This window comes from uncultured Dysgonomonas sp. (assembly GCF_900079725.1).
Lineage (GTDB): Bacteria > Bacteroidota > Bacteroidia > Bacteroidales > Dysgonomonadaceae > Dysgonomonas.
In genome coordinates, this window is sequence record NZ_LT599032.1 from 1 (window position 1) to 57671 (window position 57671).

Consider the following 57671-nt stretch of genomic DNA (forward strand, 5'->3'; position numbering starts at 1 on the left):
AAGATGGAATGTAAGATTCTTATTTATACCACACAAGTCGCCTATTTCTTTGAGATAAGCATTTACCTTTTGATTACTCAATACGGGCAGAAGCATCCCGTTAGGCAGCTTGCCTTTATACTTCTCCAAAATCATCTGTGGAATCTTCATCAAGGGAACATTCACGGCTATATCCGTCTTTTGCCGTTTTGTCATTATCGATAAGTTCCCATCAAATGAAGTACGGATATTGTCTTGAGTAAGGTTCTTTACATCTATGTACGCAAGACCACTGAAACATGAAAACACAAAAATATCCCTTACGTGTTCAAGCCGTTCTGTGCTGAATTTCTTTTTCAGGAGTTTGTCGATTTCCTCTTCGGTCAGATAACCCCGGTCTACTTTCTTGATTTGGATTTTATAGCTTGCAAACGGGTCGCCCTGTATCAATCCGTTATTTCGGGCAATAAGAATTATGCGTTTGAAAAACTGCATGAACTTCGCCATCGTGTTATGGCTGCATTTTGCAGTACTCAACAAATACACCTCGAAGTCGTTAATAAACATATTATTAATGGACTTCAAAGCAATATCCGAAAGCCTATACTTGGATTGGATGAAATTAGCAAGATGCTTCCGGGTGACTTCGTATTTCTGATAAGTGGCAGCCGATTTGGAGATACCGACCAAAGCCTTTACATCATTATTATGCCTGTCGAATAAATCGAGCAGCATATCGTGACTTTCATTAAAGCCTAAAAATTCATTCTTAATTTTCTCGGAAGTAACGACATCGAACCGTTGCATATCATGGTATATTCGATGTAGAGAAGCCTTAACATCGTCCAGTAAACTGTTCTGCCGTCTGCTCTCAACGGTGCTTCCTACTACCTTATTTGCCTTTACATCCCAATGGTCGGGATGTAGATAGATTTTCGTATTAAACCGGGATTCATCACCATTGACAGTAATTCTACACATGACGGGGCAATTCCCATCCGCTTTTTTCTTGTCCCTTTTTAGGAAAAGAGTACTCGGAATGTACTTTTCATAAACTCAATTTTTAAATTACAAACGTATTTTAATTATCTCAAATTGAGTTCAATACAGACCGGACAAATCAGGACAGCCATCAGCCATTTTCCGACAAATCGTACCCCCTATGGGGAAATTCGCTTTGGGGGTACGAAAAGTGTCTTTTCGGGGCTATTTTTTACTTTTACACCCAGACAAAAAGAAATAAAAAACCGCTCAAATCTTTGAATTTGAACGGTTTGTCTGTTTTTTGTCGCCTTTTGTCTTAGGCTTTCAGCGGAGAGAGAGGTTGGTGAACCTTTCTTTCTATGTCTTACTATACAGTGTTTTATAATTTCAAAGAAGCTGTCGGTTACGAATTAGCAACGCTTTTTTTACAGCATTTTAAGCAGCTATTGTCTATGAATTGTCTGCTTCATCTCTAGATTCAAAGATAGCAAAAAAAGTAATATTTATCCACTTCTATTTCAATCTTTATTTAGCACCTTTTCACCTCAAAAATATTAATTAGAGCATATACTATCTATTACTATCAAGAATTTTAAGACAATATTTTAAACCTTTCAGCTCTCCTCTTAATTCATTTCGGTTTTCTAATGTATCATCAAAATTAATCATCCTATTTTCAATAGATTCTATTCTATCAATAATCTGTATTCGTACTTCATTAAACGCAATATCAGCATTTAGAATAAGACCTTTAATAGGTTCTCTATTTTCTATTAACAAACTTAATTGCTTGTAATATTCGTCTTTCAAATTCTTGAGATTTTGCGGATCATGCAATAATTCTATTGTTAAATTGAAGAGTTGCCTCATCACCTCTTCCGGCAAAGTATCTAATTCTTTCCTTGCTGTATTTCGTCCTCGAATTCCACTATATCGGGAAAAATTACAATAAAAATTATCTATATCATTGTTAATATCTATAGTTACGTGCTTAGAATCTGTAAAAAGATATAATTTACAGGCTTTTATGCTGTATTTAAAGTAATACTCTCCATTTTCTGAAAAAGATTCACTCAATTTACGAATTGTACTTGTATAGTATGAATCGAATATTTCGGGAATGATACGTTTCACCTTCACATATTCACTAGCTAAAGTTACTTCTGATTTATATTCCTCACTATAACTAAGTTCAATATTGGGAGCGTATTCCCAATCCTCATTTATAGATACATAGAGGTACTTATTGACAAGTTCTAATGTATCCCCTCTTCTGATATAGGGAGAGATGCTTTTTATAAGGTAACATTTATCTTTCATAGCACACTGCAATATTTTAATCTTTAAGAGTACAAAGAATTGAAAAAAAGATGATTGAATATTTATTCAGTATAACTTATTTTAGTGGCTTTGACCGTGTTTACATAATTGACAAATAATTTTATTATTATCAGCCGTAGCCAATTATTCATTCGTGATTATAGAAAATTCGTTTCCCGTTCTCTTTAAAAGTAAATCGGTTGCACCAAGTAATGATAGTAACTCCGAACTATTAGCCAATTTATTCTTCTCTATCCCTGGCTGAACAACATATATATGAAACTCAATATCGCAATAATTAGAAAGCAACATATTTTGGATTATAAGTAATTCATCGTCTCCACCTTTCTCGTATCTTGATGGATTTCCTTGTGCTATCCGGTTGCTATTCCTGCGGTTCATGTGGTTCAACAAATCCATTCATCGAACGAAACTCATAGCCTAGAAAGTCTTCGCCTATATACTTTTTAAGGATGCCTTTTTCTTTACCGATATAGTAGCTCTTTTTGTTTTTTCCGACTGGAATAGAAATCTTGACGGAAAAATCAATATATACGTGTTCGTCTGGGAATAAACTATACATAATTAGATTTTAGATTGTTACACCATAAAAATAATCAAAACTATTATAAATATAGAGATTTACAAACGGAATTATCAACATGTTAATAGAGTTTCTGTAGACTTTTCTAATTAAAAAACGAATGAGATTTGACCATCTTAGAAGAAAATTATATCTAAAATAAGACGAATAGAAATTGTACACGTTCGTTCAGCAATTTCCAATTGGTAAGAAACATCCATTTTTAATTATATTTGAGGTCTATATATTGAGAGTGAATAGAACTGTATGATAATTTAAAAAATTATCTGTTATTATTACTAAAAATATTCTCCCAATGTAAAATATGGACCACAATAATCACGGCTTACGGCGTAGTCTAAAGAAATATTAGTTCCGGACTCTCTATCAACCTTAATTCGAAGCCCCCCTCCTGCTCCAAGGTTCCAATTGGAAAATAGTTTACTTTTTGGGCCATTCAAACTATTGATGTTAACAAATAAAACAAATCCGAGAAGTCCATCTCTAGTAATATCCCTCCTATACTCCGCTTCTGAATAAAATAAAGACTTTGATCGGAATCTCCCTTGCTGAAACCCTCGACCTGAACTATTGAAACTATCCCATCCGATGGATGGCAGATCAAAATAAGGAGGGCTGGAATTAAATGTCGTCCAAAAATAACTCCATAATGCAATTAGATTTTGATTTCTCGAAGAATTACGTAATCTGTAATATTTCCGCACATCAAAATATAAAGAATGCCACCAACGGTCACTACCCAAGAATTTTAAATTATTTCTATACTCTAAATTTATATAATCACCTTTCGACGGATTAATAGAATTTCCTCGCGTATCATATAGAAGGTTAAAGTTTATGCCGGAAGAAATACTTCGTACATAGTTTTCAGTCCCATAATGATAGTTTGTGTATTCTGCGAGCGTCTTATCTGAAGAATCCGTATGAACATTTGAGTGTACATCTAAATTATAACCTAAGCCAACGAGTAAGCCGGGAGAAACCCGCCGTAAAAAATGTTGATAAATACGCAGATAAGACCTATCTACGAGTAATTTATTCTCATAAGAATTTGATTTTCCTAGTCCCCAGGTATACTCCGGGTAGTTATAGATCCTCATATCGCCACGTAGAGCCCACGTATTTTGTTTTAACCAGATATAAGAACGAACTGAAATGCCATATCTATTTTCAAAATCGATATATGGTTCAAGCCAAACTTCAGATTGGTTGGTATTCTTTCGATTTCCTAAATAAAAACTTGCGGATAGTGATGTTACTAGGATATTTCCACCACCAGGGACTTCAGTTGTAAATGGCAAAACAGAAAAATTAAATTTCCTGTCCGTTGTATCCTTAGCCTCCTGCTTTTTTATATCAAATAAGCCCTCGATGACATCAAAAACATCTTTCTTTCTGAGTGTATCTAACTTATTGTCAACAGCTGTTGAATCCACAGGAATCTGTGCCTGTAAATCGAAAGAGAAAATCCCGGAATATACCAAGATGGTACTTATTATTTTAATATATTGAGATCTCATTTGAAATAGGTTACATTATACGTAATATGATTTTAAACAAAAAGTTAATCATTTAATTATAGTTTACTAAATATATAAACTCTGCGGGCTGTGCCATATTATCATTCGTCGTCGTCACTAAATACTCTTAAGAAAACTAACAGAATAATTAGCCAGGCAATTAATAGCAATATTATTGCTATTAATGGTATTAAAAAAAAGTACATCATCTTTTTATTTTTTCCATCGTTTATGTGTCCATAACCAGCCGTATGGCTCTTGATTGATATTTTCAGCTAGTAAGTTTATGTATCTTAGAGATATTTCCCCTTCATTCATAGACTCCGTTTCAGAACATATAGGCATACATCTTACTTTATAATTTCCTTTCGATAGTTGTTGGATATGTAAATAAATTACAGATGATCGACTAATTCGTGACAGCTTTTCCATACCTGAAAAAACATATGTCTCCTGGTTCAGGAAATCGAATTTGTATTTGTCATCTTTTATTCGGGGACATTGGTCTGCCAGAAAAAAGTAAACGGCAGGTGATGACTTTTGAGTCAGGATGTGGCGCACAATTGATTTATGAGATATCAGTTTTACGCCAAAACGGGATCGAATTTTGATCATCAGCCTGTTTATTATTATTGACCGTAGAGGCTTATATACTGCATACATATTGTAGGGAAGTTTGCAGGCTATAAAATTAGGCATCTCCCAATTAGCACAATGCCCCAGACAGACAATAACGTTTCGTCCTGTATTTATATACCTGTCTATAAGTTCCAGGTTTTCAAAAATTATTTTCTTATCAAGTTCTTTTGCAGGGATGGATATGCTTTTTATGATTTCAGCAAAATAGGCAGTAAAACACGTATAAAATTTTTTCATTATACAGTGAATCTCCCCATACGATTTATCGGGAAAGGAGCGTGCCATGTTTTGGATTACCACAGCCTTCCTGTAACCAATAATATTGTAAATAACAAAAAAAGCGACGGAAGCCATTGCATACAGGAATACCATAGGTATTAGGCTCACGGTATAAGCAATAACATAAATACCTTTATAGATAATCATTTGCAATATTTGTTTCATTTTTTAATCAGTAATGGGATTTAGTAATCCAAAATCGCTAAGCTATATAGCGGATGGATTGATAATAATTGATTTTAAATAATACAACCTCTTATTTTCTCAGCTAATATTTTCTGAAAGAATGAGTTTAAATTGACAGGAGCTCATCGTAAATTTATTTTAAGCTTCATAATAAAGCGGATTGTTTGCTTTAAGCAGAGTTTCTACTTGTTAATCGTATATCCTAATGACCATTCTATAAAATCAGCTTTGCCCATATGGGCTTTGATTGAAAGGCCGGTATTCAGATTCTTATACACATAATACCTGATCCCCGCGCGCAGGAAGAATCTGTTTATCTCTCCATTGAAGTTCTGTTTGTGAATATAACAGCCGATGTTACCATTCAGAATCAGGCGTTCATTCAATATATGGACAAGATAAAAAGAGGGGCCACCGGAAAATATGGAACTTATTCTTCCTGCTTTATCGTCAGCAATCTCTTTTTTATTGCCGGATGCAGCATAAAAAATATCCAAGCCTCCACCGATTCTCCATTTATGAGATATGTGCCTGCTTGCATAAAAACCAAGAGAAATTTTAAGATATCGCTTGCTTAGGTCTTCGTGAAGTTGCTTAAATCCCATTCCATAATTAAAATGATACATCCACTTTCTGCTATAGGATTTTATAGGAAGATTTTTGTGAACCGGTATATCTTTCTGAGGCTGGTAACTCAGCGATAAGGATAAGGGCATGAGGTTTATTCCTTTATTCGGTAATGCCAGCGCACCATTTGAAAAATGATGGAATGACAACCCCATTCCCATTTTCCAGTTGGGATGCAGTTTATATTGTACCCTGAACCCGAAGCCAATGTAAACATTATCTTCAGAGCCGATAACCTTATTGGTGGGATTCTTTACTTTATCAAACGGATTAAAATCTCCGGATAAACCCAAGGCTATACGGTAATCGTATGACCATTTACTATTCAGCTCATGCTTTAGGGGTACTTGTACAAACCCGTATAGAGTATATGGATTGCCGATTGATGATTTATTCAATGTCGCCAAATACAAACCTATTCCATAGACTGGATTGTTATAAAGCTGGTTGTATTTATCATTCGTACCTAATTGTTTCCAACCGATTCTTAGATGAATACCCTGGTAATAAGCATTTTTATAAGCAATGCTTCCCACACCCTTTTGTTTCACGATTCCTCCATTGTCTAACTCCATCTCATAAATAACAGGATTTTTAACCTGTTTGCTTTTGATAGAGTCAGCCTGCGCAAAACAATCAGCGGATAGTACCGCTGTAAAAAGGCACAAAAGATTAATATACATTCGATTTTTCGAATGAAAACAAAATGGATTCATAAATGATATTTAGATTATCTAAACAGAGATAAAGGGTATATAAATAGCATTTTAGCTATCTAACCATATTTTTATTTCCGACACCCGCTCCCTGCTTACAATCACCTCCTCTTCCGGAGCCGGGAACAAATAAAGCTTCAGACGATTTCCAAAGTACACGTGTATATTTTTTATACATTTTCGGGAAATAATAAGTTGGCGGTTAATCCGAATAAAGAGGTGAGGATTGATTTCTTTTTCCAGATAATCCAGAGTAGATGAGATAACGAACTTTTTATCTGCCGTAACAAGGTATGTTATTTTGTTTGACAAGTGGAAATAGGCTATATCTGTTTCAGGAACAGATAATAACTGGTCACGCCATTCTACCAGAAAATTAGCCTTATACACAGGTTGCTTTTGGGATACTTTCCGGAGGATATCCTCTATGTCAGGGACTGGAGAAACAGGGTGATATTGTCTATACCTGGCCAGACTTTTTTCAATATCATCAAGGGCAATCGGTTTGAGTAAATAATCAATGCCATTGGCTTTAAAAGCTTTTATGGCATATTCATCATAAGCTGTCGTAAATATTACGGGCTTTGTGATTTTGAATGCCGAAAATATATCAAAACTCAGACCGTCAGATAACTGAATATCCATAAAATACAGATCAGGCTCATCATTAGAGGTTAACCATTCCAGCGTTTCTTTAACTGTTTGTAAAAGAGCCACTATTTCTATATCTTCCCGCACTTTCCCTATCAGCCTTTTCAGGCGATTGGCTGTTAACGGTTCATCTTCTATAATTACTGCTTTTATCATGTTAATCAATCTAATAATGGAACTTTAACAAGGAAAGTATGCTCACTGTGTTCTATCTTTATAGATTTCTTACTTAGAAGATTATATCTATAGGATATATTGCGAAGACCGATTCCGGTACTATCCACAGGATTAATAATGGGATTGACATTATTTCTTATAACGATAAAATTATCTTCGGTGAAAATCTCTATCTTTAATGGATTTTGCCTGCTTATCGAATTGTGCTTAATGGCATTCTCTACTAATAATTGCATCGTGGCCGTAGCTATTCCTTTTTGCATGAGGTCCTCGGGGATATCAACCGTTACGATGAGGCTTTCCTGATATCTCATCTTATAAAGGAAGAGATAGGAGTTGATAAAATCCAATTCATCATGTAATGGAACAATATGCAACTCTTCATCTTTTAGTACATGGCGGTAAATAATAGACAGCCGTTGTACATATTCGACTGCCAACTGTGGATCTTCTTCAATCAGGGAAGCCAATGTACTGAAATTATTAAATAGGAAATGCGGATTTATTTGCCTTTTCAAATGTTCAAGTTCTGCCTGGGCAACCTTTTTTTCATATTTTGCAGCCCTGATTGTAGCTTCATTCCATTGTATAAAAAATGATCCGGCTGTAAATATTGTCGATAATAGCAGGGATAAAATAACTCCTGTTGCAAAAGATTGCCTGAATGCGGTCGTATCTGTAAACAGATAGGGCATTAACAATTTCAAGATAAAGAATATAAGGCTTACCAAAACGATTTGAACAGAGAGCTGGACTAAAATTCGCTTTACTATCGAAGAGCGCCATGGGAAATATTCATCCAGTTTTTTTGTAATAATAAATCCCGACTCCATGATCAGTATCACCCCTAGCCAGGTAACGAATAATTCTCCTGACATTTCGATAAATAAGCTGGGAGTCAATTCATAATCCCATGGATTGATGAAAAGCAGAATCAGATAAAATACTATTCCAATGATAAAATATCCGATAAACTTAAATCCTATATTTTTTAATATCATAACAGTTACGAATGTAGAAATTATTATTGACCCGGACGTGATAAGGCGGTGACAATTACATCATCCATCTGTTTTTCGGGTCCACGTCTGGGTCTGGTAGAACATCCCGATATACCCCCGGACTTTCAGTTTGCCTTTTTCCAGCCAGATACTGCATTTATAGGTTTTCCCTTCCGATGGATCATAAATTTTACCACCTTCCCATTTCGCATTGTTCTGTTTAAAATCCATTAACATAAGCAGGCCGATAAGTGTTCTGGTGCGTTTGGATTTATCGGGATTCTCATGGTCTATAAGCGGTTTTCCATTCGTATCATTGGCATTCTTCAACCAGACAATCTTTCCATTGAGCTTATCTCCCGACTGGTAAATCTCTACAACGGCCTCGCCGTCCTCTGTCATCCATTTACCTGTTATGTCTTGGGCATAAGCCAAGGATGATATAAACAAAAGCACCAGGCTTAAAAATAAATTTTTCATGTTATATTGTTTTTGTAAATTATTGTAACTGTTTTATTTCATTTAACCTGATATTACCTTTTTCTGATTTGTCAATAATAACAGCAAAATTGGGTCTTATGGTATAGGTTTGTTTTTGGCCAACCTTTACTTCATAAGTCAATAGAATTTCACCCTTTTCGTCTTTCTGTAAACTTACAGGATAAATTTCTGTCTGCCTGTCTGTTTCCGGTAGCACAACAGCCAATACATTTTGCTTGGAAAAATCAATAACGGTAGGCTTTCCATCATTTCCCATGTGTGCTGCCGTTCCAAAAATTTCATCAAACTGTTCCTGTGTTTCTATTTTAGGATTCTCCAATTTTGTTACAGTGTTATTTACGAAGTAATTTTTAGCTAAAGTAAAATCCACATCTTTGGCATTTAACACAGATCCTGTTGGTTTTACAGCCTGTTTCAAGGTGTTCTCCTTTTCTGGTTTTTGGGTATTTTGACACGCTATAAAAGAAAATCCTGCAATTGTTAATAGTATTACGTTTCTTTTTGTCATTTTTTTATTATTATGGTAGTTATTGAATGAATGATTCCGGTTTATCGTATAATGCCAAGTGCCTTTTTCTTAGCAGCTAATGCGATATAAGCATCATAAACAGCTTTATTATACGCATTATTGGCTTGTATAAGGTTAAACTGTCCGTCTAGTACATCCTGATAACGACCGATTCCTTTTTTATAACGTTCATTGACCAACTCCAAGCTTTTTTCTGCTGCTTGAACGATATCCTTGTTTATACGTATTTTGGAAAAGGATGCCATAAAATCTCCGTCTGCATTTTTATATTCCAGCAAAGCCCTGCTGGCTAGTTGTTCCTCTGCAATTTTTAATTCCTGTAATGCAATAAACGACTGTTTGGCTCTACGGTCATGCTTAAATCCATTGAAAATAGGAATATTCAGTTGTATGCCGACAAAAAAGCTTTGGGGCCAATCGTATTGACGGAACTTAAAGTTATCCGATTGAGCCTGTATCTGATATTGACTGATAAAATCCAGAGAAGGCAGCCTTCTGCTTTTGTCCAGATCAATCTGTTTTTTTGCAAGGCTCTGATGGGATATATTCTGCCTGATATCCGGACGGTCTGAAAAGGAAGGAATGGATTGTCCCGCCAATATTTGTCCCGATAGGTAGTCTTCATCAATGGCATCAATTAAGATCAATTCACTAGCCAGGGAAATCCCCATTAAGTCTTTCAGGTAATTCATCGCCTGTATAATCTGGTTATCCACCATAAATAAGTTGGATTTTTGGCCTTGTACGTTGATATAAACATTCAGTGTATCGGAGACTAATACGACTCCATTTTTATATAGAACCCGGGTGTCGTTCAAGGTTTGTTCCGCTCTTGAAATGGCTCTCTCAACCAGTTCTTTATTGAGTTCAGCCAACAGTACATTATAATATGCTTTGCGTATTTCATCAGCCAGTTCCCATTTTGCAACTTCCCTATTGGCTTTTGACAGTTCCGTATTGAGTTTGGAGAGTTTTATGCCTTCATTCAATTCGGGATTGAATAGGGGAAGATGAAGGTCGATAATACCATTAAAGTGGTTTTTCGATGATGCGTTGACGCTCATCATCTCGTTGTTGTTAACGGCCAGTTCTCCCGTAGGCGAAATCCCTACTTTTGGAAAATAAAAAACAGTCGGTTTGATATTGCGGACATAAGAGGTTGTCGCATTAACCTGGGGATAACGGTCTGCCTGGATTTCCTTCGTTGCATATTGTGATTTCAATGTCGATAGCTCCGTGGCTTTGATCGTCCTGTTTTGGGATAAGCCTAAATCGACAGCCTGTTCTATAGATAAGGGGATGACTAAATCTTCCTTCGCCGCATTCATTTGGGCTTTTAGCTGTATACTGCCAAACAGGAGTATAAGAATGATAAATATTGCTTTATTCCGTCTCATTTCCTTTTCTTTTTCTTGTTTTTTGTATCAATTTTGTAATGCCATAGTGAACTACCGGAACCAGTACCAATGTAAGGAACATGGAACTCGTAAGCCCTCCGATAAGTACCCATGCCAGACTGCTGATCATCTCAGCTGAGGCTCCCTTTGACAGGGCGAGTGGCAACATCCCGATCACCATCGCGAGTGTGGTCATCAGAATCGGTCTTAACCGGGTTTTTCCCGCATCGATCAATGCTTCATGCAAAGGTTCACCTTCGGCTAACCTGTCATTGGCCCTATCGACTAAAAGGATTGCATTCTTTGCAACAAGCCCCATCATCATGATCAATCCGAATATGGAAAAAATATTCATGGATCTCCCTGCCAGTGCTAAAGCGAGAATGGAACCTCCCGCTCCCACAGGTATGGAAAACAGTACCACAAAGGGGTAAGCCCAATTGTTATACAGGGCAACCATGATCAAATAAATCAGGATCAATGACATGATCAAAGCAACAGCAAGGCTTCCAAAAGCATCATCCTGCATATCCAGGTCTCCTTCGTACGAAAGAAACACCGAAGATGGCAAAGGATTACTTTTTACCATGGCTTTGATGTCTTCCCCGACATCGCCTGTCGGCCTGCCGGCAACTTTAGCCATCAGCATAACGGAAGATTGCTTATTACGTCTTTCCAACACGGAAGGTGCTGTGGAGAGTTTCACTTCTGCAAATTGCTTTAAATATACGGATTGTCCCGAGCTGTTGACAAACGGGAAATTTTCCAGATCGGAGATGTTAGCCCTGTCCTTCTCCCGTAATGAGATTTGCATATCTATATCTGTGCCATCCTTACTGAATTTCATATCATCGGAACCATTTATCGCAATACGCAAAGCACTGCTGATTCCTTCAACCGTCAGGCCCAAGTCTCCTAGTTTCTTTCTGTCTATGTTTACCTGAAGTGACGGTTTTGATTCTTCCACGGACAGCTTTGGGGTCACAATTCCATCGATCTTCCTTACATCGTCCAATAACCGACGTGCCGTAGAAATAACGGAGTCTCTGTTCTGTCCATATAACAAAAGCTGTATCGGTGCGGCATTGGTCCCGAATAATCCGACTGTGGACACATCGACTTTTACCCCGGACTCTAATAAAGCAATCCGCTTTAATTCCCTGCTGATTTGAGAAAGGCTTTTTTTCCGGTCTTTTGCCTCTACTAAGGAAATATTTATGCTGGCAACATTACCGCCCTTGTTTTCGTTAAATCCGTCGCTCTGATAACCGACCAAAGTGAACTGCTTTGTTACCTCAGGAACTTTTTTAATCCGTTTTTCTATAGATTCAACTATTCTGTCCATCTCATTGAGCCGTGTTCCGGGAGGTGCGGTTATCAATAAGGAAAGCTCTCCTTTGTCGGCAGTCGGCACAAACTCACTACCGACATATCCGGTAAACATCAAACTGAGAGATGCTATAAGAAAAGCACCGCAAATACCAATCGTTTTCCATTTGTTTTTTAAAGCCCAATCTAAAACCCGTTCATATAACCTTGTCAAAGAATCAATTTGTTTTTCAAAGAAAAGAGCAAATCTGGAAAAGATGCTTTTTCCATCCAGGTGCGTCAGTTTTGAAAAACGGGAAGAGATCATTGGGGTAAGCGTGAAAGAAACCATTAAACTGGACAATGTGGAAATAACGATTACCAATGAGAACTCCTTCACCAGGCTACCTACCAGCCCCGGTACAAAAGCGAGTGGGAGAAAGACAACCACATCCACCAGGGTAATAGACATGGCGGCAAAACCAATCTCGGTACGTCCGTCCAGTGAGGCTTTCATCCTGTCGGAGCCCATTTCCAAATGGCGATAGATATTTTCCAATACCACGATTGAATCATCCACAAGGATTCCTATCACCAGTGACATGGCCAGTAAAGTCATCAGATTCAATGAGTAATCCAGGGTAAACATCATGATAAAGGCGACAAGTAAAGACGTGGGTATCGCAATTAGTACTGTTACGGCATTGCGCAAACTATGCAGGAAGACGAGCATGACTAAAGCCACCAGAGCAACCGCTACAAAGAAGTCGAAATATACCGAATGAGCAGCTTTGAGTGTAAACTCCGAAGAATCCTGAATAACTGAAAACTTTAAGCCGACATCGCTGTATAGTGATTCCAGCTTGGTAAGATGTTCTCTTACCAGTTCCGAGGCTTCTACGGCATTAGCTCCGGTTTGTTTATCCACAAGCAGACCTATCGAATTCTCTCCGTTTATGCGGTTCACGACTGACAAATCTTTCTTGCCTTCTTTTATGTCGGCAACATCTTTTACATAAATTACACTTCCGTCAGATAGTATCCTGACAGGCTGCATCCTTAACTGGTCAAAATCCCTTACTTTGCCGGTTGTACGTACATCAAATTCCCCGTCAGCAGATTTAACTGCTCCGATAGGTATTTCCACATTACTACGCCCAATGGCTTCGGTCAGTTCATCGATGCCGATACCATATGCTTTCAGTTTCTCCAGGTTTACCGATACTTTTACTTCCCGGGGAGATCCACCCAAAAGAGTAACCCGTCCCACATTCCTGATTTGTGAAATCCCCTGCCTGATCTGTTTATCCAGCAATTCATATAATTGCTCTTCCGGGATATTGGCCGTAGTGCCGATCCTTAGTACAGGTTCTGCATTTATACTGTAACTTTCCAATGTCGGAGATTTTACTGCCGCAGGAAGCTCTGGGAGTATTTTGTTGACAGCCCGCTGAACATCCTGCATTGCTTTTTCAGGATCTGCATCGGCTATGAATTCAATCGAAATAACTGAAGAGTTTTCCGCTGAATAGGTACTTACCTTTTTTATTTTATTGACTCCGGAAATCGCATCTTCCAGTTTTTTTGATACCGTATTTTCTATTTCCGAAGGTGATCCTCCGGGATAGACGGCAGTAATCGTAATCACAGGGGTGGCCAATTCAGGAAGTAACTCATAACGCAGCTTGCTGTATCCTAAGATACCCAAACCGGCAATGATAAGATAAAATACGATAAATAATATGGGGCGTTTAATTGCCAATTCTGTAATTTTCATTTTGATCCCGTTTGGTTTTGTGTATCCGATTTATAATCTACGATCTTTAAGTTTTCTAAAACAAGGCCTTCGTTTATATTGGATTGTCCTTTAAACACGACAGTATCTCCGGCTGCTAATCCTGATAGGATTTCAACCTGATCTTCAAATTCTCGCCCTGTTTTGATAGTGCGGCGGATAGTCCTACCTGCCTCTTGTACCAACCAGACGTAATTGTCGCGGATAGCGGTTCGGGGAATAATAAGCGTAGAAACTGCCTGAGTATCTTCTGTCTTAATATTAGCTGTCATTCCGCCCATCAGAGTAATACCATGCTGGTCATTCTTCACTTTGATTAATATAGGAAAGGACTTAGCCTGATTAGCTGTGGGAATAATTGCGGAGACAATCCCTACGAAAATATGTTGAGGATATGCGTCTATTGTAAAATTCACCTGCTGTCCTTTATGTATCCGGGGTATTTCCTTTTCCGGAACATTAAAGCGGATTTCAAGTTCATTCAGGGGAACAATTACTGCAATCGGACTACCCGGAGATAAAATATCTCCCGCATTCACAGATTTTCCGGCTATAATTCCACCGACCGGTGCATGTATTACACTCCGGTCCAATTCCGACTGTGATATTCGTAATTGCTTTTCAGCGGTTTCCAGTGCATGCCGGGCGGTTTCCAGCTCTACGCCTGTTGCATTATTTTTTTTATGTAGCTCCAGATAGCGTTGATAATCCTCCTTTGCTTTTTTATAATCAATCTGATGAATCTGATGAGAGGATTTTTTCATGTCATTATTAAGGATGGCGATCACCTGGCCTTTCTTGACTGTACTGCCATTTTGGATATTCAGTTTTACGACTCTTCCATCGGTCTCTGAAACAACATTGACCATACCCGACACTTCTACAGTTCCGGGATATGAAACTGTATTTGTAAAATCAGACTTTTTGACTACAATGGCTTCTACTGCAAAAGGAATCGATTCTTTTTCGGCCTGTATTTCTTTTTCAGCGTTTTCTTTATTACTGAAAAGCTTAAATAAGATCAAACCGACTAATAACAAGACTCCAAGTATCAAATAAAGTTTTTTTCGCATAATCGTTTTGTTTTTTTCGCCTCAAAATTAAGGCATCCTATCATGGGGTTAATAGGAAAAAAAAACGAATCGTAATTATTCAGGGTTGAACCGTTATATAGTGATCTGAACTGATTTTTGAATCGAATTTCTATGGAATACTGAAAAAACATAGCTGTCACACATCAAAAAAAACAGCTTAAATGACTCTAACACACTTTAGATGCGCTTTTTGTCAGTTCAGACAAATAAGATGGAATGCAGTTAATATATATAGTAAATTTACCAGTAAAGGAGGCGGAAGAAGGCCGTAGAATCAATAATTAGATGGTATAAATTAATAAAATGAATAATTATGAACATTGTAATCAAGCAACTCAGGAAACAGGATTTTAACAGAGCCCGGGAATTTGCCATTGAAGGCATGCATTTATCCTGGTATGCCACAAATGGAATTGAGCTTTATTTGTATAGTAAGTATTTTTGGTATTTAGAAATAACGAAGGCTACCAAAGCTATTGGAGCCTATATGGATGACCGGTTAGTCGGTGTTTTACTGGCTGACATGAAAGATGAACCTAAAATTTTCACATCCGCCTTTTATAATGCTTTTATAAAAGTAGTTATCTTCTTTATAAACCTATTCTACAAAAATGCATCCAGTGTTTACGATAAGGCTAACATACAAATGCTTAAAGAATTTAAAGAAAGTAATAACCCTGATGGAGAGATTAATTATTTCGCCGTTGATCCCGATATTAAAGGAAAAGGAATAGGCACATTATTATTAAACGAATTGGAAAAATATGCGAAAGGAAAACTAATTTATCTGTATACAGATTCAGGCTCGACTTACCAATTCTATCAACATCGTGGATTTAAAGAAGCTGTAACACGGAGTATAATATTAGAAATACATAAAAGAGAGATTCCTTTAAACTGTTTCTTATTCTGTAAATTGTTCTAATTGTTGTGAATCCTAAATAACGATATCATCTTATGTATGTGATATACCACTTTAGTCTATTTCTTGTTTAAAGATAGAGGGGCTGTAAAATAAATAGAATTAATACGTCTTAGTAAAAGATAAGATGATTTAAGAATCTAATAAAGTGGGTATATTTTTAGACCTAAAAAAAATAATTCTGCGAAAAAATATATTAGGGTATATCCTTTCTTTATGATCAAAGGTATATAAATTATTCAACATTGAATAAAATACTATGGAACAATTTATTCGTAATATCAAAGAGAATATCAACAAAGAAATTCAGCTTATAGAACGAGAAGAAAGTAATATCTTTCAAAAATCTATCAGTATTATTTCTCTTTTAGAGTCTACATTTGATAAATTAAAAGATTTCGTATCAAATTACTCTTTCGAATCTCAATCTGAAGAAATTACCTTTTTCAAAGAGACAAAACCTCAACTATTTAGTATATTAATTTATCATCGGAAGATATATAATCTCGAAATGAGAATGCCTACAGGTAGTCATATAGATAAAAAAAATTATCTGGAAGGGATGCTTGCACGAATTAAATACTTCTTCGATACAAATGCAGACTTTTACCAATATTATCGCTCAGGGAGTACACACCTTGATCGGTATTATTTTTTAAGGGGGAAACCTGATATTCAGCTAATCTTAGATTGTTTCTACTTTGAAAGAGATAGTCGATTCTCTACAAGTTTTGATTTCAAAGTGGCAAAAATGATTGCTAATGAAAGGCTGACTGTTTACATCAACAACAAATTAATTAATATCAAACAACTAGAGAACAATATCCCTGAATTATTAAACTTACCTAAATCGAAACTTACCTGGACAGCTAAAAAAGCAGAACTTGTTGAACAAATTTATGCTTGGGATAGTACAGGATGTTTTAATAACGGCAACACAAATATAAAAGAACTGGCAGAATATATAGAAACGGTATTCAATATCAACTTAGGCGATTTCTATCACACTTTTCTTGAAATTCGGGAACGAAAAGGGAGCCGCACTTTGTTTTTAGATAAATTGATTAAGTATTTAGACGAAAGAATGGATGGGTTGGACAATAAATGAATCGAAAGAATGGCTTATATTTGTATTAGTAAAAAGAAAAACAGAAGTATTCTGAATACTTCTTGACATATATAACATAACGTTCACGTAAACGTCTCGCTGTGGAAACTGGTAATTTTTGGAAGGACGAGACGAAATGTGCAATGTTCATGCTATGCGAAAGTATAGTGTGGACTTGCTTGTTTCGTCCTTCGGGTATACCAGTACCTCATAGCGGAACAATGCAAGCTCCACACTTCTTTTTTGTATATTGCACATCTTAAAATATTTTGACTATGAGAAAAATAAGATTATATATTGCAGCATCCATTGATGGATATATTGCTGGTCCAGATGGGGAATTAGATTGGCTCACTGATTATCCAATTACTCCGGAACTAAATTACGGTTACGAAGATTTTTTCGAATCTATTGATACGGTAATTATGGGTGGACGTACATATCGAGATATCCTTAATATGGATGTAGTATATCCCTATAAGGATAAAAATTCCTATATAATTACACGAAATGCCATAAATACTCCTAAAGAAGATATCATTTATATAACCAATAATATCGAAGATAATATATCTGAATTAAAGAAAAGAGAAGGAAAAGATATTTGGCTTGTTGGTGGTGGAGAAATCGTTTCTCTATTCTTAAATCAGAATTGGATTGACGAAATGATAATTACCTATATTCCTATTTTATTGGGAGAAGGAATTCGTCTTTTTCCGAATAAAACGAAAGAATCTAAGTGGTCCTTAATTCAATCTCAGGCATTCAAAAATGGTGTAGTACAAACTAGATACCAAGTTCAGAAATAATAAGGCATGTAAAAATACAGCTAAATAGATAAAATAATACCCAAGCTAAACCCTAGTTTGGGTATTATTTTTCACCTATATTGGGCATTAAAAGTTATATTTTAGCCTATAAAAAATGGTCTTTACATATTATAAATCTGACTCCCAAGATTGAATTAAGGGACTCTATTGTATTAATCAGAAAAACACATCTAACACTCAATTCATTATAACTATTTTCAGAAATAGTTGTCCCATCTTGGGATAATTACATATCCGAATATCAGACTTTTGTATCAAACAACAAGTGAAAATATGGAAGTTATAACATTTGATTCGGATGCATATAAAGAGTTGATCAATAAACTTGATGCTATTGCAAGATATATTAAAGAACGGGATGTTCCTAATCAATCAAAAGAGCTGGATGAGGTTTGGGTGGATAGCTACGAGGTCTGTACATTCCTTCGAATCAGCGAACGCACTTTACAACGTTTACGATCCAACAGCCTGATATCATATTCCGTATTATCAGGAAAAACTTACTACACCATTGGCGAGATAAAACGCATACTTCAGGAACGCTTGATCAAATCAGGAGAAGAAGCTTTAAACGATCTGATCAATAGCCACAAACAATATCTCGAACGCAGAAAAAGAAATAAACCTAAAAAGTAAGGTTATGATGATAGATGACGAAATATTCGAATCAAATATCAAAGGCTTAGCCAGACTCCTCAAGCGTATCGATGAGAAGGTTGATAAGCTATTGGTTACAGAGAACAATAATGCTCTGGAAGAGCGACTATTCGATAATCAGGATTTGTGCCTCTTTCTCAAGGTTACTCCCCGGACATTACAGCGATATCGCAATCTAGGATTACTACCTTTTAAAACAATTTGTAAGCGAAACTATTACCGGGAATCAGATGTGAAAATATTTGTCAATCAGTATTTCGGAGGAAAAGATAAGCTTACTGATAAAGATAAATGGCAAAAAAAAGACTCTTCAATGAATGATAAACAGCTAGGTTCTATAGATTAATATTAATAATATTTCAGATGCTTTTTATTATCTTTAGGGAAAAGATAAAGTACTAGTTATTTATATAAATTGATATGGAATATATAGTATACCCAATAGAATTTCATCATATTTTTGATGAGGAACCACTATCCACTGAAGAGTATTTAAAGGGATTAGATAAAGTAGATTTGATTTTAATGACACTTCACCTGATTGGAATAGATAATAAAGACTCCTATTCTTTAGAGTATACTAACTTCCTTAAAATGTTTTTCCAAGATTTTCCTGATAGTAAGCAACTTCAGGACATAGACAAAAGAATAAAAAAGCTAAAGCAAACTAGTAATTTACAAAATAATCCAGACATAATCTTTACTCTGATAGAACCGAGAGCAGCTCTATTATTCCTAAAAGATATAATTCTTCTGCCAACAGGGAAAAAAGAAGTAAAAACAGAAAATGATCATATAAACTTTTTGAAAGCATATTTATCTCAAGTAGAACAGGTCCAAAAATATAAAAACAATCTGCTTAAGAGTATTCCTGAATTTGAAAATCCATTGTGTAAAGATGCAAGAATTCGTTTTGCTGGTGATTTATTACAAATGGGATTGTCTGATTATAATTTTTATGACATCTTAATGACGCAACAGATGAAAGTTTTAATGCTAGATGATTTCATCAAAGAAAAGCCACAATTAAGTAATATAATTAAGCTTTTCTATGCATCAAAAAATATAGAATCTATTTTTGATCATCTCTTGAATCTTAGGATTGTAAGAGTGTATGAAGAGAATAAATTTAAAGAAGGACAAATAAGTCTTTACAAAAGGGATTATGTCAATCATGATAATCTATTTAATCGTATATCTACATATTTCGATAGTATATGTATTGATGTAAACAATCCATCTGAAGCAGAAAAAAAACTTGAAGATTTAAATGATTTCACATGCTACAAACAATATCCTGTACTAAAATTAAATAACGATCATTACTCAATTATATCTCGATACTTTTTTACTCTTAATATATATGATGGATTATTTATAAGCTTACTACAAATAAGCCAGAAGACTGGAGAAAAAGATATACAGAGATTAATTAAGAGTGAATTTTCTGAAGAATATATGTTCTATAAAGTTATGAATAGGCTACTATTTAATGCAAAAAATATAAACATAAGTGGTAGAACTTTTTATGATTTAAATGACAATGGACGACCTGATTATTATGTTAGGAATAAAAAAAGAGCACTCTTATTTGAATACAAAGATATATTAATGAATAAATCAACTCGAAATTCTCAAAGTTTTTCTGATATAGAAAATTTCTTTAAAACTAGGCTAAATGAAACAAAGGGTATTCCTCAAATAATTAAAAATGTAAAAGATATTCTACTCCAAGATTTTAAACTTGACAAAGGATATAATGAAAAAAACATTGAAATTTATCCTTTCTTAATTACTCAAGATAGACTTTATTCAGTACATGGAACAAATTATATTTTAAATGACTTCTTTCAACAAAGAATAGATAATGACAATTTCTTAGCACTGAAAAAATCTCATATAAGGCCTTTAACCGTTATTGATATTGACTTTCTCCTAATATTATCATTAGAACTGAAACATAATTTAAAAAGATTTCTCGATTTAATTCATTCATATCACATATATTGTTCTAATAAAGACAGATTTATCTCTTTTCGAAATTATATTTTAAATAGTAGAAAAATAACTCTTAATCGGATTGATGAAAAAGATTTGATTAGACATTATTTTAATAGATAGATAGAGAATATACTATATTTTCTATCTATCCAAACAATATCTTATCTTCTCATTTTGGGATAGATGGTATCCTCTACTTGTTGAGAACTAATCAATATCCGATCTCGATTTGCATCAATGATCTCCTTAATACTCATGGGCTGTCCCGAACGAACATCATTTATAGATTCTTTCGGTGTGGATGGTATAGATGATAATTGATTACTTTCTTTAGGCTCATCCTTTGTTGTCAAAGTCAATTGAATCTGTCGATCCAAGGCTGTCAATTGAGTCTTGAGGTCTTTTAATTCCGGCTCTTTCTTATAAGTGGAATCAATCACCTGTTTGAGGATAGGAAGATCTTTAGACAGTCTCTCATTATCAGCTTGATACTTCTCTATCAATTTAGGAACACGTTCCAAAGCATTTAGAAAATTCATAGCCGCCAGTTTCGGATCAGTAGCTATATGTCCATTGTTGTAGTTGTATTTTATACCACCCTCCCCTTCTATAAAGAATCGGTTATCTTTAAAGATAGAACCTTCTTTCTGGCTATCTTCTGTTTTCACAAGCAATTTGAAATCATAAAGTGTTCCGATCGTAAAATACTCATTATTGGTGCGGGCATTATCTGATAACTGGTTTAGCTTTTCTCCGACAATTTTAGGATCGGAAGAATTTATCCCTTCCAGCTTTACGGGATTTAATTTGTTCCCCTCCTTATCTGTCTGAACACGACTATTAAAAGAATCCCAATCCTTTGTCATGCGGTTTATCATTTGTGTGTTTCCTTCAATTGTTCTTGTACTATCCTCGAATTTGAAAGTAGCCGATGATTTACTCTTGACAAATGCTTTCTTCTCACTCTCCATTGCATTGATCTTCTTTTCTAGTTTGGCTTTTTCCAATAAATCGGTATTACCGGAAAGAATAGCTACATACTCAGAGAAATTCATTCCCGAACTTTCGTCCATACTACCTTCGTCAATGGTCCGGCTACCCAAACTATTATTCTTTAGCTGATTGATAAATGTCTGTTTATTCTGCAAAAGATTGAATTTATAAGAATCAAGACTTTTCTCAACTGCATAGATCAGTACATCCACCTTATTATCAGCATAAAGCTTGGCAATCTCATTTCCTTTACGGATTGCACGCCCATCCCGCTGTTGCAGGTCTGATGGTCTCCAAGGTGTATCCAAATGATGAATAGCAACAGCTCTTTGTTGAGCATTGACTCCTGTTCCCAACATGGAAGTAGAACCAAACAATACACGGATACGCCCTTCATTCATTCCTTCAATCATAGCTTTACGGGCATTGTCTGTTTTGGCTTCCTGAATAAAGCGTATTTCATGGGCAGGAATACCATGATCTTCTACAAGCTTGCGTTTAATTTCCGAATAAGGATTCCACTCATTGGGTTTGTATGTGCCTAAATCAGAGAAAACAAATTGCGTTCCTTTATTGGATGCGTACTTGTTGTAGTACTCGGCTATCTTAGCTGCACAATGAGATGCTTTGTTATCAACATGATCTCCATAAGCCTGATTGATCATCCGCATATCCAGAGACATCTTACGGGCATAATCTGTTGCTATCAGCATTTTTGCTTTCTCTTCTTTCTCTGTCAATGGTGCACGACCCAGTAATGTGGCATCGCCCGTCTTGGCAAACTCCATCAGCTTTTGAATAAATATCCCCTGTTGTGGTGTCGGTGGAATATTATACAGGATCTCATTCTTCTCGGGTCGGTCTATTCCGATATCCCGTGCAGTTCTGAAATCTGTTATCTCGGCATAGAAGTTTGCTAATTCAGGAACTTTGATGAAATAGCGGAAACGTTCTTTCTGTACGATCTGGTTGGTAACCGAAAATTCATAGTCTGTTGTTTTCTTGGCATAGATGGCTGCCCATGCATCAAAGGAATTGATACCCTGTGTCTCCAATTCTTTGGGTCGAAGATATTTGAACAACAGGTATAACTCTGTCAGGGAATTAGAGATCGTTGTACCCGATAGAAATGTTGCTCCTAAATCTTTACCTGTACGCTCTTGTATAGTGCGTACAGCAAATAGCATATTCAAAGCCCGTTGGCTGCCTTCAGGATTACCCAATCCGGCAACACGGTCATGCCGGGTTGTAAAAGTCAGGTTCTTAAACTGGTGGCTCTCATCTACGAATAAATGATCAATTCCCATCATTTTAAAATCTACAACATCATCTGTACGGTTCTTTATCGTATCAGCGAGTACACTGAGCTTTACTTCCAGATTTTGTTTCCTCACTTCCAATCCGCGTAACATGCGTTTGGATGCTGATTTACCTTCTATTTGTTCTATAACCCGAAGATTCTCTTCTACTGAATCGAGTTCCGTGCGGAATATCTTCTGCTGCATTTCCGAAGATTGTGGAAGTTTTCCGAATTGGTCGTGCGTAAGGATAATAGCATCCCAGTTATTGTTTTTTATATCATTGAAAATCTTCACACGCTTACTCGGTGTAAAGTCTTCCTTGCCGGGATAGAGTATCTTCGCACTCGGATATGCTGTTCTGAAGGTATGGGCTATTTCATGTACATTAGCTTTCAATCCTAGTATCATCGGCTTATTCGCTAATCCTAATCGTTTCATTTCATAAGCTGCAATACACATAATTAGGGTCTTTCCACCGCCGACTTCGTGATCGGCTATACCTCCACCTATCAATTTCTGCATCCAGATACAGTCTTTTTGGCTTGGGTACAGATCAACGATACCCAATGCTTTCAGGTCAAGGTCTGGGAATGTCTGGTGCGATCCATCGTATTCGGGACGTACATAACAATTGAATTTCTTATTATACAGATCAGCCAGCTTGTTCTGAAATTCAGGCGACTGTTCATTGAGCCAGTCGGTAAAACCGTTTCGTATCTCATCTATCTTGGAGTTGGCTAATTGTATTGCTTCGGGATCAGCAACTTTTACACTTTTACGCTCTCCGTTCTCATCCAATACTTCGATTGTTTTGGTAATATTCGGAGTTGTATTCAGTAACCCATGTTTCATCAGATGAATACCTGTAAAAAGCTGTTTCTCACTCTGCACGGCAAACTTTTCATTGATGATCAGGTTACTGCGTTCCGCACTGACAGTAAAATCATCACGGGAGGCATAATACTCTATATTTACATTGGTTTCAAAGAGTGTGCCGGCATAATCGCGGTAGATCTGCATCGGTATCCATCGTTCTCCGAAATTAAAGTCGAGTTCTACATAACGTATCGGTTCCGGCGTAGCTTCTTCTAAGGTCTTAAGGGATACCTGTGATACCTGATCAAGCGGATGGTTTATAAGATAATCTCTGACCTGTTCCGCTTTTTCAATTACATTTCCTGCAATAAACTTATCCCGGATCTCATAGTTCTGTAGCATCGGATTGAAATAGATTTGTCCTTCCAGCTCCTTTAATACATCGTCTTTAGCTTTGTTATCAAGTATAGAGAGCATATAGTCCAGATTGATCTTTCCATATTTATTCAGGGATGCAACTAAGGCTTCACGGGAAGTCTCAGCATGTTTGATCTCATCCGGGTTAAATGTTACAGGCCTGTCGAATATATCCGCTTTTTGAAGTTTCCCGTCTATTCTGCGTTCCAAAGCAAGGATAGCAGTTCCAGATGCATCCATTTTGATAATATCCAGATTCTTCTTATCATTCAGATTACCATACAATCTAAAAAAGGAATCATAAGAGGTATTCAGGCTTTTACGTAAAGCAGTCTCTTCTTCCAGATTCTTTGCTTCATAATCATATAGCTTATGATAAGTATCCCTTAATTGAACATACATTCCAACTTTGGATTGTTGTATTGTCGGAAGGTCTAACGGTTGAAACATGGCATCGTTTCGATAGCGTTCTTTCAGATAACCGATCTGCCCGTTATCTTTTACCAGTGAATTTTGTTTGTGGTATTCTTCGAGTGCACCTGAAAAGGGGCGAAGGTCCATCGATAACTTTGGTTTCTCCTCTTTGGATACTTTTTCTGTATGCTCTCGTGCTTGCGGCTTCAGTTCTTTGTTATTGGAGAACAGGCTAAGTTGTACAGGTTTTTGATTAGGTGGAGGAGTGCGTTTCTTTCGGCTGGGTTTAATTTGTGTTCGTTCTTCTTCACTTAATCCGAATAAATCATACAAGGACATTACGGGTTGAGAAGTATTAAGCTCAATTACTTTGGGCTTTTCTTCTGCTTTTTGATTGATAGCGGATGTAGGTGTATTGTTTCCTGATCTTTGACCTTGTCCTGAATGTTGGAGGTATAAGTCCAAATTAAGATGCGTAGAGAAATCAGATTTTAGCATTTTCTTTAAATCCGAAGAGATTCCCTCCATTCCTCCCTCATGCAGAAATACCTGTGCCGGTTTTCCATAAGGATCGGTATCGTTATATCCTTTGGTATGAATAATACGGTGTAAGTTCTCAAAACTGCTGTTGATGGTTATTCCCGTTGAAAGGTTATACGTTGTCAGAAATTTCTTTTCTCTGAGAGTTGGTTCCTGTTTCTGTGTATTCTTTTGCAGGATGATTAAATCACTGCCGACTTCTGTTCCTGCATTTTCAACAAATAGATTATTCGGAAGACGAATGGCGGAGATGAGATTGGTATTGTCCATTAGCCATTGCCGTACTTCCTTGTTATTGGCAGAGTTCAATACTCCCTGAGAGGTAACAAATGCCAGAATCCCACCTTCACGCAATGTTTCAACTCCTTTAATGAAGAAATAGTTATGGATAGCCCGTGTAGAATCCCTATGCAACCTGTCTGTCTTCATAAATGCAGCATCAAATACACTCATCTCCCCGAAAGGGATATTGGAGCTAACAACATCAAAGTAGTTATTATAACGGCTCTCAATTGTCTCAAAACCTTCGATGTGGATATGTTCATTATCTCTGTCATTAACATATGAGAGAACCTTTCCTGTAATCAGATCTTTTTCAAAATTGATCTTTTCACTATCTCTAGGCAGATCAAAGGCATTTGAAAACTCACCCATGCCTGCTGACGGATCTAAGAGGCGGGTTATAGGAATCTCGTTTCCTTTGAAAATATCCGATATGGTTTGTACAACTTCAGAAGGCGTATAAAATGCGGTCAGTATCGAATTCTTGATACTACAGATATAACCTTTGTATTCCTGTTCTGTTGCTGTATTTTCCCGAATAGTTCGATGTAATTCGGCAACCAGAGGGAATAGGTCTAATTCTGATTTAGGCCAGGATACGGTATCCATCAGGCTATTGGCAGGATTAAGCACGCACTTGAGTCCTCCGAATCCTGAATATTGCCGAAGAATTTCTTTTTGATCTTCACTGGCCGATAGATTCTCTTTTTCGAGTTTAAAGACCAGCTTAATAGCTTCGATATTGGCTCTTAGATGAGCTTTCTTATTATAGCTCATGTTCGTCCTCCCACATATCGATTAGTCCAACCAGGTCCGTATAAAGCCTGTTGTATTCCGCTGAATAGGCAAACTCATCATGTAATGCATATTCTGTAAAGACTTCTTCACAGTATGGGAGCAATGACATGGTCTTTTGGAAAACCTCGCTTTCGGGGATATAGGAGAATTCTTCAAAGAGGATATTGCGGATTGTATCGAATTTAGAGAACAGCAATTCTGAATACAGAGCTTTACAAGCCATTTCTTCGGCTCTGTCATGTGAAGAACCTTCTTTTATGGCATTGGAATAGGTTTCGGCTGCCATATCAGCTCTGTTTTTAATTAACTGTGGGTCATTTGTTTTATCAGGATGGCTTTCCTGAAGGTATGAAAGGAGCAGCAGCCCGTAATAGGACAGCTCCTGCCTGTTATGTTTTGATTTCATAATTGGAAAAATTAGTGGAGGTAGATCGACCTTTTAAAATGGTAGGTAAATGGAATCCGGCTTATAAAAGCAGAACGGCTCCCGGGTTTTCCGTCCCGAGAGCCTCCACTAATTTCTCAATGTTACAAGCCAACCGGAGTATCTCCCGATACAAAGGCTGCTTATGAATGTAAAATTGTAGAAATGAGTGGTAAATATACTCAATTATATGAATGGGACTATTCTGCTTTATTAAAAGAGATGGTATGTTCTAATTTAGATTACATCCGTCTTCCTCTTGTCTGTTGTTGGGATTCTTCCTGTTCCTGTTTATTCTCTTCTTTCTCTTTCTGCTTCTCGCTTGGAGCCGTCTGACCTTGTTCCAGTGTTTTTTTTACCTTTCTGGTGGCCTCATTGGTCTTCCCTTCGGAATTAACGGCAACCTGTACTTTATGTCTGTCATCTGGTTTGACCAAGCCCTGTTCCAGAGCTTTCTTATAATCTGTCGCAAACATAAAATTGGTTTTACCGTCTTCGGGCTTCCATGTAATATAACCGTTATAGTTTTTACCGTTGCGATCAGTCAGACCGCTTACATAAACGGTTTTTCCTTCATTCAGGCTCGCCTGCTGATCTTCGGTCAGTTCTTTCTTGCGGAAAGTCTTTGGAGCTTCATTCTGGCTTTCTGATTGGTGTTGGGACTGGCTTTGCCTGGGATTATTACCAAAATGTATTTCAAGGCTTCTTCTGTCGGCATTAACCTGAACTGTACCACTGAACAGGGTATCTTTCTTAGATTTCATATTTTCTAAGTATATACCTTTTCCTTCTGCTAAATCTTTCTGCTGTTCTTCACTGAGTTTTACTCCTTTGAATTCATCCGGTATCTTTACCCTGTCGGCACGAAGGGCAACCAGCTCATTGGTCAGCTTATCAATAGAGACAAAAGCTTGCATTTTCATGCCTTCCTTGGGTTCGATCTCAATCAGTCGTCCGGCATTACCTGTCTGGCGAAGGTTGTCTTTATCTTCTTTGGTGAATGTTGCTCCCATAAAGGGAAAGTTTAGTTCAGGAGCATTACGCATATTATGAATTCGTAGTTTGAGGTTACCGTCAGCATCTTCTCTAAATGACAGACGGGCATCACTATACACGGATTCGCCTAGTGCTTCTGTTTTGATGGTTACAAGAACCGGTGACTTTTGCCAGTTAAGCATTGGCTCAAGGCTTCCAGATTTCTCCAATTTTTCCTTGGTGATACCGAGCTGAGCCAATTGATCCCAGTTGATACGGGATTCGTCTAATGCCTGATATTCTTTCGGAGCAAATGCTTCGGGTAATACTTTGTATGCGTCTAATGCTTCTTTATTGGATGGATTATTCGGATCTTTCAGCATCTCTTTGAGAACAGGTGTAATACTCTCAAACAACTCCATCGGAATTTTAAAGAAATGGAAATGTGTAGGATCTTTGCTCTGGCTCAGGAAGTTTTTGAAGAAGTTCTCTAATACATCGGCATTCTTGTCGATCTTAAGGAAGGCTGGTTCATTCTCTTTGCTTGGTTTAACGGATTTAGGTGTTCCGTCTTCATTGATACCGCTGACTACATTCAGGTTATTTGTGTCTTTTTCTGTGACCAGCAGAATTTCTTGGTCGTTTACTTGTTCATTCATACAATCAAAATTAGTGGTGCATCAATAGTAATGCTTCACTAATTTAGATTGAATAGATCTGTATATAATTGATTATAAAAGAACTGTCATCTAATGACATCTGGTGTCATCGTTTGTCAGACAAAATATTTGAAAAATGGTTTTTATGTTTTATTCAAAATTACAGACAATATTAATTTGAAAGTTATATCTTTATAACAGAATCATTTGTATTATATATTGAAGAATACATGACTTTAAAAAATCTATTAATATCAAATACACCTAGAGAAGAATCTGGAAGTGACACTGCAAGAAAATATTCCTTCCAAAATGATGTTTCTTTATTCCTTTTAATAAGCAGGTTTCATTTAGATGAAAATAATTATGTATTCTTGTTCGATTTTCACGATGACTTAGCTGTTTTGGATAATAATGAGAATCCATCTGAAATTGATTTTTTTCAAATTAAGAGTAAGGATAGGGGAAATTGGACTACAGCTAATTTAATAAAGAAAGAGAAAAAAGATAATTTATCTTTAGTAGGTAAATTATATTCTAATAAAATTAAATTCAGAGAATATGTTCGTTCTTTGAATATTATATCAAATGCAACTTTTAATGTAAAATTAGCTGAACCGAAAAAAAACTCTATTCTATTGGAGAAAATTCGATTATTTAACCTATCAAAAAGCGAAATAACTAAAATTGAAAAGGTTTTAAAAGAAGAATTTAAAATAGAGAATGTTTCTGACTTTAAGGATTTAACAATATTAGAGGTTACTAAGGTTAGTAATAAAGATAGTATGTCTCATTTAGTTGGTTATTTAGGAGAATTAATTCACTCTATAAACCCTAATAGTAATGTAAATTCAGCTTTGGCATATAGACAAATTTCGAATGAGATTAAAAGAAAGGCAGAACAAAAAACATCTAATAAGTCTATTTCTACATTTGAAGACATAATAGGGATTAAAGGTATCTCAAAATTAGATTTTTTAACCCTACTCAAAAATGCAGGTTTATATAAGAGTACAGAGACTGAGTGGGCTGAAATTGTTCAACTAATAGCTCCTTATTTTAATTTTCAAGAAATAAAGAAACTGAAGTTGGAATGGAATAATTTAGCAGCTAAAGAAATCACATTATCCAATAATTTAGCCTTTCTACAACTTAATAAAAAAATTAGTGAAAAAATAGAGAATATTGAAATGGGTGATTTAAATCTAAAACAAATAGTAGATAAAATATATGCAGAAATAATAAATACAGATCTTTTTGAGGAGTTTTTTGTGAAAGCAATCATTATAAAAAAACTATATGAATAAGAAGAGTAATTATAAGCAGCTAATTAGAAACTTAAGAGAACGAAAAGATGACAGAGTCGAAAAAATTATATATATCGGAAATAATCCTCATCTCAAGAAAAAAGGAAACAGCACGAAGAATTAAATTTGATCCAGAAAGAACAATAATTACAGGTACAAATCACACAGGGAAATCCTCTCTTCTAAAATCTATATACTGGACATTTGGGGCTGAACCAATATTTAATAAACGTTTTAAAGAAGATAATATTTTATCTCTTGTTAAATTTGAATTAAATAATGTTCCCTATGAAATTATAAGAGATGGAAGGCAGATCGCTGTTTTTGATTATAACGGAAATTTAATTCATAAAAGTCAATCAATTACTAATGATTTAGCTCCATTTCTTTCAAAGTTATTTAATTTTTATCCTCTTTTTCCTAAGCAGGACGGAACATTTATTATTCCTCCTCCTGCATATTTATTTCTTCCATTCTATATTGATCAAGATAAAAGTTGGTCTAACACATGGGTATCTTTCAATAATCTAAATTTAATTAAAGGATATAAAAAATTAGTAATTAATTATCATTCTGGATTTTTACCCAATGAATATTATAATTTAAATAAAGAAAAAGAAATCTTTTTACAAAAGCAGAGTGAACTAGAGAAAGAATATAATATGACATCTAAGATATTAACTGATATTTCAGAAAAACTATCAGATGCAACATTCAATATTGATATTAATACATTCAAAGATGAAATAAAAAAGTTATTAGTTGAGTATGAAATATTAAAAACAAAAGAGGATAAATTAAAGAATGTATTGTTAGATCTACACCATTTAAAAATGATGTATGAGGTTCAAATAGATCTAATCACTAACGCCATATTAGAATCAAATAAAGACCTATCTTTTGCTACTAATGTTTTAGAAGAACATATTGACTGTCCAATGTGCGGAACACATTTTGAGAATTCTTTTTTAGAAAGATTTGAGATTGCACAAGATGAAGAAAAGAGTAGAGATTTATTATTAGATATGAAATCTGAGTTAAAGGATATTGAGTCTCGAATATCTAAAGAAGCAGACAAGCTTAATTCAAATACAGTTGAATTATCTAAAATTAATGAATTATTAGAATCTAAACAAGGAAATATAAAACTCAAAGATGTTATAGAAAGTAATGGCAGAAATCAGGTAAAGCAAATCTTTGATGAGAGAAAAAGTGACTTAATATATGAAATTACTGTCATAAAAGAAGAACTAGTTGAATTAGAAAAAAATATAAAGAAATTTAAAGATCGAAAACGAAAACAGGAATTAGATTCGTTTTACAGTTCGAAGATGTCATCTTTCATCAGAAAGCTTGATATTTATACACTTTCTGATGATTCTTACTCTACATTTAATAAACAAATAGATAATTTAGAAACAGGAAGTTCAAAACCAAGAGTATTGATGGCATATTATTTTGCTTTTTTACACCTAATACAGGAATATTCAACAACCTGTTTCTGTCCAATCATAATAGATTCTCCTAATCAACAAGATCAAGACGAATTCCATTTAGATAAAATTTATTCATTTATTAATGCAAATCAACCTACTAATTCCCAAATGATTATAGGCGCAGCAGAAGTCTTTGAGAATGAATTAGAAGGACACAAAATTATATTAACAGAAAAATTTGCTCTTTTAAATGAACAAGAATATCCAGCAGCAATTGCAGAAGTTAGCAATAAATTATTCCTTCTTTATGATTAAAGAAATTATTATTCACTTCTTTAACAATTTGCTCAACTCAGGATCTTTTATAATCCGTTCCATTTCCACCTCGACAATATTAGCTATATCTTTTTTGATGTCGTAATAATTATTTTCGATGACCTCTTTCATAGGTTTATTATAAACCTCTTGAAAATCCCAAATAACAGGTATCTGTTCGAATTTCTTAGTTTCAGCAGATACTTTTTCGGTATCCACAACAATCTGAGCATGAAACATTTTTTGCTCGATTCGTTCTTCAAAATTATCAGAAACAGAGCCGACAAACATCCCTTGTGTGAGAGTTGAGATTTTAGATGCCGGAATTAAAGCATCTAATTGTGTATTGATCGTAGTTGATTTATCTTGCTTGTTGATGGTCATAGACTGTCGTTTCTGTAATACCTTTCCAAAACGATCCGACAGATTCTTAGCAGTGTCACCAACAACCTGTCCAGAAAAGATATTTCCAACTGTATTCATTACAACATCCGCTTCTTCACGTCCATAATCACGAGTTAATTGTGATATATCCTGAAACCCAAGACAGACAGCGACTTTGTTACTTCGAGCAGTTGCAATCAGATTATCCAATCCACGAAAATATATTGTCGGTAACTCATCAATAATAACAGATGATTTAAGTAAGCCTTTCTTATTGATTAACTTCACAATACGAGAATTATACAAGCCCAAAGCTGCACCATAAATATTTTGCCTGTCGGGATTATTCCCTACACATAGTATTTTAGGTGCATCGGGATTATTGATATCCAATGTAAAATCATTACCCGACATTACCCAATACAGCTGTGGGGAAATCATTCTTGATAATGGTATTTTAGCACTAGCAATCTGCCCCTGCAACTGTTCTTGGGCATTGCCATGCCACGCATCCATAAAGGGGGAAAGGTAATTTTCCAACTGTGAATAGGATGTGAGAATAGGAAATATTTCTTTGTACGGTTTATTCAGAAACTCAATAGCATGAGGAAAAGTACAATATTTACCATTGTCATATAACTTTAGATACCAAATAATTGCTGCAAGTAAAATAATTGGCGACTCTACAAAGAAATCACCCTGTTTCTGAATCCATGTTTTATTGAGGTTCAACATAATTGTATAGGCTGATTCATAAGCATCTGATATGTCGGTCATAAATGTGGGAGCAATAGGATTGCAACGGTGACTGCGCTCGGGGTTATCGAAATTGATAACGTAAAACTGAGGATCAACACTGTATCGGTCTGCATACTGCAGCATCTTATTGTAAGCAATAGTAGACAAATCGGGGTATTTGAAATCATAACAATATAAAGCAAAACCCTTGCTAATCTGTTGGTCTATATAATTATTGACTACAGCAAAAGATTTTCCGCTACCGGGAGTTCCCAATACAATAGTTGCCCGAAACGGATTGACCACATTAATCCAACCTTTGTGTTGTTTCTTTTGATACTGAAATAAGGTAGGCAGATTAACCGAATATTCATTTTCCATAAGCTTTGTTTCCTGCATAAAACTTTCGTTCTCCATATTGAAAACATCATCCATTAGATTCGTTTTCAATAATCGACTCATCCATAAACCTCCCATTAACAAGAGGATATAGCCGATTGTCAATGTAAATATATACAAAGCGGTATTGGCAGCTAATGGAAGGGGCAAAATTAATACCCACCAATTGAGAAAAAAGAAGATAAATCCAAAGAACAAGAATACATATATTTTATACCATGTTATTTTTTCCTCTTTCACTCCCTTTGTTCCTAAACAAGATAGAGCTAAGAACACAACAGCAAACAACTTTGTCCAAAGAATATGGGAGAACAACCCTGCTCTATTCTGAAAGTTGAGTAGTATTCTGTCTACTACTCCAATATTAATTCCACCATCCGATATCGCTTGGTAACAAAACCAGTAAATATGGATAACCACAAATAAAATACTAATGGCTCGCATAAATTCCATTACTTTGGCGAGTCCCCTCAAATCATCTTCGTTCTGCATAATCTCTATTTTTGAATTTTGATTTCAAAAATATGACCATTGACAATTGAGTGAGTAGACATTCCGCTGCCAATATCGGACAATCACTTTTGATATACTGAATATTTATCAAATATTCTATTCTACCCGAATAAAGAAGTTGTATTTTTGTATTCTCAATTATGAACTATTCTAATACATGATGGAAAAAATATTCAATAGATATCTTCGACTCCATAAGATTGCCTTTCTTCGAAAATGGTTTCTTGATAAAAATAAGAGAACAGAATACTCCAAAAATAGAAGTTTTGTTTACGAAGCGAATTTCATCCAATATATAGAGCATATCCAAACTAACTCATGATAAATTCCTATTGCAAGAATTTACATTCGATAAACAAGCTTAACTCGACCAGAAAAATAAAATCTAAATAGTATCTTAATTATGAAAAATATACTACTACTATCCGTACTATTCATGTTCTCCTTTGTTGCTTGTGATGATAAAAATGATGATGGAGATTTCTATATTAAATTTGATAAGAAGGAAGTAAAGTTAAACGCAATAGAAGGTACATCTGAAATAATCGAAATTTCTTCCAGTTCTACCTGGAGTCTGGATACAGAACTTCCTGACTGGATTGGTCTCAGTGATTTTGTGGGAGATGAATCGCCGATGAGTATTACTATTACCGCAAACAGAAACGATAATATGGAAAAGAGAGAAGCTACTCTGATTTTTCATAATAGCGATGATATTAAGCAGTCAATAAAAATCATTCAACTAGGTTTAGCTGATTCTGATCCCTTTATAGAACTAAGCGAAAAAAGTATGGATCTACCTATTGACGGAGCTGCTAAATCTATCGATCTTACCACGAATGTGTCTTGGGAAATAACCTCTGTTCCAACATGGTTGGTGATATCCTCTAAATCAGGAGATAAATCAACCCGAATCACTATCGGTGCAGAAGAAAATGACCAAATAAAAGCAAGAGAAGCGACACTCACTTTTAGCTCTAAAGATGGGAAAGTAAAAGGTCAGTTAAGTATTTATCAGACTGGACGGGAAGATATTATACAGAGTCCCTTTCTTCCTATTTTTCACTATTCCATATTTTCTAACACCAACAATGGGCATTATAATGTAACTACAGAAAATCTTTTCGTTAACGCAACTCTTCGAGATAAAATATATCTCGGAAATCTGATGGAAAACAAAACTGAAATTTATCCGAGTTTTCCTATACCTACCGGGTATACATTCAATCCTATTAGTGCTATTACAACTCAGGTAGTTAATCCTACAAGTAGAACTTTTGTTCCATCATTTCAAGAACAAGAAGCCTTTGGTCAAGAGGCTACCGCAAATCCTCCTCGTGAAAATGCAAGCCTTACACATGACTACTTTAATCCGACCAGCTATCCTACTCACCGTGTACTTTACTCCATCGGATGGGCCAATATGGGAATTGCTTTGGATAAGATTGTATCGGGGGTATCATATAAAGAACAAGAGATGACTAAGAAAAATGGAATGATCTTCTCTTTCAAACATACACTATTTACGTTTGTAATGGATTATCCTCAAAAATTAATCAAAGAAGAACTAAGGGATGCAGATAAAGGAAAAAATCTGTCATATATTAATTATATGGAATATGGCAAAGTGGGATTACTAATAGTCGAATCGGATGCCAAATATGACCGTATGAGAGATGCAGTACGAAGTGTATTGATAGGAGAAGAGAATAGCATACATCAAGCAGAATTTGATGCTTTGATAGAGGCTGCTGACATCAGCTATGTTTATTTCAATAATAAGAATGAAGTGCAGCTCAACAAAAATAAAAAGGATGCAATCAAAGCTTATAAAACTGCCCTTTCCAACAAAAAAGACAAGGAAAATATTTATCCGATTGGTTTTACATTGCAAAATTTCGGAAATCACACAGCTGATAAAATAATATATTCATTCGATGCCCTGAAATAAATAAATTTTACAATAAAAGAAATCCCTGACTAAAACTCAGGGATTTTCTATAATCCTCGTTTGCGTCTTTTTTCTTCTATCTTCATTCTACGAGTAAAAGCCTCTTCAGCATAGTCTGTCCCATGCTGTTCCAATAAAGAAAGATCTATTGTCGAATCTTCCTGTCTATTATTGTATTCGGTGTTTTCGGTAAAGCTGTCTATTAGATTATCAGCATTAGATCCTTTCGTTGTATTGTCTGTTGGATTTATGATAAGCGGAGGTGTATTTGTAGTATCACTCTTAAATAATTCATTAAAAATGTTAGCAGAAAACTCTTTCCCCATTTTAGAGCCATTGAATACACATCTGCTCTGATGATCTATAAAAGTTGCACCATAAATACGACCTTCTGTATTTTCCCGAAATACCACATTGATATTATTTTTAGCCAAGTCATTCACAAAAGTCTGCTTATCGGTATAGTTACCTATTGCCGAACCAACAATCAATTTCGGGGATTCAAATACCTTGTGTTCTTTCATATACTTAGTTGAATACTCCAATCGGCTTTGTAATGCATCATATCCTACACTTTTGCCGATAACAGACGCTTTGATAGGATTCCCAACCTTTTCATTTTTCTTATCTATAGCTGAATATACCAATCCTGAATAATTCTTACCCTTTGCCTCTCCCTTGACTTCCTCTACTGTTACTCCATAAAGGGATAATAAAGCACGGAATTCATTTACCGATTGGAAACGATAATTTTTAATGAGAGATTTTGAGATGCTAGAGATTTGTTTCTTTATATCTCCCGATTGATAATCTACCCGCTTTAGTGTTGGTAGCTCTTCGGATTGTTTTTTCTTCTTCTCTGCAGGATGCAGATTATAAAATTTTTCCAATTCACGGGTAATATCTTTAGAGCGTCTCTTTTCAAAAGAGTCATCGACCTTTTTACCATTTTCGTCTATATTGATTGTCACGATATGAATATGTTTTCGGTCTAAATCTTCGTGCTTATAAACGATATAGGGTTGATTTCCATAACCTAACTTTTGCATATAGGTTTGAGCAATTTCACGATACATCTCATCACAGACAACGTCATCGGGATGTGGATTGATTGATATATGTGAAACTGTTTTCTCTGTATTCTGGTTGGCATTCAGGTATGGGGCAAATGATTGGTTTGCCAGATACATACTCAGTGATCCATCTTTATTCAATATGATCCTATTGCTAAAAAGGACCTCCGCCTGTTGCTCTTTTACCTTCTCCTGATTATATAATAAAGCCCCTTGCAATGAACTTCCCTTACTTATTTTTGCAACCATAGATGGCTATATCTCTGTTCAAATTCATCTGTCAGGTCCATCATCTGTTTTTGTAAAGTGACCAATTCAAGTGTTACTTTTTCCAGTTTATAGAGAAAAGCCAACGCCTTTTTCTCCGCAAAATTCGATTTTAAAGCTTTCACTATTTGATTATAATTTGTCCCGATAGCACGATACTGTCCAAAAAAAGTTGTCAAACGCATATAATAATCCTGTACTCCTTTGTCAATCTTGACCACCTTAATCGGTCTATTAAAGATGCATGAGGTTATAAAATGCGCTTTTACACTTTCTCCCGATTGCTCAAACATGGATAAAAAACGGTTATTATCGACATTATTCAAATAGATAACATATCTATTTTTTGCAGGATCATTTTTAGGATTCCGTCCTCCTTTTCGCTTGTTTAATTGATTATCTGGTACCATAATTATATAAAGATTTAATAAATAAAAATCATGACTTCGGAGTGATTTTCTCCCCTGGAAGGGGCAAGGGTTTTGAGGCACGGAAATTTATTTCGAGTGCTTCAAAACACACCTTGCTGTATTCTGACGAATACCAAAATCCATCCTCCGATGGATTGCATAAAAAGCTAATTTCGGAAACGGGATTAGCCTGATTCAAAACAGGAAGATTATCATTACGCTACAAAGGTAGAGTCCATTAATCGAAAGGTTATCATTTGTTTATCGGACAAAAGATGACAGCAGATGTCATTAGATGACAGTTCCTTTCAAACCTTATCAATCTGCCTGTTTTCAGTGTTCTTTTGTGTGAATCAATTATTGAATTAGTGAGTTCGGGTATTCAGAAATTCTTTCAGAAAAGAAATACTGAGTTGATTTTATACTGAATGGTAGAAGGAGATCACTAAGTTCTGAATGATGTCAATCATCATTGACTTGATGATTGAGAGGATGGCTTCTTTAACACATGAGTTACTGAACTCATGACTTTATAGAGTCAATCCCTATAGAAGGAATTACTGAACTCCTCAATCAGAGCATTACTTACAGAACAGCATAATGAGTGAATAGCTGAATGAACTCTCTGATTCCTGATTGACAGAATAAATTATAGAATTACTTATTTTAAACAGTATCATATGAAAGGAAAAACATTATTTATTGCTATCTCCACTCAGAAGGGAGGAGCAGGAAAAACTGCATTGACTGTATTACTATCCAGTTATCTGCATTATTCACGAGGTTACAATGTTGCTGTTGTAGATTGTGATTATCCGCAATACAGCATCAATGGAATGAGATTGAGGGATAAGCAGTCTGTAACGGAAGATCCGTATTACAAATCTCTCTTTTACAAACAATGCAAAAGCCTGAATAAAAAGGCTTATCCGATTGAAGTTAGCAGAACACCTGAAGCCCTTGAAACAGCAGAGCGGATTATCAAGGATTCGGAAGTTCCGTTGGATTTTATCTTCTTCGATCTGCCCGGAACAATGAATGCCAAAGGGGTATTAAGTACCCTTGCTCAAATGGATCATATATTTACTCCGATAACAGCGGATCGTATGGTTCTGGAAAGTTCACTGGAATATGCCGGACTGATCAATGAGCAGATCATAACCACAGGTAAAGGAAATATCAAAAACCTATATCTCTTATGGAATATAGTCGATGGACGGGAAAGTAATCATCTGTATAGTGTCTATGAGCAGGTCATAGCAGAACTGGGACTACAGGTTATGAAATCTTTTGTTCCCGATGCCAAACGCTTCCGTCATGAGATAACAACAGAGCATAAACCAATCTTTCGTTCAACGTTACTCCCTGTAGACAAAAGACTGATTAAGGGAAGTAATCTGGATCAGGTAGCCGATGAGTTCCTGTCTATCGTGAAGGGAGGTGCTAATGGCTAACAAAGAGAAAGAATATGAAATTGATGAAGATTTCCTGCTGGCATCTATCGGAGATCACAAAGAAGGGAAACCACCTCTAAAAAAAGAAGAAGCTATAGCTGATGACGAACCTGTGAAACCCAAAGACAGCAGTGCGAACAGCAAACGGAATAAACGAAATAGTAATACGGAAGATTATGAAGAGCTCTTTTTATGCCGCAATGAGATACGCCAGCGACAAGGGGTATATATCAGTCAATCGGTACACCAGACTATTATGCAGATTGTAAAACAGATTGCAGGAAATGATGTGTCCGTTGGCGGATACATAGACAATGTATTGAAACATCATCTTGGAAAATACAAGGATGAGATAAACTTTCTGTATAAACAAGACCGAACCAATTTAATAGATTAAGCAATGGTCGAATTACTAATTATTCTCTGTATTGCGGGGATTATCCTGATTAAATTATCGGATTATAAAATAACCATAAAAAAGAATTCTTCCGACTCAGAATCAGTAGATAAAGAACCTCAAAAGAAAGGGAAAAGAGTCGGACGGGTTGGTAAAAGCATGCCCGATCTCAGACAAATGATGACATTGAATGACAGTTCCTTAGAATCAGATAATTCAGTAAAAAAAGAACATATATTTGATCTGTCAAAGGATGAAAGCGAGCCTGATCCGAAGGACTTAGTCATAGATGCCGACCCGACAGAAACAGTAGTTGATGATGAAGAGGAAGATGAAATTGCTGCTTATACAGGTGGAGAAGTCTATACAGCCGGAGGGATGGATTATGAGGTAATGATGAATACTGTAGGAGTTATCAACAGTAAAGCCGCCACCAAAGAAGAGGAACAAGAGGCTGGTCAGGTTTTATATGATAACCGGGATACAGAACTGGTCGATAAGATGGTTTCTGCAAAGAAAGAATTGTCTGTCAGAATAACATCGCTCATCGGACTCCGTCTTCAACAACATGCCGAAGAAAATCCGGAGTATGTTGAATCAGGTCTTGCTTCTCATCTGAATGAATCGGATGAATACAGGAATTTTAAAGCAGACGATTATTTCTAAGTTCAGATAATAACTATTTTACGAAAGGAGGTTGCTCATGAAGTAATATATTGTAGAATATCTTTAAGAAAACGGTCTGTGACCGCCACTAATTTCCAACGTTACAAGTTTAACCCGCTATGGGGACTATCCACTCCCCATAGCTTAACATCAATTTTATGTACAAAAAAGTTTCATTTTTTGTAGCCATGCTAATGGCTGCATCAGCCTCTGTATTTGCCCAAGGGAACGGTATGCAGGGTATCACCGATGCGACAAATATGGTGACATCTTACTTTGATCCGGCTACTAAACTGATCTATGCTATCGGTGCTGTTGTGGGACTCATCGGAGGAGTAAAGGTGTACTCCAAATTCAGCTCCGGTGATCCCGATACGTCTAAGACTGCCGCTTCCTGGTTCGGGGCATGTATCTTCCTGATCGTTGCTGCAACTATCCTCCGCTCATTCTTTTTGTAGGGGGCACAGACCTCTTATTAATCTATTAATAACGAGAAAGAATGGCAGAATATTCAATTAACAAAGGAATCGGTAAACCGGCTGAATTTCGAGGACTCAAAAGTCAGTACCTCTTCATTTTCGCTGGTGGACTGACTCTTAGGTGTATTTATTGTCTTTGTGATCATGTATATGATCGGTATTAGTCAGGTTATCTGTATCGGTTTTGGTGTTATCACTGCCGGAACATTGGTCTGGGCTACATTTCATCTGAATGATAAATACGGAGAACACGGGCTTATGAAATTGCAGGCCATCCGTAATCATCCCAGATATATTATCAACCGCAGACGGATAATCCAACTGATTGCCCGAGTAAAAAGAAAGGAGGCTGTATGAGAAATACACTAAAAGCGACAACACTCGAAAGCAAGTTCCCCATACTGGCAGTAGAACACGACTGTATCCTGAGTAAAGATGCGGACATTACGGTCGCCTACAAGGTTGAACTTCCTGAACTGTTTACCGTAACAAGTGCAGAATATGAATCGATCCATGCAGCCTGGGCAAAAGCCATTAAGGTATTGCCTAACTACTCAGTGATTCATAAACAGGACTGGTTTATTGAAGAGGACTATACGCCCGAACTGAATAAGGAAGACATCAGTTTTCTGTCCCGCAGTTTTGAACGTCATTTTAATGAACGTCCATTTCTGAATCATACATCCTACCTGTTTCTGACCAAGACGACCAAAGAACGTGCACGCCAGCAAAGCAATTTCAATGCTTTAACCCGTGGCTTTATCGTTCCTAAAGAAATGCAGGATCGGGAAACAGCTCAGAAGTTTCTGGAATCGGTCGAACAGTTTGAACGGATCATTAATGACAGTGGATTTATCAGGCTGGTACGATTAACTACCGATCAGATTGTAGGAACAGCAGATCAGGCAGGCATTATCGAAAAGTATTTCTCCTTATCTCAGGAAGATACCACCTGCCTGAAAGATATGGATCTGGCAGCAGGTGAAATGAAGATCGGAGATAAACGCTTATGTCTGCACACACTATCCGATGCGGAAGATCTACCCGGTAAAGTGGAAACGGATAGCCGCCATGAAAGGCTGTCTACCGACCGAAGCGACTGCCGCCTATCTTTTGCTGCTCCCATCGGAGTATTACTGACCTGTAACCACATTGTCAATCAGTATATCTTTATTGATGACCATGGGGCAAACTTAAAGCAGTTTGAAAAGCAAGCCCGTAATATGCACTCCCTATCCCGATACAGTCGTTCCAATCAAATTAATAAGCAGTGGATCGAAGAATACCTCAATGATGCTCACAGCTTTGGCTTGATTTCTGTTCGTTGTCATGTCAATGTGATGGCATGGAGTGAGGACAAAGAAGACCTTTCCCGAATCAAAAACGATGTAGGCAGTCAGTTAGCTCTTATGGAGTGTAAACCACGGCATAATACTGTTGATACACCGACTTTGTTCTGGGCAGGGATTCCGGGTAATCAGGGTGATTTTCCTTTTGAAGAAAGCTTTTACTCTTTTATCGAACAGGCTTTGTGCTTCTTTGTGGAAGAAACAAACTACAAGAGTTCACCTTCGCCTTTCGGTATTAAGATGGTAGACAGGGTAACAGGTAAGCCGCTTCATGTGGATATATCCGACCTGCCCATGAAAAAAGGTATCATCACGAATCGTAATAAGTTTGTGTTAGGTCCATCCGGTAGTGGAAAGTCTTTCTTTATGAACCACCTTGTCAGACAATACTGGGAACAGGGTGTGCGACGAGAAGTTGCATAAGTAATTGTTTAACAACAAGATTAAACCTATTGTTTCGTCAATAGTAGCCTAAGGATACGTGCATTATGAGTAATTGTTTTGTACGAAGCTATCCTGAGAAAGTAACCCTTCCGAAAGGAGGAGTCGGAACCGTGAGGGAAAGACAACGAGCGTAAGCATTATATGCTCTGGGGGCGAGGCTGAATGGTATGGCTAACAAATGTGAACTGTCAATAAACATCGTTACGAAAAGAACAAGCTAAAGAATGCTGATAAGCTTGAACCAAAAGGTACGCAGCCAGGATAATCCTCTCCCTTGTGGGATTACACGAATATGAGAGCTGCCGGTGGATAGACAGAGCCTAACCCGTTCGTGTTACTTATGCAGAACTCGGAAAACCCGTACTTCTCCTATTTACTTAGGAAAGTGAGCCGTAAGGCAAGCTGATAGAGGTGCGGATATGGGATAGTAGAAAAAGCGAATGCCACTTTGTAATGAAGTGGATAGAGGTTTAAACGTTACCTCACACGAAAGTGGGCAGACTTCTACATAAGGTAATTCTTTACAAGAAACTTTTAGAACTTTTTAAAGTAGAAAAGCAAATGAACGAAAGTAAAACATCGTGTGCATCAACTGACCGAACAAAATCAATCGCATGGGAATCCATTGAATGGAATAAGTGTGAACGTGAGGTTAAGAAGCTACAAGCACGTATTGTAAAGGCTCAAAAGGAAAGTAAACACAATAAGGTGAAAGCCTTACAGTGGGTGCTTACTCACTCTTTTTATGCTAAAGCATTGGCTGTAAAAAGAGTGTCTTCTAATAAAGGAAAAGCTACGGCTGGGGTAGATGGTAAAATTTTGAATACCCCAATAGCCAAGGCAAATGCGATTACTGAATTGAAAAGACGGGGATATTCTCCGCAACCATTAAGAAGAGTACATATTAAAAAGAGTAATGGAAAACTACGCCCGTTAGGAATTCCAACAATGAAAGACAGAGCAATGCAAGCATTATATCTCATGGCATTAGACCCTGTGGCTGAAACAACTGCTGATAACCATTCGTATGGTTTCCGCAAAGGAAGAAGCACGCAGGATGCTATGAAACAATGTTTTATTGATTTGGCAAAAGATTATTGTCCTAAGTGGATATTGGAAGGAGATATAAAAGGTTGTTTTGACCATATCAGCCATGAATGGCTTCTGGAAAATATCCCAATGGATAAGGTTATGCTAAAGAAATGGTTAAAAGCAGGATTTGTCTTTAATAAAATGTTGTTCCCGACAGACGAGGGTACGCCACAAGGTGGTATCATATCTCCAACACTTGCTAATATGACCTTAGATGGTCTACAAGAACTACTTGCACAGAAGTATAAAGCAAGAAGAATCAAAGGTGAAAGGAATAAAAAATATCACCCAAAGGTCAATCTTGTTCGATATGCTGATGACTTCATCATAACAAGCGAAGACAGAAGTGTATTGGAATCTGAAATCATGCCATTATTAAAAGAGTTTCTCGCAGTAAGGGGACTTACCCTATCTGAAGAGAAAACGAAGATTACTCATATTGATGATGGTTTTGATTTTCTTGGATTCAACTTCAGAAAGTATAACGGAACAATGCTTGTGAGACCATCAAAAGAAAAGGTAAAAGTCTTTTTGGATAAGGTTCGACATATTATTGAAACAAATAAAATGGCGAAACAAGAGACAATTATAAGACTTTTAAACCCGATGCTTATAGGTTGGGCTAACTATTATAAATATAGTATAGCATCAGAAATATTCGGTAGAGCAGATTTTGAAATTTTCAGAAAACTATGGAGGTGGTCGAAAAGACGACATAATGCTAAAGGAAAATATTGGGTTGCCAATAAATACTATCATAGGGTAAATGGTAGAAGCTGGACTTTTTCAGTAAGTGATAGTCGTAAAAAGAATGGTGAGTACTTCTCGTTAAAGCGACTAACCAATACAAAAACAGAATCCTATGTGAAGATTAGATCAGAGGCTAATCCATATGACTCAGAGTGGGCTGAATATTTTGATAAAAGAGAAACTTATCAGATGCTCAACACCCTTAAAGGCAGAAGGTCACTCCTATATATCTGGGAAAAACAAAACCGTATTTGTCCAATTTGCGAGAATTTAATAAACAGAGAGAAAGAATGGAGTATCATGGAACAAACCATAGAAAACCATATCAAAAGAACTCTAGTACATGATAGTTGTCGCAGAAGTGTATTACTTAAAAATAGAAGAAATGAGCCGGTTTCATAATAGAAATTTTGAATTGCTTGAGCCGTATGAGGGGAAACTCTCACGTACGGTTCTTAGAGGGGAAAGGGGCAGTAATGCCCCCGACCTACTCGACACGCACATCGTGCTTGTGGATACGGGGAACTCCTATCAGGGACTTTGCAATTTCATCAACCGTCGTACCAATGGAGAAGATGGAGTGTATTTTACATATACGGAAAAAAATCCCATCTCATTTAATCCATTTTATACCGACGATGGGGTCTTTGATATCGAGAAAAGAGAAAGCATCAAAACCCTGATAATGACTTTATGGAAGCGGGATAATGAACCTCCCACACGTTCGGAAGAGGTAGCTCTTTCCAATGCCGTGAGCTTGTATATAGAACGTATCAAAATAGACGAATCTGTTCTGCCGTCGTTCAATACCTTCTACGAGTTTGTCAAATTGGACTATGCTGCTATCCTCGATGCCAAACGGGTACGGGAGAAAGATTTTGACTTAGCCAACTTCCTCAATGTGCTTGAACCCTATTATAAGGGTGGTGAATATGATTTCCTGTTGAACTCTGAAAAACAACTCGATTTACTATCTAAACGATTCATTGTCTTTGAAATAGATGCGATTAAGGATCACAAAATATTGTTTCCTATCGTAACGATTATCATTATGGAAGTTTTCATCAATAAAATGCGTCGCTTACAGGGAATCAGAAAGATGATATTGATTGAAGAAGCATGGCTGTGACATGTAAGTCTTGTGAGTGATTGTTCAACAGCTATTACTAGCGAGTAATAATCTGATTGAACCTGTTGTTTCGTCAACAGTAGCCTAGGGCACGTGCGATAGTAAGTAATGAATTCGTATGAGAGCTGTCCTGACAATGAAGCCCTTCCGAAAGGAGGAGTCTGAACCGTGAGGGGATGACAACGAGTGTAAGCATTATACGCTCTGGGAGCTAGGCTGAATGGTATGAATAATGTAATGTGAACCGTTGATAAACGTCGTAACTTCGAATGAGCCGCTAATGATGCTGGGCTCTAACCCAAAAGGGATGCAGTCGGCTAACCTTCTCCACGCTAAGGTTACACGAACATAAGCACTGCCGGCGGATAGACGGATTCTAACCCATTCATTTGTCACTTATAGGGAACATGGTAAGCCCGTATTTCTCCTACCATTGGTAGGTAAGCCGACCGTAAGGAACGCCGAATGGGATGCGGGTATAGGAATGTGGAAAAAGCGAATGCCATTCTGTAATGGGATGGATAGAGGTTGAAACATCGCCTCACACGAAAGTGGGCAGACTTCCGCAAGGTGACTTTTTTACAAGAAACTTTTAGAACTTATTTAAAGAAGAAAAGCAAATGAACGACATTAAAACATCGTGTGCATCTACTGACCAACAGTGGAACACTTGGCTCGATATTGATTGGGACAAGTGCCAAATTGCGGTTGATAAGCTACAGGCGCGTATTGTAAAAGCTCAGAAAGAAGGCAGATACGGCAGAGTGAAAGCTTTGCAGTGGACGCTGACGCATTCGTTTTATGCCAAAGCATTGGCTGTAAAACGTGTTACATCTAATAAAGGCAGTCGAACTGCGGGAGTAGATCGTGCAACATGGTCAACTCCAAATGCTAAATTTCAGGCAATCAGTGATCTGAAAAGACGAGGGTACACTCCCCAACCGCTAAGACGGATACATATTAAAAAGAGTAATGGAAAATTAAGACCTCTTGGTATTCCTACAATGAAGGACAGAGCAATGCAAGCATTATATCTGCTGGCATTAGAGCCTGTTGCTGAAACCACGGCAGACAGTAATTCTTACGGATTCCGTAAAGGAAGAAGTACTGCTGATGCAAGAGAACAATGTTTCTGTGTATTGGCAAAGAGAACCTCTCCCGAATGGATTATGGAAGGAGATATTAAAGGATGCTTTGACCATATCAGCCATGACTGGCTCATCAACAATATTCCAATGGATAAGCTGATGTTAAAGAAATGGCTTAAATGTGGCTTTGTGTTCAATAAAGAACTGTTTCCGACAAACGAAGGAACACCTCAAGGGGGGATTATTTCTCCAACTCTGGCTAATATGACTTTGGATGGATTGCAAGTTATGCTTGCAAAGAAGTATCATAAAAAGTTCGTAAACAGAACAACAACCTATTATCCAAAAGTTCATTTGGTACGTTATGCAGACGATTTTATCATCACAGGCAGAACCAAAGAAGCTTTGGAAGAAATCAAACCATTGGTAGTAGAGTTTCTTCAAGAAAGAGGGCTTACCCTCTCAGAAGAAAAGACGAAGATGACTCACATAAGCGAAGGCTTTGATTTTCTTGGGTATAACATCCGTAAATACGATAATGGTAAACTTCTGATCAAACCATCTAAGGAAGGTCTAAAGAAATTCATGAAGAAAATCCGAGGAATTATTGATTCCAACAAGGGCAGTAAACAAGAATCTCTTATACGGCTAATGAATCCTGTAATCGTAGGTTGGGTAAATTACTACAAAAACTGTGTAGCATCGGACACCTTCAGAAAAGCTGATTACTTGATATACGAAAAGTTGCAGCAATGGGCAAGAAGAAGGCATCCCAAGAAAGGAAGAACTTGGGTTTCGGACAGGTATTTTACAAGAATCAAAAACAGAAACTGGTGCTTTGTAGCGAATTTCAAGAAGAAAGGAAAAGATGACAGGATCGTCCTTAAACGCTTGTATGATACAAAGATCACTCGCTATGTGAAAGTGAAAGCCGAATCGAATCCATTTGACCCTGAATGGGATACTTACTTCAAAAAGAGAAAAGAGTACAAAATGCTCAAAAATCTCAATGATACAAAGCCCTTGCTGTATCTATGGAAAAAGCAAAAAGGAATATGTCCTTTATGTGGAGAGCCAATTGACATAGATGATTCTTGGGGTACTACTGAAAAGAAAACCACCCCGGAAAAGCAGAATTATTTAGTGCATGATAGCTGTCGCAGAAAGAATGACCAATTAAAAAGATGTAACAATGAGCTGGTTTCTAGTAAATAGAAATTTTAAGTTGCTTGAGCCGTATGAAGGGAAACTTTCACGTACGGTTCTTAGAGGGGAAAGCTCCCGAAAGGGAGCTGACCTACTCGGCAAAGCTTTGTCTTCCCCGAATATGGCTGAGTACTTAAAGTATTTGTATAAAACGGTTCGTAAATTCTTCGGTGAAGCGATTGTTGTGACACAGGAAGTAGACGATATTATTTCATCCCCGATTGTAAAAGAAGCTATCATCAATAACTCCGATTGTAAAATACTGCTCGACCAGCGAAAATATATGAACAAGTTCGATTCGATACAGGCGTTACTAGGTTTGACCGAGAAAGAAAAAGCTCAGATACTCTCCATCAATATGTCTAACAATCCGAGTCGGATTTACAAGGAAGTATGGATCGGACTGGGTGGTATGCAATCGGCAGTCTATGCCACAGAAGTTAGCCCGTCCGAGTATTACACCTATACCACTGAAGAAACAGAGAAGCTACAGGTACAGAGGCTATCGGAAAAGCTAGGCGGAGATATCGAGCAGGCTATTAAGCTAATCACTTCTGATAAGTAGATCCAGCAGTCTGGCTTATCAATCATTTTTTAATTAATCTCAAACATAAAAATTAAATTATATGAAAAAGTTCTTTTTTCTGACAGCCATTACTGTCTCTCTATTCAGTTTCAACAGTTGCAGTAACGATGATGATCCGGTAGCTCCAACAGGTGGAGATGCCGTCCTAAAGATTCAGGCAGGCATCTCGGCAATAGATGTTATCAGTACAAAGGCATCCGTTGTATCCGCATTTCCTGAAGGAACCAATATCGGTTTGTTTGTTACATCGGGTAGCCTTGGGGATAACAATAATTCGTACAAAGAAAATGACAATGCGGTCTCTGTTTTCAGACAGGGAATCTGGTATCAAACACCCGAGATCAGGCTAACAGGAGATAATGCCACTGTCTATGCTTATTATCCATACAGTAGTAACAATACCGATGGCAGATCTATTTTTGTGGATCACGCTACCCAACAGGATTATATGTATGGAACACATACTCCGGGACAAGCTGCCATCAACAAGGATAATCCGGACGTAGCACTAACGATGAAGCATGCAATGGCTTTGATCCAGTTTAATATCAGTAAGTTCAATTATCCATGGTCTGGAAAACTTACCCGTATTGAAATAGCCAATGCCGATAAGAAAACGATAATATACAACGAAGGGACAATGGATATCTCAACCGGTATTATCAAGAATACGGAAGGAAAGAATAGACCTGCTACTATGCAAACTTATTCGGATGTTCATCCGCTTTTGACTATTCCTGAAAAACCATTTCAATCGGAAGCTGACTTTCTGAAAGTCTTTGTTCTACCTGTAAGTTCAACAGGTACTGAAGGAGATGTTGTTTTTAAGTTTACGATCGATGAACGGATCTATACATGGAAAGTTCCTGCAAAAACGGCTTGGAAAGGTGGAACTAAAAACACCTATACGGTAACAATAAGCGGTTCGAGCCTGAAGATCGGGAATGTAAATATTTCGGATTGGACAGGCGGTATTTCGGCAAACCTAATCATTACCGACTAATCTCATACAAAGAGTAAGGGCACAGACTCTTGTACTCTTACTCTATCTCTTCTCTCCTATTTATACAATTTACATCATTAAAACTTATTCGATATGAAATCAAAAATCTTCATGTTGTGTATAAGCCTTGTGCTTTTCACTTCAAATATATCCGCTCAATGGACTGTCTGGGATCCGAGCAATTTTACTCAGAGCATTGTCAATACCAGTAAGCAGATCGTGCAGACCTCTTCGACTGCCAGTAATATGGTCAAAAATTTTCAGGAAGTTCAAAAGGTGTACAATCAGGGTAAACAGTACTACGATGCACTCAAAGCCGTAAACGGATTAGTAAAAGATGCCAAGAAGGTACAAAGAACCATACTGATGGTCGGTGAAATATCCGACATCTATGTACACAGCTTTCAAAAGATGCTTTCTGATCCCAATTACTCTATTGAAGAGCTTAATGCGATAGCCAATGGCTATACCCGTTTGTTAGAGCAAAGCAATGACGTACTGACCGAATTAAAAGGAGTGGTTAATATCAGTACCCTCTCTCTTTCCGATAAAGACCGAATCGATGTGGTGAATTCCTGTTATGATGCAATGACTGATTACCGGAATCTGGTTCGATATTATACAAACAAGAATATCGGAGTTTCTTACTTGCGTGCCAAGAAGAAAGGAGAAACAGCTCGGGTAAATGCTTTATACGGTAATCCATCAGATCGTTATTGGTAAAATCCTAAATAAGAAGAAATATGGATTTTGATCAATTTCATCAAACCCTGCGAACGCTGTATGATCAGATGATGCCCTTATGTGGTAATATGATCGGTATCGCCAAAGGAATAGCAGGACTGGGAGCTTTGTTCTATGTGGCATACCGTGTATGGCAATCCCTGTCACGGGCTGAACCTATCGATGTTTATCCTCTTCTTCGTCCTTTTGCAATCGGTCTGTGTATCATGTTCTTTCCATCTGTGGTACTTGGAACAATCAACAGTATTATGAGTCCTGTGGTACAGGGGACAAACGGAATGCTTCAATCCGAAACACTGGATATGCAAAAATATGCGGAGATAAAAGACAAGCTGGAATACGAAGCCATGAGGCGTAATCCGGAAACTGCTTACTTGGTAGATAACGGGATCTTTGAAGAGAAGCTGGACCAGTTAGGTATTACCGATGTAGGTGAGATAGCAGGGATGTATATTGAACGGGGACTATATCAGACCAAGAAGTGGATACGTGAAGCTTTTCGGGAGATACTTGAAATTGTCTTTAAAGCAGCAGCATTGATTATTGATGTGATACGCACATTCTTTCTGATTGTCCTTTCTATTCTCGGTCCACTGGCTTTTGCTATTTCTGTCTGGGATGGTTTTCAATCGACACTCACACAATGGATCACACGGTATATTTCGGTTTACTTGTGGCTGCCTGTTTCCGATCTGTTCAGTACGATACTGGCAAGGCTTCAGTCCTTAATGCTCCAATCTGATATAGAACGTATGCAGACCGATCCGAATTTTTCTCTGGATAGTTCGGATGCCATTTACATAGTCTTCCTCATTATCGGGATTGTCGGATACTTCACGATACCGACTGTTGCCGGATGGATTATTTCGGCAGGTGGTATGGGCAATTTCGGGAAGAATGTAAACAATACAGCTACCAAAGCAGGAGCAATGGTGGGTGGTGTCGGAGGTGCTGCCGCCGGAAATATTACAGGTAGACTGAAAGGGCGGTAGTTATTATTTCCAATTATTAAATCAAAAAATCAATGGAATTTAAATCATTAAAAAATATCGAATCGAGCTTTAAGCAGCTCCGCATCTTCGGCATTATCTTTCTCTGTTTGTGTGCTGCTGTTACAGCTTATTCCGTTTGGAGTGCCTATAATTTTGCAGAAGCACAACGCCAGAAAATATATGTGTTGGATAACGGAAAATCTTTGATGCTAGCTCTTTCACAGGATTTGTCACAAAACCGTCCTGTGGAGGCACGTGAGCATGTCAGGCGTTTTCATGAACTGTTCTTTACCCTGTCTCCCGATAAGTCGGCTATTGAAAGTAATATCGCGAGAGCCTTACAGCTTTCGGATAAATCGGCTTTCAACTACTACAAAGACTTATCGGAAAAAGGATATTACAATCGAATCATCTCGGGAAATATAAACCAGACCATCCAGATAGACAGTGTCAACTGTAACCTCGATGTCTATCCGTATCAGGTAGCAACCTATGCCCGTCAGATGATAATCAGAGAAAGTAATATCACGGAACGAAGCCTTGTGACGACCTGTAAACTACTGAACTCTGTCCGATCGGAGAATAATCCTCATGGTTTTACGATTGAGGCTTTTGAGATCAGGGAGAATAAAGATTTAAGGGTTCTTGACCGATAACACACCAGGCTTTATGAAAGAGAGAATAAAAGAACTGGGTTACTGGCTGGAAGACAAGCTAAAGGACCTCTGTGGAGAGATCACTCCCGATAAGCGACTGACTGTAATTATTATCATGCTTTTACTCTTTACTATCCTGAATCTGTATTTCACATTTACTGCCATCAGCAATTGGGGAAAGCAGCAGGAACGAAAGGAACAATTGAAGATTGAGCATATCAAGCAGTTGGAGCTGGAAAAATCAAAGTTTCGGGAATGGGATTTTGATTATCAGGAAACTGAACCGGAAATACCGGATAGTACTAACAATAGAATAAACAAATCATATGGCGGATAAACCAAAACTAAGTGAAGAGCAAAAACAAAAGCTAAAGAAATATGCGATTTACGCATTGATGGCGATTGTTTGTGCAGGATGTATTTGGCTGATTATCTCTCCATCGGAGAAAGAAAAAGCCAAAGAGCAGATAGGTATGGGCTTCAATGCCGATATACCTGATCCAAAGAAGGATGGGATTATTGGAGACAAGAAAGATGCCTACGAACAGGAACAGATGCAGGAACGGCAAAAAGAAAGGATGCAATCCTTACAGGGCTATGCTGATATACTGGAGAATTCAAAAAGTGAACGGGTGACTATCAATCTGGATGATGAACCTCAACAAGCAGTAAAGAAAGAAAAAGTACCAATCAATAATTCGGTATCTGCCTACAGGGATATCAATCGTACACTGGGTAATTTCTATGAAAAGCCAAAGAACGATCCAGAGAAGGAAGAGATGAAAAAGAAACTGATGGAACTGGAAGCCAAAATGCTGGAAAAGGAAAATACCAAAAGTACAATTGAAGAACAATTGGAATTAATGGAAAAATCCTATGAAATGGCGGCCAAGTATATGCCACAGGCACAATCCGATCCTTCTTCAAACAATTCGAATTCTTTGAAAAGTAAGATTGATAATTATGGGAAAGACGGTTCATCTAAAAATGGAAAGTCAACAGTCAGTCCTATCCATCAGATACAAAAGAATACGGTTTCATCACTGGCTCAGAAGACAAGTAATGAAGAGCTGTTCCAAATGTATGACCAACCCCGAAACGCAGGGTTTAATACAATGGGTGGTGAGGCTGGTATTTCGATAAAGAATACCATCTCTGCGGTTATCCATGATGACCAGACAGTTGTTGACGGTCAAACAACCCGTTTGCGATTGACTGAACCATTGATGGCAGGAACAATCCTTATTCCTGAAAATACAATCCTGACAGGAGTAGCTAAGATACAGGGTGAACGGTTGGATATACAAATATCCTCGATAGAATATCAGGAGACAATTATCCCTGTAGAGATGGTAACCTACGATAGTGACGGACAAAAAGGTATTCATATACCGGGATCATTGGAAATGAATGCTGCTAAAGAGATTATAGCCAATATGGGAAATAGTGTGGGAACAAGCTTTACCATGACACAGAGTGCAGGGGCACAGCTGAGTTCCGATTTGAGCAAAGGTGCTATACAGGGTTTGTCAGCTTATATGCAGAAGAAAATCAGACAGGTTAAAGTAACTCTCAAATCAGGCTATCGAGTAATGCTGATGCCTAAACAATGAAAAGTTAGAACTGAATAAAAACAAGTATTTATTAATCAAAGAAATAGAACAATGAAGAAATATATTATTGCATTTGTATGGATGCTTACCGTCATCACAGTCAATGCACAAACAGTAGAAACGACCAAAGAGATGCAGGAAGATCTGCAACAGATACTAAAACCAACTTATGGGGATTATTACGAAGGACTGAGTAAGAAAATTACTTTTGATAGGATGATCCCTCCTTATGGCTTGGAAGTGACTTTCGAGAAAACCGTGCATATTATCTTTCCTGCATCGATTCGCTATGTGGACTTAGGTTCGAGTAATATCATTGCAGGAAAAGCGGGAAGTTCAGAAAATATCTTACGGGTTAAAGCCGCAATCCGTCAGTTTGAGTCAGAGACCAATATGGCTGTGATAACAGAAGAAGGTAGTTATTATACCTTCAATATTAAATATGCTGATGAGCCTGAAAAGCTAAACATTGAGATGAAAGACTTTATGCACGATGGTATAACAACCAATCGTCCAAATAACAGCATGGAGATCTATCTCAAAGAGTTGGGCAGTGAGTCTCCCCGTTTGGTATATTTAATCAACCGAGCTATTTACAACAGTGATAAACGATTGGTTAAGCATATCGGCAGTAAACGTTTCGGAGTTCAGTATTTATTGAAAGGGATTTACTCACATAACAACCAACTATACCTGCATACCTCTATCAAAAACTCCTCCAATGTAACCTTTGATATTGATTTTGTGCGGATGAAAATTGTAGATCGCAAAGTTGCCAAACAGACAGCTATTCAGGAAACGGTTATTTATCCGCTTCGGGCTTACAATTTTATTTCTTCTGTAGGAGGAAACAGCACGGAACGAACTGTTTTTACCATTGATAAGGTAACGATTCCCAATGATAAGCAACTGGTAATCGAATTATTTGAAAAGAACGGCGGACGTAACCAGTCATTTGTCATTGAAAATGAAGACTTGCTAAGAGCGGAAGAGATTAACGAGCTAAAAATTAAGTAAAATGAAACGGATACTTCTATTATTAACCCTGAGCCTTGTCCTGATCGGGCAAGCTCAGGCTCAACGTTACTTACCGGGACAGAAAGGTGTTCAGGTAACAGGAGGTTTTGTGGATGGCTTTAACTTGAAGAATCAAGATGGTCAGGCTTTCTTCGGTGGTATTGCCTTCTCTACTTATACGAAAAATGGCAATCGCTGGGTATTTGGTGCTGAGTATCTACAGAAGAGACATGAATACAAGAACATTTTAATTCCGGGATCACAGATAACTGCTGAAGGTGGGTATTATTACAAGTTCTTATCTGATCCGTCCAAGACTATATTCTTTTCTGTCGGAGCTTCTGCTATGGCAGGCTACGAAACAATTAATTGGGGAAAGGAACTGCTTTTTGATGGAGCAACTATCACTACAGAAGATAATTTCTTATACGGTGGAGCAGTTAGTTTTGAGATAGAAACTTACCTGACAGATAAGCTTGTATTACTTCTCAATGCCCGGGAACGGATATTGCTCGGTTCGGATATCAACAAGTGCCATACGCAAGTAGGTGTAGGAATTAAGTTTATTATCAATTAGAGAAATCGGTCAAAACCGTCAGCGTATTTGGTCGGAAGAAATTCGATAATATCATATGTGGCTACTTTATTGATATAAAAAGGATCGGACTTCATAATCTCTAAAGCAAGTTCTTTGGTTGCTGCTCTGCATAGGATAACACCTCCGGTACGGGGTTCTTGTCTTCCTGAAGCAATGAAATGACCTTCTTTATAATTTATATCCAGGTAAGTGCGGTGCATACCCAGGTATTTTTCAACCTCGCTGAGTGGTTTCTGATAGGTTAGAACGAAAATAAACATAACATTCAAATTTGAAACAAAAGTAAAAAATAGAAATCAATATGAGAAAAATAGCATCATATATAATATACACGATACTGATTGCATGTATCGCATGTGCCTGTAGCGACGATATTGATATTCGCCAAAACTATGAATTCAAGGTTACTCACTTGCCTGTTCCGAAAAAACTAAAGGTTGGAGAGACAGCTGAAATCCGCTGCCAGTTGGAACGATCCGGCAGATACGACAATGCGAAGTATTATCTACGGTATTTTCAACCGGATGGGAAGGGTGAGCTAAGAATGGATGATGGAACGGTATTTCTACCGAATGATAGTTATGCGCTGACTAAGGAAACGTTTCGGTTGTACTATACTTCTAAATCGGAGGATCAGGCAGTAATAGATATTTATTTCTGGGATTCTTTTGGTAATAGTCAGGTTCTTAGCTTTTCTTTTAACAATGACAATTCGGAGGAATAGTTATGATGACAATGATGGTTATTTCATATGTGTTCAGCTGGATAAGTATTATTTATTCGTTGGTGACGGCTCCGAGTGATATAGAGTTGTGGGGCAAAGAAATGGAATAGTTGCTGTATCTAAAAAATAAAGAAAGCTGGAGAATCTAAATTCTCTGGCTTTTTTTGTATTTTTATTACAAATAACAATTAGATGAGTTCAAGATGAATTGGATAAATGTCTTTGAAAATATAGGCTTCTTTACAGTTGGTGCCACAGGTATTTCTGGAATTATTATTTATCTGTTTAAAAAGATATTTGAGCAACAGATATCCTTATATAAAGAAAAAAGTATTTACCGCTTTTCTAAAGTATATACAGATAGGCTTGATATCATACGTGAAGTATATCGGAGATTAGTAAAAGCGGAATACTCCATTGAAATTCTCATGAGGCCTATTACTATTGGAGAAAGAAAATCAGAAGAAGAGTTGGAAAATGAAGCTTATCGTGACTACACTTCTTTATTTCAATATTACCAAGAAAATGAAATAATTTTTGAAGATGATACTATTACCCTTATAAATGATATTAAAAATCGGTTTGATAAGGTTTGGAAATCCTATAATTCCATGAAATTTATGGAAACAGCAAGAGGCAGTGAGCCTTGGGCCAAATCAATAGAAAACTCGATCTCTGTATATGAAGAGGAAATAATCAATGAAATTCCAAAATTAAAAAAGCTCCTGAAAAAGCAATTCCAGAAAGAGTTTGATTTATTACAGGCGTAATTGAATATTTATGAGTATGCTAAGCAAGGGAGGAAAAGGATATTGCATAATGTGTGCAGAAATCATCCCTCAGAATATAGATGATGTTTTTTGTGATAATTGTAGAAGTCAATATCATTACCCTATAAATAAAGGCTGCTATTGTCATATCTGTGGACAAAAAGGGTTGTTTAGTCACTTTTACCCCATCTGTATGGAATGTAAAGGACTCGACAGAGAAGGGTTGGATGCAAAGAGTGATATTTACAGGAAATGGCTAGCGAAATATAGTCTAGCTCCTATTGATAACTTAAAGCCATTATGGACCTGTATACCTGAGAAAAACGATACTGTATATAATGCAGATATAATAAAACTAATAGAAGTAACCAATTTAGGAAAAAGCTTTGATTTGAATAATATTTTCAAGGATGATGTCCGAAGTAATAGCCGAATTCTGAATATCTTGGAAAGATGGAATAGAAAGTTATATGTTGATCCTCCCACAATAATAAGAAATAACGACTCTTATATATTTAAGGATGGTCGCCACCGAACCATTGCAGCTTATCACTTACAAATTAAAACAATACCAGTGTTCTTAAAAAAGTAATTGCATTTTACCTTTTATATTTAAAATTTAAGCATGAATAGAATTATAATTATTGGTAATGGTTTTGACAAGGCTCATAATCTTAGAACTGGATACATTGATTTTATAGACGATTATTGGAGTAATTTTACCAATGAAATACGGGATATAATTGGGGAACAATATGGTATGGATACAATGATTAGACCTTACTCTGATAGTTGTGTCAGTCTTGAAAAAAAGACCAAGAGTGATGTAATGCAGAATAAGTCTCTTTTTTATTGTGAAAAAGAAAATCCGTACAACGAATTACTTAGTCATATTGAAGAGTATAATAAAGTATTTTCCCAAAAGCATGTTTCACTAAATTTTAAAAATAAATTCTTTGAATATATATCCAATCAATGTTCATTAACAAGCTGGTTGGATATCGAAAACGAATATTATGATGCATTAAAAAGACTTCTTCTGGAAGAAAGTTCTATAAAGCGAAACGAAAAGATTATTGAGTTAAACAAAGAATTTGAGTCCATTCAAGACCTTTTGGAAAAACACCTAGTGAATGTAACTGAGAATGTAGAAATAGAGAAACATCAATCTATACAAGAAGCCTTCTCAAGTGTTATAGAATTTGATGACATTGCTACTTGTAAACAGACTGAGTTTGTCGATTCGATATTCTCCGATATGTATCGTTTCGATAATTTAATGAATTTTGAACAAGATAAAGAAACAGATCCTCAATACAATATATGCAGTACTGTAGATGAAGAACGAATGTACTTTGTTGAAAAAAAATTAAAAAATCAGAACTTTAAAGAAGAATATTGTATGCCTTATACATTAATTCTAAACTTCAACTATACAAAAACAGCTGAAAGACTATATACAAACGAAGAAATGAATTACAAGGTCATCAATATCCATGGAGAACTTCAAAATCAAAATAATCAAATTATCTTTGGATATGGTGATGAGTTAGATGACGATTATCAGAAAATAGAAAAATTGCAGGATAATGATTTTTTAGAGAATATCAAATCTATAAAATACCATAAAACAAGAAATTACAGAGATTTATTGGAATTTATAAAATCTGGAATTTA

The 57671-nt window shown here is 36.7% G+C and carries 46 protein-coding genes and 5 pseudogenes (1 of these 51 running past the window's edge); 31 read left to right on the plus strand and 20 right to left on the minus strand.

From position 1 onward, the window contains the following. From QZL88_RS00005 to QZL88_RS00065, 13 genes and pseudogenes are all read right to left on the minus strand, one after another. A pseudogene (locus QZL88_RS00005) lies at positions 1-1031 on the minus strand (site-specific integrase); the annotation flags it as partial. A 502-nt stretch (positions 1032-1533) separates the two neighbouring features. Next, complete coding sequence (locus QZL88_RS00010; RefSeq protein WP_296937653.1) at positions 1534-2283, minus strand: hypothetical protein; 750 nt, start codon at positions 2281-2283, stop codon at positions 1534-1536. A gap of 144 nt (positions 2284-2427) precedes the next feature. Further along, positions 2428-2685, minus strand: coding sequence for a hypothetical protein (locus QZL88_RS00015; protein ID WP_296937655.1), 258 nt, complete (start codon positions 2683-2685; stop codon positions 2428-2430). Positions 2686-3165: 480 nt separating this feature from the next. Then, positions 3166-4407: a BamA/TamA family outer membrane protein gene (locus QZL88_RS00020; RefSeq protein WP_296937657.1), complete on the minus strand. Its 1242-nt coding sequence runs from the start codon at positions 4405-4407 to the stop codon at positions 3166-3168. Between the two features lie 213 nt (positions 4408-4620). Beyond that, positions 4621-5490 carry a lysophospholipid acyltransferase family protein gene (locus QZL88_RS00025; protein ID WP_296937660.1) on the minus strand — a complete coding sequence of 290 codons (870 nt, stop codon included), beginning with the start codon at positions 5488-5490 and terminating at the stop codon, positions 4621-4623. A gap of 203 nt (positions 5491-5693) precedes the next feature. Then, positions 5694-6821 carry an acyloxyacyl hydrolase gene (locus QZL88_RS00030; RefSeq protein ID WP_296937662.1) on the minus strand — a complete coding sequence of 376 codons (1128 nt, stop codon included), beginning with the start codon at positions 6819-6821 and terminating at the stop codon, positions 5694-5696. A gap of 84 nt (positions 6822-6905) precedes the next feature. Further along, positions 6906-7661 (minus strand): LytTR family DNA-binding domain-containing protein, encoded by a 756-nt coding sequence (locus QZL88_RS00035; protein ID WP_296937663.1) that lies wholly within the window; start codon positions 7659-7661, stop codon positions 6906-6908. A 5-nt stretch (positions 7662-7666) separates the two neighbouring features. Further along, positions 7667-8683, minus strand: coding sequence for a histidine kinase (locus QZL88_RS00040; protein ID WP_296937664.1), 1017 nt, complete (start codon positions 8681-8683; stop codon positions 7667-7669). A gap of 60 nt (positions 8684-8743) precedes the next feature. Continuing rightward, a complete protein-coding gene (locus QZL88_RS00045) occupies positions 8744-9163 on the minus strand; it encodes a DUF2147 domain-containing protein (protein WP_296937666.1) in 420 nt (139 codons plus the stop codon). Between the two features lie 19 nt (positions 9164-9182). After that, positions 9183-9692, minus strand: coding sequence for a hypothetical protein (locus QZL88_RS00050; protein WP_296937667.1), 510 nt, complete (start codon positions 9690-9692; stop codon positions 9183-9185). A gap of 41 nt (positions 9693-9733) precedes the next feature. Further along, positions 9734-11110 (minus strand): TolC family protein, encoded by a 1377-nt coding sequence (locus tag QZL88_RS00055; protein ID WP_296937669.1) that lies wholly within the window; start codon positions 11108-11110, stop codon positions 9734-9736. After that, entirely contained in the window at positions 11097-14195 is a 3099-nt protein-coding gene (locus QZL88_RS00060) for an efflux RND transporter permease subunit (RefSeq protein ID WP_296937672.1), read from the minus strand. The genes QZL88_RS00055 and QZL88_RS00060 overlap by 14 nt, the downstream gene beginning before the upstream one ends. Then, complete coding sequence (locus tag QZL88_RS00065) at positions 14192-15286, minus strand: efflux RND transporter periplasmic adaptor subunit (RefSeq protein ID WP_296937674.1); 1095 nt, start codon at positions 15284-15286, stop codon at positions 14192-14194. Before QZL88_RS00065 ends, QZL88_RS00060 begins: the two co-directional genes overlap by 4 nt. Positions 15287-15620: 334 nt before the next feature. Here QZL88_RS00065 and QZL88_RS00070 point away from each other — a divergent pair, with 334 nt between their 5' ends. The 6 genes from QZL88_RS00070 to QZL88_RS00095 all read left to right on the plus strand — a co-directional run bounded on the left by QZL88_RS00070 (position 15621) and on the right by QZL88_RS00095 (position 20945). Next, a complete protein-coding gene (locus QZL88_RS00070) occupies positions 15621-16232 on the plus strand; it encodes a GNAT family N-acetyltransferase (protein ID WP_296937676.1) in 612 nt (203 codons plus the stop codon). Between the two features lie 256 nt (positions 16233-16488). Continuing rightward, positions 16489-17337 (plus strand): RteC domain-containing protein, encoded by an 849-nt coding sequence (locus tag QZL88_RS00075; RefSeq protein ID WP_296937678.1) that lies wholly within the window; start codon positions 16489-16491, stop codon positions 17335-17337. Positions 17338-17612: 275 nt separating this feature from the next. Continuing rightward, on the plus strand, positions 17613-18146 hold the full coding sequence (locus tag QZL88_RS00080; RefSeq protein ID WP_296937679.1) for a dihydrofolate reductase family protein: 534 nt from the start codon (positions 17613-17615) through the stop codon (positions 18144-18146). A gap of 294 nt (positions 18147-18440) precedes the next feature. Beyond that, the gene (locus tag QZL88_RS00085) at positions 18441-18803 is read left to right on the plus strand and encodes a DNA-binding protein (RefSeq protein ID WP_296937681.1); all 363 of its coding nucleotides are present in this window, start codon (positions 18441-18443) and stop codon (positions 18801-18803) included. Between the two features lie 4 nt (positions 18804-18807). Then, on the plus strand, positions 18808-19170 hold the full coding sequence (locus tag QZL88_RS00090) for a helix-turn-helix domain-containing protein (protein ID WP_135104165.1): 363 nt from the start codon (positions 18808-18810) through the stop codon (positions 19168-19170). A 74-nt stretch (positions 19171-19244) separates the two neighbouring features. Continuing rightward, entirely contained in the window at positions 19245-20945 is a 1701-nt protein-coding gene (locus QZL88_RS00095) for a hypothetical protein (RefSeq protein WP_296937685.1), read from the plus strand. Positions 20946-20986: 41 nt separating this feature from the next. Here QZL88_RS00095 and QZL88_RS00100 read toward each other — a convergent pair whose 3' ends face one another. From QZL88_RS00100 to QZL88_RS00110, 3 genes are all read right to left on the minus strand, one after another. Next, entirely contained in the window at positions 20987-26365 is a 5379-nt protein-coding gene (locus tag QZL88_RS00100) for an N-6 DNA methylase (protein WP_296937687.1), read from the minus strand. Continuing rightward, positions 26355-26792, minus strand: a complete 438-nt coding sequence (locus tag QZL88_RS00105) for a DUF1896 family protein (protein WP_296937689.1) — start codon at positions 26790-26792, stop codon at positions 26355-26357. The genes QZL88_RS00100 and QZL88_RS00105 overlap by 11 nt, the downstream gene beginning before the upstream one ends. Before the next feature lie 260 nt (positions 26793-27052). Continuing rightward, positions 27053-28444 carry a DUF3945 domain-containing protein gene (locus QZL88_RS00110; protein ID WP_296937690.1) on the minus strand — a complete coding sequence of 464 codons (1392 nt, stop codon included), beginning with the start codon at positions 28442-28444 and terminating at the stop codon, positions 27053-27055. Positions 28445-28674: 230 nt separating this feature from the next. Here QZL88_RS00110 and QZL88_RS00115 point away from each other — a divergent pair, with 230 nt between their 5' ends. Together QZL88_RS00115 and QZL88_RS00120 are read left to right on the plus strand one after the other, a co-directional pair. Continuing rightward, positions 28675-29751 (plus strand): dsDNA nuclease domain-containing protein, encoded by a 1077-nt coding sequence (locus tag QZL88_RS00115; RefSeq protein WP_296937693.1) that lies wholly within the window; start codon positions 28675-28677, stop codon positions 29749-29751. Between the two features lie 47 nt (positions 29752-29798). Beyond that, positions 29799-31502: a hypothetical protein gene (locus QZL88_RS00120; RefSeq protein WP_296937695.1), complete on the plus strand. Its 1704-nt coding sequence runs from the start codon at positions 29799-29801 to the stop codon at positions 31500-31502. A 12-nt stretch (positions 31503-31514) separates the two neighbouring features. Here QZL88_RS00120 and mobC read toward each other — a convergent pair whose 3' ends face one another. Then, positions 31515-33515, minus strand: coding sequence for a conjugal transfer protein MobC (mobC, locus tag QZL88_RS00125; RefSeq protein ID WP_296937697.1), 2001 nt, complete (start codon positions 33513-33515; stop codon positions 31515-31517). Between the two features lie 424 nt (positions 33516-33939). On the opposite strand from mobC, the gene QZL88_RS00130 reads away from it, so the two are divergent. Continuing rightward, positions 33940-35487, plus strand: a complete 1548-nt coding sequence (locus tag QZL88_RS00130; protein ID WP_296937699.1) for a BACON domain-containing carbohydrate-binding protein — start codon at positions 33940-33942, stop codon at positions 35485-35487. A 47-nt stretch (positions 35488-35534) separates the two neighbouring features. Here the strand turns inward: QZL88_RS00130 and mobB are convergent, their stop codons facing one another. Together mobB and mobA are read right to left on the minus strand one after the other, a co-directional pair. After that, positions 35535-36809: a conjugal transfer protein MobB gene (mobB, locus tag QZL88_RS00135; RefSeq protein ID WP_296937701.1), complete on the minus strand. Its 1275-nt coding sequence runs from the start codon at positions 36807-36809 to the stop codon at positions 35535-35537. Continuing rightward, a complete protein-coding gene (gene mobA / locus QZL88_RS00140; RefSeq protein WP_296937702.1) occupies positions 36794-37237 on the minus strand; it encodes a conjugal transfer protein MobA in 444 nt (147 codons plus the stop codon). The genes mobB and mobA overlap by 16 nt, the downstream gene beginning before the upstream one ends. 680 nt (positions 37238-37917) lie before the next feature. On the opposite strand from mobA, the gene QZL88_RS00145 reads away from it, so the two are divergent. From QZL88_RS00145 to QZL88_RS00230, 18 genes and pseudogenes are all read left to right on the plus strand, one after another. Continuing rightward, positions 37918-38691, plus strand: a complete 774-nt coding sequence (locus QZL88_RS00145; RefSeq protein WP_296937703.1) for a ParA family protein — start codon at positions 37918-37920, stop codon at positions 38689-38691. Further along, positions 38684-39088, plus strand: coding sequence for a DUF3408 domain-containing protein (locus QZL88_RS00150; protein WP_296937705.1), 405 nt, complete (start codon positions 38684-38686; stop codon positions 39086-39088). Before QZL88_RS00145 ends, QZL88_RS00150 begins: the two co-directional genes overlap by 8 nt. Before the next feature lie 3 nt (positions 39089-39091). Continuing rightward, positions 39092-39754 (plus strand): hypothetical protein, encoded by a 663-nt coding sequence (locus QZL88_RS00155; protein ID WP_296937707.1) that lies wholly within the window; start codon positions 39092-39094, stop codon positions 39752-39754. Between the two features lie 158 nt (positions 39755-39912). Then, a complete protein-coding gene (locus QZL88_RS00160; protein WP_134435464.1) occupies positions 39913-40212 on the plus strand; it encodes a DUF4134 domain-containing protein in 300 nt (99 codons plus the stop codon). Between the two features lie 41 nt (positions 40213-40253). Next, positions 40254-40590, plus strand: a pseudogene (locus tag QZL88_RS00165) (DUF4133 domain-containing protein). Next, a pseudogene (locus QZL88_RS00170) lies at positions 40587-41981 on the plus strand (TraG family conjugative transposon ATPase); the annotation flags it as partial. The pseudogenes QZL88_RS00165 and QZL88_RS00170, both read left to right, overlap by 4 nt. A 606-nt stretch (positions 41982-42587) precedes the next feature. Next, on the plus strand, positions 42588-44270 hold the full coding sequence (ltrA, locus tag QZL88_RS00175; RefSeq protein ID WP_296937713.1) for a group II intron reverse transcriptase/maturase: 1683 nt from the start codon (positions 42588-42590) through the stop codon (positions 44268-44270). Positions 44271-44364: 94 nt separating this feature from the next. Then, positions 44365-44991, plus strand: a pseudogene (locus QZL88_RS00180) (TraG family conjugative transposon ATPase); the annotation flags it as partial. A 626-nt stretch (positions 44992-45617) separates the two neighbouring features. Continuing rightward, positions 45618-47300 (plus strand): group II intron reverse transcriptase/maturase, encoded by a 1683-nt coding sequence (gene ltrA / locus QZL88_RS00185; RefSeq protein ID WP_296937715.1) that lies wholly within the window; start codon positions 45618-45620, stop codon positions 47298-47300. Positions 47301-47310: 10 nt separating this feature from the next. Continuing rightward, positions 47311-47856 (plus strand): annotated as a pseudogene (locus QZL88_RS00190) (TraG family conjugative transposon ATPase); the annotation flags it as partial. A gap of 61 nt (positions 47857-47917) precedes the next feature. Beyond that, positions 47918-48880 carry a fimbrillin family protein gene (locus QZL88_RS00195; RefSeq protein WP_296937718.1) on the plus strand — a complete coding sequence of 321 codons (963 nt, stop codon included), beginning with the start codon at positions 47918-47920 and terminating at the stop codon, positions 48878-48880. A 93-nt stretch (positions 48881-48973) separates the two neighbouring features. After that, on the plus strand, positions 48974-49603 hold the full coding sequence (locus tag QZL88_RS00200; RefSeq protein ID WP_134435468.1) for a DUF4141 domain-containing protein: 630 nt from the start codon (positions 48974-48976) through the stop codon (positions 49601-49603). A 20-nt stretch (positions 49604-49623) separates the two neighbouring features. Continuing rightward, positions 49624-50616, plus strand: a complete 993-nt coding sequence (gene traJ, locus QZL88_RS00205) for a conjugative transposon protein TraJ (protein ID WP_296937721.1) — start codon at positions 49624-49626, stop codon at positions 50614-50616. A 32-nt stretch (positions 50617-50648) separates the two neighbouring features. Beyond that, a complete protein-coding gene (gene traK / locus QZL88_RS00210; RefSeq protein ID WP_296937724.1) occupies positions 50649-51272 on the plus strand; it encodes a conjugative transposon protein TraK in 624 nt (207 codons plus the stop codon). Between the two features lie 13 nt (positions 51273-51285). After that, positions 51286-51609, plus strand: a complete 324-nt coding sequence (locus QZL88_RS00215) for a TraL conjugative transposon family protein (RefSeq protein ID WP_296937726.1) — start codon at positions 51286-51288, stop codon at positions 51607-51609. Further along, positions 51599-52885, plus strand: a complete 1287-nt coding sequence (traM, locus tag QZL88_RS00220) for a conjugative transposon protein TraM (protein ID WP_296937728.1) — start codon at positions 51599-51601, stop codon at positions 52883-52885. The genes QZL88_RS00215 and traM overlap by 11 nt, the downstream gene beginning before the upstream one ends. A 51-nt stretch (positions 52886-52936) precedes the next feature. After that, on the plus strand, positions 52937-53902 hold the full coding sequence (gene traN / locus QZL88_RS00225) for a conjugative transposon protein TraN (RefSeq protein WP_296937730.1): 966 nt from the start codon (positions 52937-52939) through the stop codon (positions 53900-53902). Position 53903: 1 nt separating this feature from the next. Then, positions 53904-54479 (plus strand): conjugal transfer protein TraO, encoded by a 576-nt coding sequence (locus QZL88_RS00230; protein ID WP_296937732.1) that lies wholly within the window; start codon positions 53904-53906, stop codon positions 54477-54479. On the opposite strand, the gene QZL88_RS00235 is transcribed toward QZL88_RS00230, so the two are convergent. After that, a complete protein-coding gene (locus QZL88_RS00235; protein ID WP_296937734.1) occupies positions 54476-54760 on the minus strand; it encodes a YciI family protein in 285 nt (94 codons plus the stop codon). The two genes, QZL88_RS00230 and QZL88_RS00235, sit on opposite strands and share 4 nt — an antisense overlap. 41 nt (positions 54761-54801) lie before the next feature. On the opposite strand from QZL88_RS00235, the gene QZL88_RS00240 reads away from it, so the two are divergent. The 4 genes from QZL88_RS00240 to QZL88_RS00255 all read left to right on the plus strand — a co-directional run. Continuing rightward, positions 54802-55224 (plus strand): DUF3872 domain-containing protein, encoded by a 423-nt coding sequence (locus tag QZL88_RS00240; protein ID WP_296937736.1) that lies wholly within the window; start codon positions 54802-54804, stop codon positions 55222-55224. A 203-nt stretch (positions 55225-55427) separates the two neighbouring features. Beyond that, entirely contained in the window at positions 55428-55994 is a 567-nt protein-coding gene (locus QZL88_RS00245; protein ID WP_135104137.1) for a hypothetical protein, read from the plus strand. 10 nt (positions 55995-56004) lie between these two features. After that, entirely contained in the window at positions 56005-56586 is a 582-nt protein-coding gene (locus tag QZL88_RS00250; protein WP_135104136.1) for a hypothetical protein, read from the plus strand. 33 nt (positions 56587-56619) lie between these two features. Then, positions 56620-57671, plus strand: the 5' portion of a protein-coding gene (locus QZL88_RS00255; RefSeq protein ID WP_296937739.1) for an AbiH family protein. The gene runs 244 nt beyond the window's last position; only the first 1052 of its 1296 coding nucleotides appear in the window; its start codon is at positions 56620-56622; its stop codon lies beyond the right edge, outside the window.

Bases quoted from the DNA above. Each gene is read 5' to 3' on its own strand.
- QZL88_RS00010 (WP_296937653.1), bottom strand. From the start codon at position 2,283: ATGAAAGATAAATGTTACCTTATAAAAAGCATCTCTCCCTATATCAGA.
- QZL88_RS00015 (WP_296937655.1), bottom strand. From the start codon at position 2,685: ATGAACCGCAGGAATAGCAACCGGATAGCACAAGGAAATCCATCAAGA.
- QZL88_RS00020 (WP_296937657.1), bottom strand. From the start codon at position 4,407: ATGAGATCTCAATATATTAAAATAATAAGTACCATCTTGGTATATTCC.
- QZL88_RS00025 (WP_296937660.1), bottom strand. From the start codon at position 5,490: ATGAAACAAATATTGCAAATGATTATCTATAAAGGTATTTATGTTATT.
- QZL88_RS00030 (WP_296937662.1), bottom strand. From the start codon at position 6,821: ATGTATATTAATCTTTTGTGCCTTTTTACAGCGGTACTATCCGCTGAT.
- QZL88_RS00035 (WP_296937663.1), bottom strand. From the start codon at position 7,661: ATGATAAAAGCAGTAATTATAGAAGATGAACCGTTAACAGCCAATCGC.
- QZL88_RS00040 (WP_296937664.1), bottom strand. From the start codon at position 8,683: ATGATATTAAAAAATATAGGATTTAAGTTTATCGGATATTTTATCATT.
- QZL88_RS00045 (WP_296937666.1), bottom strand. From the start codon at position 9,163: ATGAAAAATTTATTTTTAAGCCTGGTGCTTTTGTTTATATCATCCTTG.
- QZL88_RS00050 (WP_296937667.1), bottom strand. From the start codon at position 9,692: ATGACAAAAAGAAACGTAATACTATTAACAATTGCAGGATTTTCTTTT.
- QZL88_RS00055 (WP_296937669.1), bottom strand. From the start codon at position 11,110: ATGAGACGGAATAAAGCAATATTTATCATTCTTATACTCCTGTTTGGC.
- QZL88_RS00060 (WP_296937672.1), bottom strand. From the start codon at position 14,195: ATGAAAATTACAGAATTGGCAATTAAACGCCCCATATTATTTATCGTA.
- QZL88_RS00065 (WP_296937674.1), bottom strand. From the start codon at position 15,286: ATGCGAAAAAAACTTTATTTGATACTTGGAGTCTTGTTATTAGTCGGT.
- QZL88_RS00070 (WP_296937676.1), top strand. From the start codon at position 15,621: ATGAACATTGTAATCAAGCAACTCAGGAAACAGGATTTTAACAGAGCC.
- QZL88_RS00075 (WP_296937678.1), top strand. From the start codon at position 16,489: ATGGAACAATTTATTCGTAATATCAAAGAGAATATCAACAAAGAAATT.
- QZL88_RS00080 (WP_296937679.1), top strand. From the start codon at position 17,613: ATGAGAAAAATAAGATTATATATTGCAGCATCCATTGATGGATATATT.
- QZL88_RS00085 (WP_296937681.1), top strand. From the start codon at position 18,441: ATGGAAGTTATAACATTTGATTCGGATGCATATAAAGAGTTGATCAAT.
- QZL88_RS00090 (WP_135104165.1), top strand. From the start codon at position 18,808: ATGATGATAGATGACGAAATATTCGAATCAAATATCAAAGGCTTAGCC.
- QZL88_RS00095 (WP_296937685.1), top strand. From the start codon at position 19,245: ATGGAATATATAGTATACCCAATAGAATTTCATCATATTTTTGATGAG.
- QZL88_RS00100 (WP_296937687.1), bottom strand. From the start codon at position 26,365: ATGAGCTATAATAAGAAAGCTCATCTAAGAGCCAATATCGAAGCTATT.
- QZL88_RS00105 (WP_296937689.1), bottom strand. From the start codon at position 26,792: ATGAAATCAAAACATAACAGGCAGGAGCTGTCCTATTACGGGCTGCTG.
- QZL88_RS00110 (WP_296937690.1), bottom strand. From the start codon at position 28,444: ATGAATGAACAAGTAAACGACCAAGAAATTCTGCTGGTCACAGAAAAA.
- QZL88_RS00115 (WP_296937693.1), top strand. From the start codon at position 28,675: ATGACTTTAAAAAATCTATTAATATCAAATACACCTAGAGAAGAATCT.
- QZL88_RS00120 (WP_296937695.1), top strand. From the start codon at position 29,799: ATGACAGAGTCGAAAAAATTATATATATCGGAAATAATCCTCATCTCA.
- mobC (WP_296937697.1), bottom strand. From the start codon at position 33,515: ATGCAGAACGAAGATGATTTGAGGGGACTCGCCAAAGTAATGGAATTT.
- QZL88_RS00130 (WP_296937699.1), top strand. From the start codon at position 33,940: ATGAAAAATATACTACTACTATCCGTACTATTCATGTTCTCCTTTGTT.
- mobB (WP_296937701.1), bottom strand. From the start codon at position 36,809: ATGGTTGCAAAAATAAGTAAGGGAAGTTCATTGCAAGGGGCTTTATTA.
- mobA (WP_296937702.1), bottom strand. From the start codon at position 37,237: ATGGTACCAGATAATCAATTAAACAAGCGAAAAGGAGGACGGAATCCT.
- QZL88_RS00145 (WP_296937703.1), top strand. From the start codon at position 37,918: ATGAAAGGAAAAACATTATTTATTGCTATCTCCACTCAGAAGGGAGGA.
- QZL88_RS00150 (WP_296937705.1), top strand. From the start codon at position 38,684: ATGGCTAACAAAGAGAAAGAATATGAAATTGATGAAGATTTCCTGCTG.
- QZL88_RS00155 (WP_296937707.1), top strand. From the start codon at position 39,092: ATGGTCGAATTACTAATTATTCTCTGTATTGCGGGGATTATCCTGATT.
- QZL88_RS00160 (WP_134435464.1), top strand. From the start codon at position 39,913: ATGTACAAAAAAGTTTCATTTTTTGTAGCCATGCTAATGGCTGCATCA.
- ltrA (WP_296937713.1), top strand. From the start codon at position 42,588: ATGAACGAAAGTAAAACATCGTGTGCATCAACTGACCGAACAAAATCA.
- ltrA (WP_296937715.1), top strand. From the start codon at position 45,618: ATGAACGACATTAAAACATCGTGTGCATCTACTGACCAACAGTGGAAC.
- QZL88_RS00195 (WP_296937718.1), top strand. From the start codon at position 47,918: ATGAAAAAGTTCTTTTTTCTGACAGCCATTACTGTCTCTCTATTCAGT.
- QZL88_RS00200 (WP_134435468.1), top strand. From the start codon at position 48,974: ATGAAATCAAAAATCTTCATGTTGTGTATAAGCCTTGTGCTTTTCACT.
- traJ (WP_296937721.1), top strand. From the start codon at position 49,624: ATGGATTTTGATCAATTTCATCAAACCCTGCGAACGCTGTATGATCAG.
- traK (WP_296937724.1), top strand. From the start codon at position 50,649: ATGGAATTTAAATCATTAAAAAATATCGAATCGAGCTTTAAGCAGCTC.
- QZL88_RS00215 (WP_296937726.1), top strand. From the start codon at position 51,286: ATGAAAGAGAGAATAAAAGAACTGGGTTACTGGCTGGAAGACAAGCTA.
- traM (WP_296937728.1), top strand. From the start codon at position 51,599: ATGGCGGATAAACCAAAACTAAGTGAAGAGCAAAAACAAAAGCTAAAG.
- traN (WP_296937730.1), top strand. From the start codon at position 52,937: ATGAAGAAATATATTATTGCATTTGTATGGATGCTTACCGTCATCACA.
- QZL88_RS00230 (WP_296937732.1), top strand. From the start codon at position 53,904: ATGAAACGGATACTTCTATTATTAACCCTGAGCCTTGTCCTGATCGGG.
- QZL88_RS00235 (WP_296937734.1), bottom strand. From the start codon at position 54,760: ATGTTTATTTTCGTTCTAACCTATCAGAAACCACTCAGCGAGGTTGAA.
- QZL88_RS00240 (WP_296937736.1), top strand. From the start codon at position 54,802: ATGAGAAAAATAGCATCATATATAATATACACGATACTGATTGCATGT.
- QZL88_RS00245 (WP_135104137.1), top strand. From the start codon at position 55,428: ATGAATTGGATAAATGTCTTTGAAAATATAGGCTTCTTTACAGTTGGT.
- QZL88_RS00250 (WP_135104136.1), top strand. From the start codon at position 56,005: ATGAGTATGCTAAGCAAGGGAGGAAAAGGATATTGCATAATGTGTGCA.